Raw genomic sequence first — 57,671 nt, 5'->3', positions numbered from 1 at the left:
CCAGCGACACCGCCTCGGCTACAACCTCCTTCGCGCGCCGGGAGACCAGCCCGTCGGCCAGTAGCGTCTCCCGGAGCAGTGCCCAGCAGGCGCGCAGCGCCACGGGTGCGGGGGAGTGCAGCAGCACCGGCGGTGCGTAGACGCCGAAGTCGGTGGCGAGTTGACGGTAGACCTCGGTCACGGACCCGGTGGCGGCCCTCGGCGAGACCGGGGTGACGTGTCGGACGTGGGTGAGCATCGTCTGGCTTGTTGCCCACGCCAGCCATCGACCCATCGGCTTCTCCCTCCTGCCCGGTGCCGCGAGCCGGTGGCCTTTCGCTGGCCCGCCCGGCCCGCGGCCCGTCCTCAGCTGATGGTGGTCACCGGCACGGCCTGGGTGGAGCCCTCCGGCAACGATCCGCGATAGGTGACCCGCACCCCGCGTTCCTGCGCGGCGCGGATGATGCCCGGGATGGCCCGTTCGGCCAGCGCGGCGATGGTCAGCGCCGGGTTCACCGTCAGGGCACCGGGTACGGCGGAGCCGTCGGTGACGAAGATCCCGGGGTGCTGGCGTAGCTCGTGGCGGTCATCGAGGGCGGACGTCTCGGGGTTGTCGCCAATTCGGCAGGAGGAGAGCGGATGTACGGTGTACGCGCCGACGACATCGTTGGTCCACGGCATCACCCGGGCCAGCCCATCGCGCTCCAGGATGTCTTTGACGTCGGCGTCGGAGGCCGCCCAGCCGCGCAACGTGTTCGGGGTGGGGCGGTAGCGGAGCGGTCCACGACCGAGCATCTGTTGGGAGATTCGATCGGCGTTCCCGGTGGCAGGTGGTGGTCCGAAGACACCTTCGTTGTCGTCCTCGGACATGGTAAAGATGGTCAGCCAGGACTGCCAGCGCCGCATCAGTTCCTTCTTCTCCACGCCGAACCAGGTGGGTCCCGTCGCATCGGGTACCTGGGCGAGGATGGTGCCGAGGCCGGGCGGGAAGTAGAGCTGCTCCAGCGAGTAGCGCTCGAATTCGGGCAGGTTCGGGTCGAGTCGATCCCAGGACGCCACGGTCGGTCCACGCCCGATCTGGTTGGCGGCGTACGCCTTGCCGCCGGGGCGGGACAGGCCGAGCACCTCGCGGACGCGATCCTCGTTGAATACGGCGGTGTTCAGCCGCTCACCGTTGCTGGAGAAGTAGCGGCCGACCGCGGGGGGCATCGCGCCGAGGGTCGCCGCGGACCGCTGGAGGATCACGGGCGTGGCACCGGCGCCTGCCGCGACGATTACGATCTTGGCGTCGATCGTGCCGCTGCCGTGCAGGATCCGGTAGTCCTCGGCGTCAACGTGTCGGTAGTGCACCCGATAGCCACCGTCGTCGGTGCGGGAGAGGTGTTGTACCTCGTGCAGCGGGCGGACCTCGGCCCCGTGGGCGAGGGCGGCCGGCAGGTAGTTCAGTAGCAGGGAGCGCTTGGCGTCGAAGCGACAGCCAGCCATCATCCAGTTGCAGTTCGTGCACATGTCTACGTCGACTGCCGACGGTACCGGGTTGGCGGTCCGGCCGGCGTGCGCGCAGGCCGCGGCGAAGAGGCCACCGGCGTAGGGAACTTTCTCCCAGCTCTGCATCGTGACCGGCAGCGCCTCGGTCGCCCGGTCGTACCAGGGGTCGAGGCTGTCCCGGGTGATGGTCGCGGGCCACATCCGCTGGCCGATACTGCCACGGCGCTCGAAGACGAACCGCGGCGCGCGTGGCATCGTGGCGAAATAGACCACGCTGCCACCGCCGACGCAGTTGCCGCCGAGCAGGCTCATGCCGTCGCCGACGGTGAAGTCAAAGATGCGGGTGTACGAGGAGCCGAGCTTGAAGTCGTGATCGAACTCCTCGGCGGACAGCCACGGTCCGCGTTCGAGAACCACCACCTTGGCCCCACCCGCCGCCAGGTGGTAGGCGGGAATGGCGCCGCCGAAGCCGCTACCGATGATCAGTACGTCGGTGCTGGCGGTACTGTTCATGCGGGGCTCCCGGAGGCGACGGTGTCGGGGTGTAGGGGTGCCAACGGTTGGCCGTAGGAGTATTCGGGAAACCGCCAGCGGCCGTCCTCGTCGGGCCGGGAAATGCCGATTGTCAGCAGGCCTGGGTGGCCGGCGGCAAGCGCCTCGTGGGTGCCGATGTGCGCCGCGCTGTCGAAGGCCATGTTGCTGAAGAGCGCCAGCCCCACCCACATTTCCCGCTCGGCGTGCTCCGGGGACAGCAGTTCGCTCAGGAGGGCGGTGCGATGGTCGTAGGAGAGTGCCACGAACGGCGGCACACCGGGGTCGAGTAGCAGCCCGCGCGCCTCGGCGTAGCCGGTAGCGTGCGAGTTCAGTGCCGTGCTCAGTGGCGCCAGGGTCAGGGCGAACCCACTAGCCGGATCCTCCAGCAGCGCCAGTGCCCCACTGGCGACGGCGCCGCCGTCAGCCGAGACGCCAGCGATCGCCCGGTCATCGGGTGAACGCTTCTGTCCCGGAACAATAGTGTCGGCAAACGCTTCGAGCGTCATGACTCGGGTCTGTTCGGCGTCGGGACCTTCCGTATGCATGGCCTCCCCTTTTGTCTCTGCGGTGTACGTCCGTCGAGGCATCGCGGTCACTTCTGGTGGCTTCTCGCTTAGCCCTGTGTCGATTAAGGTGTGGCGGAAAATGATGAAGGTGCAGATTGGTGAGCGGATGCGACGCTCAATTACTGCATCATCGATGGTGTCGCCGAGTGGGTGCACCTTTTTCGTTGCGGAGGCAGGTTTGGGCGGGTCGAATGGGCGGTTGACTTTCAGCCGTTGTCGACCGCGACCCGCCCGGCCTGCCGAGCACTCAACCGGCCGGTGATGGCCAGCCAGCGAACGGAGTCGGCCATCGTCTCGTCGAGGTCCCGGCCCCGGTCGCCGAGGAGCTCCCTGGTCGCGGTGTTGTTCACCGGGCGGGCGAGCCGGCAGAGGTGGATGGCTCCGTACTGGACGGGTAGGTGCGCCGGCACCCACCGCTGTAGCGCGGTGACCAGACGTCCGGCCGGCTCCAACCCGGCGGCCGGCAGCCGCAGGGCGGGCAGCGTGCGCCCGGTGACCCGCCGTAACGATGCCACGAACTCGTCGGTGCGCACGTACCGGCCGGGTGCCAGCAGGCGGCGCGGCCCATGTCCTGGCTGCAGCACGGCGACATGCAGCCGGGCAACGTCCCGGACATCGCCGACGGGGAAGCCGCCGGTGGGCCAGAGCGGTAGCCGGCCCCGGAGCGTGTCCCGCACCCGGCGTAGCTGATCGCCCAGGTGCGGGTCGTACGGTCCGAGGCAGGCCAGCGGGTAGGTGATTACGACCGGTGCCCCGTCGCGCTGATGGCGACGCGCGATGCGGTCAGCGGCGGCCTTGCTCGCCAGGTACGGCTCCCGCGCGCTACCGACCGGCGACTCCGGACTCAGGGGTGCTGACCAGGCCGGCAGCAGCGCACCGAAGGTGGAGACGTGCACGATCGGGTCCATCCCCGCCGACCGGGCGAGTCGGAGCACCAGCTCGGTGCCGTCGACGTTGACCGCCGCCATTCGCCGCCGATCACGCGGGTGGAAGCTGTAGACCCCGGCGGCGTGCAGCACCGCCGCGCACCCGTCAACGGCCCGCGCCACCGTGACGGCGTCGGTGACATCCCCGGCAACGAGCTCGACCTGTCGAGAGTCGATGCCGAGCGCGGCCAGCGTCGCGTCAACGCGGTCCGGTTCGCGTACGAGCATCCGCACCGCGTACCCGGCGGTCAGCAGCGCTGCGGTCGAATGGGCACCGACATAGCCGGTCCCGCCGGTCACGAGTACCCGCATCGCCGCTCCCATCCTCGGTGGCGTCGCTCCCGATCCATCATTTGCCCGGCGCGCCGACGGGCCTTCTCCGAGGGTGCGCAACGCAGAAGAGGTCGCGGACCGCGCCGACCCGGACGATGGAGACGCCGCCGGCTCCGGCGGAAATCGTCGTACCGAGAGGGAGACTGCCATGCCGAGCGTGCTGGGTTCGGTGCGTCGCCTGCTCATGTCGCCGTCGCTGGCCGAGGTCTCCTTCGCCCGCCGTGGCTTTCCGGGGGAGCCGTCGCCGGTGACCCGCCGACTGGAGGCGGTCCCGCAGTCGGTGATCTGCGGTTTCGAGTGGGGTATCGACACCCGCGACCTGTGGGAGCTGGAGCGTCGGCTCGACCTCGTTGACGGAGAGTTGGCCGGCTTCGCCTACGAGGGCGCCACGATGGCCTACACGCTCCTCGACGTGCTGCCGCCGGGCCGGGGCACCCGTACCCGGAACCTGTTGCGCGGAGCCGGTGACCGACACCTCTTCCTCGCCTATATCGGCATCGGGTTCGCGATGGCTCGACTGCCCCGCCGGCTGTGGCGGCACGTGGTGCCCGATCTCACCGGCTCCCCGTATCACCCGACGATGACGTGGCTGGCCGTCGATGGCTACGGCTTTGATCGCGCCTATTTCGACGTTGAGCGCTACGTCACCCGGCAGGACCGCCTGCGGGCGTATCCGTGGCAGGGCCACGCGGACTACTTCGCCCGGGCAGTGGACCAGGGGATCGGTCGGGCGCTGTGGTTCATCCACGGGGGACGGACCGCCGACGTCACCGCCGCGCTGCACGCCTTCGCCGAGCAGCGGCACGGTGACCTGTGGAGCGGGGTCGGCCTCGCGGCGACCTTCGCCGGTGGCGGCACGTCGGCCGACCTGGCCGCGATCCGCCGGGCCGCCGGTCCGTACGCCGGCGACCTCGCCCAGGGGGCGGCGTTCGCGGCCAAGGCCCGCAGCCATGCCGGGTACGTGCCCGAGCACAGTGAGGTCGCCATGTGGGCGTTGGGCGACCGGTCGGTGGCGGATGCGGCGCGGCTCGCCAGCGACGTCGTCTCCGCTGCGGCCGAGCCCGGTCTGCCGGCGTACGAGGTGTGGCGCCGCACGCTGCGCGCGCGCCTGGTGCCGGCCGATGCGGCACGGCCCTGACCCGGAGCCAGGTCGCCCCGTCACCGGTTGCGGCGGATGTGCCCGAGCCGCGCCCGGGTCCGCACGGTTGAAGAACATCACGACGATTGCCTTTGCCATCATCGAAATGGACGGCCATAAGCGGGTCGGCTGTCACATCCACTCTTCTTGGGGGCAAGTGCCAATGCGGAACCTCCGTGGTCTGCGTCGCAGGATTCTGACGCCGAACATTTCCCAGACCAAGCTGGACGTTCGCGGTTTCCGGGTCAAAAACGAAGAATCGCGGACGCTGCTGGAGACCGTCGGCTCATCGTTTCTGTCCGGCTATGGGTTTGCCGCCGAAGGACCGGACGTTGCCACCGTCGAAGCCCGTCTGGAAACCATTCCTATCCGTTTTCGGGGCTTCGCGTATGAGGGTGCGGCGATGGGCTTCGCGGTCCGGGACGGGTTGCGCCTGGGGCGTCCCCGACATGTGCCGGACCTGCTCGATGGCCGGGGTGACCGGCACGTCTACATGGCGTACGTCGGAGTGGGGTGGGCCATGGCGCGGCTACCGCGGGTTCGCTGGAGCCAGCTCTACGCGCCGGACCCGCTGCTGCGCTGGCTGGTCCTCGACGGCTACGGCTTCCACCAGGCGTACTTCCACACCGAGCGGTACGTGCACCGCCAGTACCGGCCTCGTACCTTCCCCTGGCCGGCGGAGGGACCCGCCGGGTATGGGGTCCGGGTGATCGATCAGGGTGTCGGTCGGGCCATCTGGTTCGTCGGCGGCACCGACGCGGACCACGTCGCGGATCTGATCGCCGGCTTTCCCGAGCACCGCCGTGCCGACCTGTACGCCGGGGCGGGCCTGGCGGCAACCTACGCCGGCGGCGCCGCCGAGGCGGAGTTGATCCGCTTCCGGGAGCGCGCTGGCGAGTACCGCGCCGCCGTGGCCCAGGGCAGTGCCTTCGCCGCCGGTGCCCGGGTCCGGGCCGGCCTGGTCGTTCCGCACAACGAGCTGGCCACGTCGGTGTTCTGCGGCATGACGCCGGCCGAGGCGGCCAAGGTGACCGACGCTACCGTCCCGCGCGATACGCCCGATGCTGTCCCCGCCTACGAGCGGTGGCGACGGGCGGTCGCCGCAGAGTTCCAGGCACGGAGCTGAAGGCGGCCCGAGGAGGCGGTGAGTCCGTTTCGGACTCAGATCCGAATTCCGGCCACCGTGCCGACCGGCCGTACCACTACCGCAAACATCAGAGGAGAGCTCTTATGGCCAGGATCGCTGTAGTCGGGATGGCGTGCCGGTACCCGGACGCCACCAGCCCGCGAGAACTTTGGGAGAACGCCCTCGCCGGGCGACGCGCGTTCCGCCGGCTGCCCCCGGAACGGATGAGTCTCGATGACTACTGGGATCCCGACGCAACGACACCGGACAAGTTCTATTCGCCCAACGCCGCGGTGATCGAGGGGTACGAGTTCGACCGGATTGGCTACAAGGTCGCCGGCAGCACCTACCGCTCCACCGACCTGACCCACTGGCTGGCGCTGGACATGGCGGCGTCAGCCATGGCCGACGCCGGGTTCCCGATGGGCGAAGGGCTACCCCGGGAACGCACCGGCGTGGTCGTGGGAAACACCCTCACGGGTGAGTTCTCCCGCGCGAACCAGCTCCGGCTGCGCTGGCCCTATGTCCGGCGAATGGTCGCCGCCGCGCTCAAGGAACAGGACTGGGACGACGACCAGCTCAGCAAGTTCCTCGCCGACTTCGAGGCGACCTTCAAGGGCCCGTTCCCGCCGGTGGACGAGGACACGCTCGCCGGCGGACTGTCGAACACCATCGCCGGGCGGATCTGCAACTACTTCGACCTCAACGGCGGAGGCTACACCGTGGACGGCGCCTGCTCGTCGTCCCTGCTCTCCGTCGCCACCGCCTGCAAGGCCCTGGTCAACGGCGAGGTCGACGTGGCGATCGCCGGGGGTGTCGACCTCTCCATCGACCCATTCGAGATCATCGGATTCGCGAAGACCGGCGCACTCGCCCGACACGAGATGCGGGTGTACGACCGCGGTTCCAACGGCTTCTGGCCCGGCGAGGGCTGCGGCATGGTCGTGCTGATGCGTGAGGCGGACGCCAGCCGTGCCGGGCACCGGAGCTACACCACCATCGCGGGCTGGGGAATCTCCTCCGACGGCAAGGGCGGCATCACCCGGCCCGAGGTCAGCGGCTACCAGCTGGCGTTGCGCCGGGCCTACGACCGGGCTGGCTTCGGCATCGAGACGGTCGGACTGTTCGAGGGGCATGGCACCGGCACCGCGGTCGGCGACGCCACCGAGCTCAACGCCTTGTCACTGGCCCGACGGGCCGCTGACCCCGATGCCCCACCCGCGGCGATCAGCTCGATCAAGGGCATGATCGGGCATACCAAGGCCGCCGCCGGGGTCGCCGGTCTGATCAAGGCCGCGATGGCCGTGCACCACGAGGTCCTGCCCCCGACGGTCGGCTGCGTCGAGCCCCACGAGTCGTTTACGGAGCACGGCGACGCCCTGCGGGCCCTGCGGCAGGCCGAGCCCTGGCCGCGGGACGTGCCGCTGCGGGCCGGCATCACCGCCATGGGTTTCGGCGGCATCAACACCCACCTCGTGCTGGCTGCCGACCGCCCCCGCCGGTCGACCCGGCTGGACAGCCGGTCGCGCCGCCTCGCCACCTCGCTCCAGGACGCGGAGCTCCTTCTGGTCGACGGGGCATCGCCGACCCAGCTGCGCGAGCGGCTCGGCCGGTTGCTGGAGTTCGCCCCCACCGTCTCCTACGCCCAGCTTGCCGACCTCGCCGCGACTCTCCACCGTGAGCTGCGGGAGCTGCCCTACCGGGCGGCCGTGGTGGTCACCTCCCCGGCGGACGCCGAGCGGCAGCTACGCCGGGCCTGCGAGGCCTTGGACGCCAACACGGTGCGGCTGGTCACTCCCGACGGTCGGTGTCTGCTCGGTCACGTACGCGGCCCTGCTGCCCGGATCGGCTACCTCTTCCCCGGGCAGGGCTCCGGACGGGGTACCTCCGGTGGCGCCCTACGACGCCGATTCTCCGACGTCGCCGAGGTGTACGAGCGGGCCGACCTGCCCGGCAGCGGTGACATGGTCGTCACCGAGGTGGCGCAGCCCCGGATCGTCACCGGTGCGCTGGCCGGGCTACGAGCCCTGTCGTTGTTGAAGCTGGATGCCAGCGTCGCCGTCGGGCACAGCCTCGGTGAGATCGCCGCGCTGCACTGGGCCGGCGCCTTTGATGACGAGGCGCTGCTGCGGATCGCCCGGCTTCGGGGCCGGACGATGGGGGAGCACAGCGCGTCCGGCACGATGGCCGACATCAACGCACCCGCGGAACGCGTCGCCGGGCTGGTCGCCGGGTTGCCGGTGGTGATCGCCGCCCACAACGGTCCCGAGCACACCGTGGTGGCCGGCACGGTGACGGCGGTCGGGCAGGCGTGCGAGCGGGCGGCTGCCGACGGGCTGCGGGCCACCTCGCTGTCGGTCTCGCATGCCTTCCACTCCAGCCTGGTGGCGCCGGCTGCGGACGCCCTCCGGGAGGCGCTGTCGGGGGAGCGGTTCGACCGGGTGGCCGGGTCGGTGATCTCCACCGTCACCGGGGAGGCGCTTGCCCCCGACACCGACGTGGTGGAACTGCTGCACCAGCAGATCACTGACCCGGTGCTGTTCAGCCAGGCCGTCGTCCTGGCCGCCAAGGAGGTCGACCTCTTCATCGAGGTCGGTCCCGGCAGGGTGCTCTCCGGGCTGGCCGCGGCCGCCACCGACGTCCCCGCGATCGCGCTGGACACCGACGACGAATCCCTGGTCGGGCTGCTCCGGGTGGCTGCTGCCGGCTACGTCCTGGGTGCTGCTCCGGTCGATGGAATCCTCTTCCACGACCGGCTGGTCCGGCCGTTGGAGCTGGGGCAGGAGTTCCGCTTCTTCGCCAGTCCGTGCGAGTCGGCACCCACGCTGCACCTGCCCGAAAGCGCCGAAGCCCCCGCCCAGCCGGCCACCGGGCCGGCGCCGACGGTGAGTGATCGTGCCGAGGAGACCAGCCTGGAGTTGCTGCGTCGGCTGGCTGCCGAGCGAGCCGAGTTGCCGATGGAGATGGTGCACGACGGCAGTCAGCTCCTCGACGACCTGCATCTGAGCTCGATCACCGTCGGGCAACTCGTCAACCAGGCCGCGCAGCACCTGCACATCCCGGCAGCGCAGACACCGACCAACTTCGCCACGGCAACCGTCGGCCAGCTCGCCGAAGCGCTCGACCAGCTCACCGGCTCCGGTGTCGCCGCCCATGCCGAGCAGGCGGGTCCATTGCTGGTCAACGGCGTCGCCGACTGGTGCCGTGCCTGGTCCGTGGAGTTGGAGGAGGTGCCGCTGCCGGCGCGTTCCGGTGCTGTCTCTGCCGGAAGGTGGCAGCTTTACGCCACCGACGGCCACCCACTCGCCGAGTCACTTCGGCAAGCGTTGCAGGCGGGCGGAGTCGGGGAGGGAGTGCTCGTCTGCCTGCCGGAACGCTGCGCGGAGGTGGACCTGCAGGTGGCGCTGGAAGGTGCCCGTGCCGCGATCACCGCCGGTACCGGCCGGTTCGTCCTGGTGCAGCAGGGCGCCGGTGCCGCCGGCATGGCACGGACCCTACGGCTCGAGGCCCCTCAGGTCCGTACCACCATCGTGGACATCAGGCCGGAGCCGGGTGCGGTGGACCGGATCGTCCAGGAGGTCGCGGCGACCACCACCTTCAGCGAGGTGCACTACGACGAGGCGGGCCATCGACGGGTGCCGACGCTGCGGGTACTGCCGGTGCAGGCCGAGCGGAACGTCCCCGTGCTGGGCCCCGACGACGTGCTGCTCGCCACCGGCGGCGGCAAGGGCATCACCGCCGAGTGCGCGTTGGCCCTTGCCGGGGACAGTGGAGCCACGCTGGCGGTACTGGGCCGCTCCGACCCGGCCGACGACTCGGAGTTGGCCGCCAACCTGGACCGGATGCGCGATGCCGGGGTCCGCGTGCACTACGTCCGCGCGGATGTCGCCGATGCCGAACAGGTCCGGCGAGCCGTCGTCGAACTGGTCGACGCGGTTGGCTCCGTGACCGCGGTGCTGCACGGCGCCGGTCGGAACGAACCGGCCGCGCTGACCGGCGTCACCACGGAGACGATTCGACGTACTTTCGCTCCGAAGATCGACGGGCTGCGATCGGTCCTCGATGCTGTTGCTGGAGACCAGCTGAAGCTGCTGGTCACCTTCGGCAGCATCATCGGGCGGGCCGGCCTGCGCGGTGAGGCCCACTACGCGGTCGCCAACGACTGGCTGGCCGAGCTGACCGAGGACTTCGGTCGCCGCTACCCGAAGTGTCGTGCACTCTGCCTGGAGTGGTCGGTCTGGTCCGGCGTCGGCATGGGCGAGCGGCTCTCGGTGGTGGAGACGCTCACCCGCGACGGCATCACCCCGGTTACTCCGGATCAAGGTGTGCACCTGCTGCGCCGGCTCATCGCGGATCCGCAGGTTCCCGCCAAGGTGGTGGTGAGCGGTCGGATCGAGGGAGTCGACACGGTCCGCCGGAATCGGCCCGAGCTGCCGCTGTTGCGCTTCGTCGACCGGCCGTTGGTCTGGTACGACGGTGTCGAGATGGTCGTGGAGACCGAGCTGAATCCGGCGACCGACCTGTACCTTGCCGACCACCGGTTGGATGGGAATCTGTTGTTCCCGGCGGTGTTCGGCATGGAGGCCATGGCCCAGGTCGCCGCGGCGGTACTCGGGCGCGAGGAGACCCCGGTGATCGAGGAGGCGGAGTTCCTCCGCCCGATCGTGGTTCCGCCGCAGGGCCGCACCCTCATCCGGATCGCCACCCTGGTGGTCGAGGAGGGGGTGGTTGACGCGGTCATTCAGAGTGCCGAAACCGACTTCGCCGCCGCCCACTTCCGTGCCCGCCTGCGCTTTACCGGAGCGCCGGCGCCGGCCGGCCCCCCCGACGAGGTCCCTGACGGGCTGCCGGCGGTGCCGCTGAACCCCGTATCGGAGCTCTACGGAGACACCCTGTTCCAGGGAGCCCTCTTCCAGCGCCTGCGCCGCTACCACCGGGCTGCGGCCCGGCACGTGGACGCAGTGGTGGCAGCGGTGGCCGACACTCGCTGGTTCGCCGACTATCTGCCGGCCACCCTGTTGCTCGGTGACCCGGGTGTCCGGGATGCATTGATGCACGGCAACCAGGTCTGCGTTCCGGACGGCACACTGCTACCGGCCGGTATCGCCCGCCTTTACCCGGCCGGGCCGCGGCTGGGCGGCGCCGAGGAGCTGCGCTACTGCGCGGTGGAGCGGAGCCGGGACGGCGACACGTACGTGTACGACATCGCCCTGCGGTCCGCCGACGGCACCGTGCTGGAACGCTGGGACGGTCTGCGTCTCCGCGCGGTCCGCAAGAAGGACGGCCGCGGCCCATGGGTGGCGCCGCTACTGGGCTCCTACCTGGAGCGCAGCGTCGGTGATCTGGTCGGTGCCCAGGTCGCCGTGACAGTGCTACCGCACTCGGCCACCGCACAACCGGAGACCTCCGGCCGGAGCGAGCAGTGGCTGCGGGAGCGGCGTGCGGTCACCGCCGTCGCGGCCGGCCATGCGCTGGGCCACCCCGCGCAGGTCCACTATCGTCCCGACGGTCGCCCAGAGCTGCATGGTGGTCGCCAGCTCTCGGCCTCACACGTTTCCGGGCTGACCCTCTGCACGGTGGCGGACCGGACCGTCGCGTGCGACGTGGAGACGGTCCGAGACCGCGACGAGTCGGTGTGGCAGGGCTTGCTCGGTCCGTTCGCGGAGCTGGCCCGCCTGGTAGCCACCGAGATCGACGAGTCGTATCACGCCTCGGCTACCCGTACCTGGGCGGCGATCGAGTGCCTGCGCAAGGCGGGTCTTTCCCACCGGGCGCCGCTGACCCTGTTGCGCTCGGATCGGCCGGGCTGGCAGCTGTTCGGCTCCGGCAACCTGCGGATCGCCACCCTGGTGGCGACCGTACGGAATCTGTCGGCGCCGGTTGCCATCGCCATCCTGACGGAAGGACAGCACTGACCGTGGACAAGTACTTCGAATACGTGCACACCGTCGGCTTCGAGGAGACCAACCTCGTCGGCAACGTGTACTACGTCAACTACCTGCGCTGGCAGGGGCGATGCCGGGAGATGTTCCTCAAGGAGCGAGCCCCGGAGGTGCTCGCCGACCTCCGCGACGACCTGAAGCTGTTCACCCTCCGAGTCGACTGTGAGTTCTTCGCCGAGATCACCGCCTTTGACGAGTTGTCGATTCGAATGCGGTTGGCCCAGCTCGCACAGACCCAGGTGGAGTTCAGTTTCGACTATGTGCGACTCGACCCGGACGGTCGGGAAACGGTGGTAGCCCGAGGCCGCCAGCGGGTGGCCTGTATGCGTGGGCCGAACACCCAGACCGTGCCGGCGCGGGTGCCCGAGGCGCTGATCCGGGCGCTGGAGCCCTACGCAGCGGCGGGGTTGTGACAGCCTACGAGGAGGCAGACGTGAAGCCACAGCGGACACTCACTACCGGCGTAACCGAGTCGAAGGCGCTGCGGAGGGCGTATGGGGCCTTCGCCACTGGTGTCACCGTGGTGACGGTCGGTGGTGACACCCCGCACGGCATGACCGCCAATTCGTTCGCCTCGGTGTCACTGGATCCGCCGCTACTGCTGGTCTGCGTGAACCGGACGGCCATGATGCACGGCTTTTTGGGTGACATGGGTGAGTTCGGGGTTTCGGTGCTCAGGTCGGGGCAGGAGTCGGTGGCGCGGTACTTCGCCGATGCGCGCCGCCCGTTGGGCGCCGAACAGTTCGACCGGGTGGATTGGTTGCCCGGTTCGTCGACCGGGGTGCCGCTGATCACCGGGGCGCTGGCCCACTTCGAGTGCGCGGTGTGGGGCTCGTACGACGGTGGCGACCACACCATCTTCGTCGGTCGACTGCTGTCTGCGCAGCGCCGGCCAGATGACGAGGCGCTGCTGTTCATGTCCGGCAGGTTCGGTCAGCTCCAGCGGCAGATCGGAGACGCGGCATGACGGTGATTGCGGACCGGGGTGGGCGGATCCCACCCGGTCCTCCGGTCACGGCGGGCCTGCGCCTGCTGCTGGCCCTGGGGCGCGACCGGCTCGGAATGATGACGTCGGCGGCGGCTGAGTACGGCGACGTCGCCCGGCTGCCGGTTGGCCCGAAGAAGCTGTACTTCTTCAACCATCCCGACCACGCCAAGCACGTCCTGGCGGATAACCACGCCAACTATCAGAAGGGCATCGGGTTGGTACATGCCCGGCGTGCCCTCGGTGACGGCCTGCTGACCAGCGAGGGCGAGCTGTGGCGCAAACAGCGGCGGGTTATCCAACCGGCGTTTCAGAATCGGCGCCTGGCCCAGTACGCCGGGGCGGTCGGGCAGGAAGCCACCCGGCTCGTCGCACGCCTCGCGACGCGGGTGGACGGACCGCCGGTGGACGTCCTGGACGAGATGACCCGGCTGACCCTGGGGGTGCTGGGCCGGACCCTGCTCGACGCGGAGCTGACCGGCTTCCACGGCGTTGGTGAGTCGTTCGCGGCGGTGCAGGACCAGGCGATGTTCGAGTTGGAAACCCTGAACACGGTACCGACCTGGATTCCCCTGCGTCGGCAACGGCGGTTCCGGCGCGCCCGTCAGCATCTGCAGGAGGTCGTTGACGTACTGGCCGCGGAGCGTGGTCAGGCTGTTGAGGGTCGGGACGACGTTCTGTCCCGGCTGATCCTCTCCACCCGTGCGGAGGCCGACCCGCAGTTGGGGCGCGAGCGGTTGCGGGACGAGTTGGTCACCCTGCTGTTGGCCGGGCACGAGACGACGGCGAGCACTCTCGGCTGGAGTTTGCATCTGCTGGACCAGCACCCCGAGCTGCGTGAGCGGGTCCGGCACGAGGCCAGGACGGTGCTCGGAGACCGGGTCCCGGCCTACGAGGACTTGCATCAGCTCCGGTACACGGCGATGGTGGTGGAGGAGGCTATCCGGCTGTATCCGCCGGTGTGGATTCTCACCCGGAAGGCGCGGGCGGAGGATGAGATCGGTGGCTACCGGGTACCCGCCGGCGCCGATATCCTGATCTGTCCGTACACCCTGCACCGACACCCCCGGTTCTGGGCGGAGCCGGAGCGGTTCGACCCGGAGCGGTTCGATCCTTCCCGTATCACCGACCGGCCGAGATACGCCTACATACCTTTCGGGGCCGGTCCGCGGTTCTGCGTCGGCAACAACCTCGGAATGCTGGAGGCCACCCTGGTCCTGGCCGTGCTCCTGCGTGACCTGCGACTGGAGGGCCTGCCGGGTCGAGCGGTCGTACCTGAGCCGATGCTGTCCCTGCGGGTACGCGGCGGTCTGCCGATGACGGTGCGGCGGGTCGACTGAGGCCCGACCCGCACCGGTGGCTGTGCGTTGCCCCAACGTGAGCCGGTCGGGTTGTCGGCGTTGGGTGCCCGCCAGCTCATGCCCGATCCCGGCGCGGGCGAGCAGGTGCGTTGTCGTGGTCTCGGCCCTGGTACGCCGCACACCGGTTCGCCGGCGCGTCAGCCCCGTATTGACGCGCCGGCGCACCGGCAGGGACGGGTCAGGCGGCGATCGCCTCGGTGGCGGCGGTGAACTGCCGCTCGTAGGCGGCCTTTCGGGCGTCGAGGAGGGCGAGTAGGACCGGCGGGTCCAGCTTCGAAACCGGTTTGAGTTGTATATCGAGATTGATAACTTGGCGGTCGCGTACGATCAGCGGTCCGGCGGTCGCCACCATCACGTTCTTCTGTTGGAGCCGGAGCACTTCACCGGACACGGCGTGACACAGCAGGTACCAGGAGCCGTCCGGGACGTCGGTGAAGCGGAAGGGGCCGGGCTCGTCGCGGATCGCGCAGCGGGTCGGCGCGCCTTCCGGGATTCGGTGCTGGAACAGCCCCATGAAGATCAGGCCGGGGGACGTGCCTTGGCTGCCCGCGGTGATTCGGCCGCGGACGGTGCCGTACCCCGTCGATGTTTGCAGGGTCGGGATACGTCTGGTGTAGCCACCCATCCGGCGGTAGGTGGTCGGCGACAGTCCCACGCTCTTGGTGAACCGGGTGCTGAAGGTGCCGACGCTGTTGTAGCCCACGCGGATACTGATGTCGGTCACGTTCAGCCTGGTTGTCACGAGCAGTCGTTTCGCCTCCTGCAGCCGGATCGCCGACAGGAACCGGCCAGGTGATACCCCGGTAACCCTTTGGAAGATACGGGTGAAGTGAAACTTGCTGAACATAGCCGCTCGCGCCATATCGTCTACTGTTAATTGATCGGATAGGTTGTTTCGCATTGTATCGATGACGCGATCGACGGCTTTTTCGGCTGCGTCCTGCATTTTCTCTCCCCCAGAACGTGCGGACATGGTGGCGGCATTGCTGAGGTTGTGGTGCCTTTTGGTGCAAACGTATTATCGGCAATTATCTGCCGCTCGGGAGCTGATATTAGCCTAGCTTCAGAAGGCGGTCAAGGCGGAGAGTGCCTGAAGGGTAGCTCAGTGTTATGGCGCTGTCCTTCTCAATTCTTGCCCTTGGCCTGGGTGTGGTGATAAACACTCTTGGCGGGAGTGTCCCGACAGTTTTGTCTATCGGAACTCGCCACTATCCAAGCGTGCTGCGGCAATTGGGCGCCGGGGGCGAAATCGCCTAATTAGTACAGGTTGGTGCAGATCCATCCGGGGTGGGATGGTCGGCGGAAGTCATTCAATGGTCCTCTGCCGACACCTGTGGCAAGATTGCCCGCAACGTTTCGCCAGGGGAGGACGCTTGCGAATCTCGGAGCTAGGTCGACGAAGTGGCGTTTCGGTACCGACGATCAAGTTCTACCTGCGCGAAGGGCTTCTGCCGTCCGGGATTCCCACTGGTCGCAACCAGGCCGACTACGGTGAGCAGCACCTGCGACGTCTTCGCTTCATCCGCACGCTGACCGGGGTCGGCGGTCTCGACCTGGCCTCGGTGCGCGGCATCCTCGCTGCTATTGATGATGATCAGGTGTCCCTGGCCGAGGCGTACCAGGTCTTGGACCGGGCGATCGACCTGGACTGTGCCACGTCGGTCGGGTCGGTAGCTGTGGCCAGCGCCCGGGAGGATGTCGAGGCGCTGGTGGAGTCCATGGGCTGGGGTCGACATGCCAGCGCGAACGGGCAGGAGGTGCTGGCCGAGGTGCTGGCGAGCCTGCGCCTCCTCGGCTGCGAGGCGGACGCCTCCTTCTTCGCCCCCTTCGCCCGGGCGGCCGAGGAGGTGGCGCGGGCCGAGCTGGATCTGGCCGGCAAGGCCGACGCGGACAACCGGAAGGGCCCGGCAATAGTCCGTGGGGTGCTGTTCGGGGTAGCCCTGGCCGCGCTACGCCGGATGGCGCGTGAACATCAGCTGGCGTGCCGATGACGCCGGAACTGCCAGAGCGCTGAGTGCGTCCCCGATGATGACGCCGATCAGTGCAGGTGAGGCGCGGTTAAGGCATTGAGCAACTTTTGAGAAGAACTCCGCCGGTGCTACCGGCACGATAAGTGTGCTGGCAGCCAGTTCCGTATCTCGATGGCCGACAACATGAAGGGATTGCCGGTTATTCGCGGATCGACCGAGAACTGCAGCACCCATTGCAGGTAACTCGTATCGCGACGATAGTTCGCACCATCCGTCTCTTGGCTGCTGGTGACCACCGGTCCGCCCGACCTGTCGGCTGAATTGCCGTACCCGGAATCGGTAGTGGCCCCTACCTGGAGGGAACCATTGTCACCCCAACCTGTCGGTGTGATTCGCCGAACGCTTCCTGCACTTCTCGTGCTCGTCCTGGCGGCTGCGCTCTTCGCCGTGGCCCGCCTGCCCAGTGCGTCGGCCTCCGAACGGCAGGCGCTCGCCTCCCGGTATGGCTTCACAGAATTGCCCATTGCGTTGCCGCCAGGGCTGCCTCAGCGTACGGTCCGGCCAGTCAATCCCGCATACGAGCATATTCGGGCCTGGGTGTCCTCGGTCGGTGCGGCGATCGCGGTCAACGATCTCGATGGTGACCGGATCGCCAACGACCTGTGTCTCGTGGATACGCGTAGTGACACCGTGGTCGTCACCCCGGCACCTGACGGGCCGGCGCGGTACGCACCGTTCGTGCTCGACCCGAAGCCACTGCCCACCCACTCGGCGATGGCGCCGATGGGCTGTGTCCCCGGCGACTTCAACGGTGACGGTCTGCTCGACCTACTGGTCTACTACTGGGGCCGGACGCCGGTGCTGTTCATGCATCGCACCGGTGCGGGTCCGACACTCGGTACGGCGACCTTCCACCCGACCGAGTTGATCGCTGAACAGAACTCCAACGACGGCGTCTACCAGGGCAAACTGTGGAACACCAACGCTGTCGCGGTCGCTGACTTCGACGGTGACGGACACCCGGACATCGGCGTGTTCAACTACTTCCCGGACAGTCAGGTGCTCGACCCGGTCGGACAGCCGAACGTGGAGATGAACCACTCGCTGTCGCGCGCCGAGAACGCTGGTGGCGCGCACCTGCTGCGCTGGACCTCGGCCACCATCGGTGACCAGCCAACAGTACGTTACGTCGAGGAGCCGGCCATCAAGCCGCAGTACGCCACGGGTTGGACCCTCGGCGCGGGATCGGCCGACATCGACGGTGACCTACTGCCGGAACTCTACCTGGCCAATGATTTCGGCAAGGATCGCCTTTTCCACAACGTCTCCACCCCAGGCAAGATCCGTTTTGAGCTGACCGAGGGGCAGCGGGGCGCGTTCACCCCGAAATCCCTGGTCATCGGGCACGACTCGTTCAAGGGCATGGCGATCGAGTTCGGTGATCTTGGTGGCACCGGCGCCTTCGACATGTTTGTCAGCAACATCACCACCTCCTGGGGCCTGGAGGAGAGCAACTTTGTCTGGAAGAACAACGCTGTGGACGCTGCCGACGCCCGGCGCCGGCTGAGCCAGGGGATCGCGGTCTTCGACAACAAGGCGGCCTCGCTCAACCTGGCCTGGGTCGGGTGGGGATGGGACGCCAAGATGGCGGACTTCAACAACAGCGGCGAGATGTCCGTGGTGCAGACCGCCGGCTTCGTCAAGGGCGAGACCAATCGCTGGAACCTGCTCCAGGAACTGGCGATGAGCAATGACCTCATGCTTCGGAACCCGGCTATGTGGCCCAACGCTGAGCCGGGTGACGACATCGCCGGTGCCCAGCCCTTCGCCTTCTGGGTGCGGGAGGGCAACGGCCGCTTCGCCGACATCGCCGCCGAGCTCGGCATGACCGATACGACGCCCAGCCGTGGCGTGGCGGTGGCCGACACCAACGGTGACGGTGGTCAGGACTTTGCCGTGGCGCGACAGTGGGGTGCTCCGTCCTACTACCGCAACGACCGCGCCGGCCAGAACAACTTCCTCGGCCTCCGGCTCTACCGACCGGCAGCCGCTGGAGCGCCGACCGGCGTGCCCGGCACTCCCGCCTACGGCGCCAAGGTCGTCGTCCGCACCGCGGACGGTCGTACCCGGGTGGCGCAGCTCGACGGCGCCAGCGGCCACTCGGGAAAGCGTAGCTTTGACGTCTTTTTCGGACTCGGTGCAGCCGGCAGCCAACCAGTCTCCGCCGAGATCCATTGGCGCGACCGCACCGGCAACGCACACACGCAGACCCTCGACCTCACGGCCGGCTGGCACGACCTGCTGCTCACTGAAGAAGTCCAGGAGATGAAGGCACAATGACCGACGTCCGAGACAATACCCGGGCTGATGTGGGGGCATCCGGCACCGTGCCGCGCACTGATTCCGCTCCGCCCCGCATCGCCACCGCCGCCAGCTTCGATCGCCACGCCTCGACCAACCGGGACAGCCCGCCACGGTTGGACAGCCGCGATCCCCGGTACCTGGCGCTGCGAAACTTCGCGATTTCCATGAGCGTCTTCAACATCCTCGGCTATACGGTGCTTGGCTTCGAGCAGCCGTGGACCTGGCCGCTCTTTGCCGTGGCCGTCGGCTACGCCATTGAAGTCATCGTCGAACTCGTGACCGCCTGGGCGCACCGTCGACGGCCGGCCTTCCTGGGCAACGGCGCCTGGGGCGTCTATACCTTCCTACTACCGGCGCACATCACGGCGCTCGCGGCGAACATGCTGCTCTACGCCAACGACCAGTTCTGGCCGATTGCGTTCGCGGTCGTGGTCGCGATCGGGCAGAAGGCAATCTTCCAGGCGCCCATTCGCGGCCGAATGCGGCACTTCATGAACCCGTCCAATCTGGGCATCACGGTGACCCTGCTCGTCTTCTCCTGGGTCAACATCGCTCCGCCGTACCACTTCACCGAGAACGTGCCGGACGTGATGCAGGTCTTCGTGCCACTGATCATTATCACCGCCGGGACCGTCCTGAACGGCGTGCTCACCAAGAAGATCCCACTCATCGTGGGTTGGGTCGGCGGCTTCGTGATCCAGGCCGTGCTGCGGCACCTCATCTGGGATGTGCAGCTCTGGGCGGCGCTCGTGCCCATCACCGGTGTCGCGTTCGTCCTGTTCACCAACTATATGATTACCGACCCGGGCACCACCCCGATGAAGGGTCGAGCCCAGTTCATCTTTGGCGCCGCCGTGGCCGGGGTCTACGGCGTGCTGATGATCTTCAATGTGGTCTACACGCTGTTCTTCGCGGTGACCCTCGTCTGCCTGGGTCGCGGATTGATCTGGTGGGGTATCTGGCTGCGGGACCGGCTGCGGGAACGGGCCACGGCCGAGGAGCCGGCCGCGGTGGCCGCTCCGCTGGTGGGGGCGGGTGCGCGCCCGACGTGATCCACCGGTGCTCCGTCCCGGTCCCGAGTGTGAGTCGACGGCCGGTCCGCCCCCGTCCGGGGCGGACCGACCGTCGAATCCGGGTGTCCGGGACCTGTCTCCGGCGGGGACAGGTCGAACGGCCCTAGGTGCTCCGGGTTTATCAGGGCAAGGTTGATGTATCCCCCACATCACGGTCGGGAGAGGGGCCATGTGTAACTACTGCGGTTGTCGGGAGTTCCCGCTGATCGGGCAACTGACCGCCGAACACGAGGCGATCGCCAACGCTGCCGGACGGTTGCGTACGGCGATCACGGTGGGCGCGGACGACCGGGTTTACCTCCTCGACGACCTGCTCACGCTGCTGATGCCGCACACCGAAACCGAGGAACGCGGCCTCTTTCCCGAGCTGCGTGCCGAGGGCAGCCTCACCGAAGCGGTGGAGCAGCTCTGCGACGAGCACGACGACATTCACGGCGTCCTCAGTAACGTCGACCGTGCGGCACCGGACTGGCCGGCGGTGCTGGCTGCCCTGGACCGACTGCACCGGCACATCGACAACGAGGAACACGGGCTGTTCCCAGCCGCGGTCATCGCGCTGCCGATGTCCGCCTGGGACCGGCTGACCCCACCGCAGTCGAACACCGCGGCCCAACAGGCATGACGCCGCCGCGGACCGAGCGGCAGCGCCTGATCGGGACGAACCGGAAGCAGGCAGCGCGCCGGGGCCCGGGCGCGCCGGTGCGGACACCGAAGCAGAACGTCGGGGAACGTCCCTTCATCGTGATCTGGGAGGCCACCCAGGCGTGCCCGCTCGCCTGCCTGCACTGTCGGGCCTCCGCCCGCCCCGACCGGGACCGAGCCGAGCTGAGCACCGAACAGGCCACCGCACTGATGATGCAGGTTGCCGAGTTCGGACGTCCCGCGCCGCTGTTCGTGATCACAGGCGGGGACCCATTCCAGCGCCCAGACCTGGAGCTGTTGGTCCGGCGCGGCACCGAGCTCGGCCTGCCGGTGTCCGTCTCACCATCAGGCACACCCACCCTCACCCGTCCGGCGCTGACCGCCCTGCGCGCAGCCGGGGCGCGGGCGGTTTCGCTGAGCCTCGACGCGGCCACCGCCGCCGGACACGACGGCTTCCGGGGTGTCCCCGGAGTGTGGGACCTGACCATGCAGGCCTGGCGTGACGCCGCCGACCTTGGCCTCAAGGTGCAGATCAACAGCACCGTGACCCGGGATAACGTCCACGATCTGGCGGAGCTGGCCACCCAGGTACGCGACTACGGCGCCCTGCTCTGGAGCGTCTTCTTCCTCGTCCCGACCGGACGGGGTCAGGGACTGCGGAGCCTGGACGCCGCCCAGACCGAGGACGTGCTCAACGTGCTGTACGACCTCGGTGAGACCATCGCGGTCAAGACCACCGAGGCGCACCACTTCCGCCGGGTCTGCCTGCAACGCGAGGCGCTGGCCCGGCGGGGCGACGACCACGTCCGTCTCCTCGGCCTCGGGCGGCTGTACCGGCACCTGCGTGACGACCTCGATTCGCGCGGGTTGACCGGTACCGCCGGCCGGGTCCGGCGGGCGCCGCTACGGGTGAGTGCCGGCAACGGATTTGTCTTCGTGTCCCACCGTGGCGACGTGCATCCCAGCGGCTTCCTGCCGGTATCGGCCGGCAACGTGCGGCAGCGACCGCTCCGCGACATCTACCGGGATTCGGCGCTGTTCACCGCGCTGCGTGATCCCGAGCGGCTCGGTGGCCGCTGCGGTGGCTGCGAGTTTCGCACCGCCTGCGGCGGATCGCGGGCCCGGGCGTACGCGGTGACCGGCGATATCTGGGCCGAGGAACCGTCCTGCGGCTATCAGCCCGGCTCCTTTCCATACCAGACGGAGCTGGCTCTTTCCGGGCAGTTGTGACCGACAACGGCGCGTATTGAGCAATACAGTAATGAAACGGGTCGCTATCAATTGACGTGGCCCGGTGGTCCGCCAATCCGGTTGGTTGGTTGCGTCGCAGTCGGCTTAGGATCCCCGCATGTCCACCGCGCCCGTACTCACCACCGACCTCGCTACCGCCTATCGCGAGCTCTCCGACCTGCGCGCTGGCGTGCTGGATGGTGACTGGGTCGCGCTGCGACGCCTGGTCGACGGCCAGCGCCCGGCTACCCGGACCGAGATGATCGTTTACGCTGGCTCGCTGCCACCGACCGCGGCACTCGCCCGGCGGCAGGTCGAGGCCGACCCGGCCGACGGGCTCGCCGCCGCGCTGCTCGGCAAATGCCTGATCGTGAAGGCCTGGGAGGTGCGAACCGGCTATCGGGCCCAGTACGTCAGCCAGGACCAGTTCCGCGAGTTCCATCGGATCCTGCGTGGCGCCGAACAGATGTTGATCGACGCCGCCGCGTACCAGCCGGGTGACCCGGCGATCTGGTATTGCCGCCTTCTCACCGCCCGAGGCCTCGAACTCGGCCAGGCAGAGGCGCGTCGCCGCTACGACCGGCTCGCCGAAGGCGACCCGCACCACCTGCCGGGACAGCTGCAGTATCTACAGCAGATCTGTCCGAAGTGGGGTGGTTCGTACCACGGGATGCACTCCTTCGCCTGGGACGCGATGCTGGCTGCGCCGGAGGGCGCGGCACAGGGCAGTCTTGTCGCCCAAGCCCACTACGAGCACCTGACCGAACTGGCGGGCACCGAACGGGCCGACTACCGCAAGGACCTTCGGGTCCGGGAGGAGCTACGCGAGGCTGCCGCCCGATCGGTGCTGCATCCGGCTTTCGGCACGGAACACGGCTGGGTCGACGCGGTCAGCCGGTTCGCGCTGATCTACAGCGTCCTCGGCGCCCACGCCCTCGCGGCCCCGTACTTCGCCGCGGTCGGCAATCTGGTCAGTGAAAGCGTCTGGGGATACTTCGATGACCCGGTGAAAGAGTTTGACGACTTCCGCCGTAAGGCGATGGCGAAAGGTGACTGGCGATGATCCGGCAGCTGGAGGTCGACGGGGTGCCGGCGCTGCTCGCCCCGACTACGGGGCCCACCCACGCCGGACTCATGTTTCGGGTTGGTCAGGCCGACGAGACCCTGGCCCGGCGTGGGATCACCCACCTGCTGGAGCATCTCGTGCTACACCCGTTGGGAACCGCCGACTATCACTACAACGGCACCACCGGTAGCGTCGTCACCCACTTTCACCTACAGGGGTCGGTTGACGACATCACCACGTTCCTGACGGGCGTGTGCAAGAGCCTGCGTGAGTTACCGGCCAGTCGGGTGGAGACGGAAAAGGCGATCCTGCGGACCGAGTGGAACAGCAAGTCCGGCTCCAGCCTGGACGAGCTGCCGCTGTGGCGATACGGCGCCCGCGGCCACGGCCTGCTCAGCTATCCCGAGTGGGGCCTGCACGCGGTCTCCCTGGAGGACCTGCAGGATTGGGCCCGACGCTACTTCACCAAGGAGAACGCGGTGCTGTGGCTGGCGGGAGCGGACCTACCGGCCGGGCTGCGAATCGACCTTCCAACCGGCCAGCGGATGCCGGTCCCAGCGCCGTCGTCGGCGCTGCCCCAGACCCCGGCGTTCTTCTCCGGCTCCGGCGGCCTGACCGCCATCAACGCCGTGGCTGCCCGTAGCGTGGCCGCCAGCGTGTTCGCCGGGGCGCTGGAGCGGGAACTCTTTCAGGCGCTGCGCCAACGGGACGGACTGTCCTACACCGCTGCCACCAACTACGAACCGCGTGGCGACGGGTACGCGACCATAACCGCACTCGCCGATGCCCTGCCCGAGAAGCAGGATGCGGTGCTCGGCGGATTCATTGACGTTCTGGCGAAGGTTCGGGTCGGTCGGATTGACGAGGCGAACATCGCCGCGGTGATCGGCAAGGCCACGGAGGCGCTCTCCGCTGAGGACGTCGACAGCGCCCGGCTGGCCTCGGCCGCGTTCGACGTGCTCACCGGGGAGGGCCTTACCGCCAGCGACGACCTGCTACGACAGGTGAAGGAGGTTACCCCGGAGGCGGTGCACGAGGTCGCGACCGACGTACTCGCGGACTCGTTGCTGATGACACCGCGTGGGCGTACCGCGGACTGGGCCGGATTCGTCGCTGCACCGACCTCGTCGACCGCAGTCGTTACCGGCACCGACTATCCTGGGCAGGGTGGTCTGACCCAGCGACTCGTCGTCGGGAACGATGGGGTGAGCGTGGTCAGCAACGACAGTGACGAGTTCGTCACCGTCCACTACGATACCTGTGCCGCGCTGCTCACCTGGCCGGACGGCGGCCGACAACTCCTTGGCGCGGACGGCATCTCGGTTCGCCTCGAACCGACTCTCTATCCGGGCTTGCCCACCCAAGCGGTGGATCAGGCGGTACCCGCGCGGGTTCGGGTGGAGCTGCCGGCCCGTGATCCGGCGGAGATCCCGCAGCCGCCCCCGGTATCCCGGCGACCCGGCGTCTTCCGTCGGTTCCGCAGTTTCAGCACCCGGAAGAAGGCTCGCGTCGTCGCACTCGGCTGCGTCACGGCCGGAGTTGTCGGCCTGTCCGCGACGATGTTCATTGGCACGATGACCGGCCAGGTGGAGCTGAGGGCGATAACAGTCATCGGCGGCTTGGTGGGCCCCGTTCTGCTCGTCCGTTCGGTCGTCAAAGCCTGGAAGGAGCCGTACTGAGTCACCCCACGTCCGCGGGTGGCCGAGTCGCACCGGCCCCCTGCCCAGAGTGAGCTCGGTGCGCGCAGGAGGGGGCGTACGCCTGCTCGGGGCGCAGCCCCGTGCCTCGGTCGAACTCCGCGGCGAACCTCGGGGCACCCAGCGCGGCGCGGGCGGCGGCGGTGATTCGGTCCACGTCTCCCCGCTCCCCGGCCGGCAGTGGCGCGCCCACCGAGTCGCGCGCCATCGCCGCTGCGCCGAGCAGCCGGGCCGCCCGCGTGGGGCGACCGTCGATGGCAGCCACGCCGGCCAGCCCCTCCAGCGCCAGCGCCTGCGCCCGCGGGTCGCCGACGGCGCTCGCCAGGGCGAACGACTCGGCGTGCAGGGAATCCGCGGCGGGGGCGGCGCCCTGCAGTTCGGCGATGAAACCCAGCTCCGCCAGGAGCAGGGCCCGCACCACGTCGGCGTCCAGGCCCGGCTGCCGAGTCCAGTCCAGGACGCTCCGTAGCAACCGCTCCGCATCGGCGAGGCGGCCCTCGCGGCGGGCGCCGAGCCCCAGCCCGATCTGCGCGTACAGCTCCGCCGGTTTGCAGCTCTGCGCGGCGGCCAGTCGCAGCGCGCGCTCGTGGAATTCGCGGGCCCGGTCGTAGTCGCCGGTGAGGAGCGCGATGCGGCCCAGGCCGGAGAGGCGGTCCGCGGCCTCCAGCCACAGCCCCAGCCCCTCGGCCAGCTCCAGGCCCTCCCGGTGCAGCCGGGCCGCTTCCGGATAGTCCCCGGTGGCCTCCGCCCGGTTGGTGAGCGGGAAGGACGCCTGCAACTGGCCCCACCGGTCGCCCAGCTCGCGGAAGAGGGCGACGGCACGTTCGCCGTCCCGGCGTACCGCCGCCAGGTCGCCGTGAGCCAGTGCCTGACTCGCCCGCAGGCTCAGCGCGGCGGCGACCCCCCACCGGTCGCCGAGCCGCTCGAACTCCGGCAACACCTCGTGGACCAGGGTCTTGCTGCTGGCCACATCGCCGGTGTTGAGCAGCGCGAGCCCGAGGAAGGCCACGGCCCGCGCCCGCGCCGCCAACCCCTCCCCGGCTGGCCAGCCGCTCAGCGCGGGGGCAACCAGCGGTGCGTGTTCGCCGCCGCGCTCCAGCAGCGCCAGTCCGGCGCGCCAGCAGGCGGCGGCGGCCCGTGGCGTCGCCGGCGCGGGACCGGCGACAGCGAGCGCGGCCTCGATTGATCGGCGCGTCTCCCGCAACCGGCCCCGCAGGTAGCCGTACCAGGCCAGCGCGGTGCTCAGGTCGAGTGCCCCCGCCGCGTCACCGTCAGCGACCGCATTGTCCAGCGCCTGCCGCAGGTTGGCGGTCTCCTGGTCGAGCCGGGCCAGCCACTGCCGCTGCTTCGGGCCGCGCAGCTCCTCATCGGCCCGGCGGGCCAGCGCGGTGTAGTACCGCCGGTGACGGAGACGGACTGTCGCCACCTCGTTCGCCTCCCGCAACCGCTCGGCGCAGTAGGCCGCCACGGACTCCAGCAGCCGGTGCCGCGGCCCGACCGGCGTCTCGGTCAGGACCACCAGCGAGCGGTCGACCAGGCGGGCCACCAGGTCGAGAACCCGCTCGGCAGGGAGATCATCGTCGGCGCACACCACCTCGGCGGCCTCCAGCGTGCAACCGTCGGCGTGCACCGCAAGCCGCCGCAGGACAAGCTGTTCGGGCTCGCCGAGCAGCTCCCAGCTCCAGTCGATCATCGCGCGGAGGGTCTGCTGGCGGGGTGGTGCGCCCCGGTGCCCGCGGGTCAGTACCCGGAATCGATCGTCGATCCGGGTCAGCAGACCGTGGACTCCCAGTGCGCGGACCCGGGTGGCGGCCAGCTCCAGCGCCAGCGGGATTCCGTCGAGCCGATGGCACAGCTCGGCGACCTCTCGGGCGTTCGTCTCGTCGAGCGCGAACGCGGGCGCGGCGGCTCTCGCCCGGGTGACGAAGAATCGGACCGCGCTCGCCCGGGCGAGCAACACCGGGTCGCCGACCGCGGGATCCGGCAGGGCCAGCGGAGGTACGGCGCAGACCTGCTCGCCGGCGACGCCCAGCGGCTCCTGGCTGGTGGCCAGCAGGCGGACGCCCGGCGCGTGTCGCAGTACCCGGTTGGCCAGCTCGGCGACGGACTCGACGACGTGTTCGCAGTTGTCCAGGAGCAGCAGGAGTTGGCGACCACGTAGCGCCGCCAGCAACCGCTCGGGCGGCGTGGCGGGCGGGTGCTCCGCGTGTTCGCGGACGCCGAGCACCGCGAGGATCGCCCCGGCCAGGACCGCCGGGTCGGCTTCCAGGGCCGCTAGCTCCACCAGCCACACCCCGTCCGGGTACGCCCCGGCTACCTGGTGGGCCGCCTCGACCGCCATGCGGGTCTTGCCCACCCCGCCGGAGCCCACCAGGGTTACCAGCCGGCCGGCATCGAGTAGACGGTGGAGGTCGCGTACCGCCTCCTCCCGGCCGATCAGCTCGGTCAGCGCTACGGGAAGGTTTCCCGGCACCCGTGCTGGAGACACCGCGCCCGGCGGCGGTGGCGCGATGGTGACCGGGCTGCTCGTCGCCGTTGGGGCGAGCAGCGCCGGGTCCTGCGACAGGATCGCCCGGTGGAGGGCGACCAGCTCGGGACCGGGATCCACGCCCAAATCGTCGGCGAGCTGCCGACGGAATCGGTCGTAGCTGTCCAGCGCCTCACCCTGTCGGCCCGCGCGATACAGCACCCGCAGATGCAGGGCACGCAGGCGCTCCCGGTACGGGTGGTGGGTCAGCAGGTCGCCGAGCTCCCCGCTGTGCGGGTGGTGCTCGCCGAGGGTGAGCCGGGCCTCGGCCCGGTCCTCGATGGCGGTCAACCGCTGCTCCGCCAGCCGCGCGGCCAGTGCCGTGGCGAACGGGGCCTCGGGGAAGTCGGCCAGCACCGGGCCCCGCCACAGCCCGAGCGCCTCGTCGAGGAGCGCGGCCCGGTTGGGCGCGGCGGCGGTGTTGGCGGCCCGCTCCAGCAAGGCCGTGAACCGTTCGGCGTCGGTCGGCTCCGGGCCCGTCCGGAGCAGGTAGCCCGGCGGGTGGGAGAGCACGCGGTCGCGGGCGCCGGGGGTCGCGGCGTCCAGGGCACGGCGCAGTCGCCAGACCTTCGTCTGCAGTGCCCCGGTCGGGTTGGCCGGTGGCCGGTCCGTCCACACCTGCTCGCGGAGCCGGTCGATCGACACCGGCTGCCCCTCGTGGGCCAGCAGGGTGGCGAGCAGGAGCCGGACCTTCAGATCGGGCACGGTGACCGGTGTGCCGTCCGCCGTCCAGACACCCAGCGGACCGAGGAGCCCGAAGCGCATGGGGGCACCGTAGCCCAGGGCCCCGACAACGGACCGTGATTTCGCCGGGATTGGACCGAGAGTGCCGCCGGACAGGGTGGACCAGGAGGCTGGGATCCACCGGCCGCACCCCAGGAACGGAGAAAGATCGTGAACCTGCCACCGGTTGTGTCCGCCCAGGAGTGGCAGGCCGCGCGCGAGCGGCTGCTGGTCAAGGAGAAGGAGGCGACCCGAGCCCGGGACGCGCTCGCCGCCGAGCGCCGCCGGCTGCCAATGACCCGCATCGAGCAGGAGTACGTCTTCGACGGGCCCGCCGGCCGGGTCGGCCTGGCCGACGTGTTCGAGGGACGGCGGCAGCTGGTCGTCTACCACTTCATGCTCACCCCCGACTCGTCGCACCACTGCGAGGGCTGCTCCATGTTCGTGGACAACCTCGGGCACCCGGCTCACCTGAACGCACGGGATACCACAGTCGCGTTGATCTCGCGGGCGCCCCGGGCCGAGATCACGCCGTTCCAGGAGCGGATGGGCTGGACGTTGCCCTGGTACTCGTCCTACGGCACCGACTTCAACCCCGACTTCGGGCTGACGTCGGAGGCGGGGGAGTCCTTTGGCCTAAGTGTCTTCCTGCGCGACGGCGACGAGGTGTACCGCACGTACTTCACCACTGGGCGCGGCGTTGAGGCCCTCGGCAGCAACTGGACCCTGCTCGACCTGACTCCGCTGGGCCGGCAGGAGACCTGGGAGGAGACTCCGGGCGGGCGGCCGCAGGGCACGCCGTACAGCTGGTGGCGGCTGCACGACGACTACGACGGGTAGATCCGGGGCCGGTGCGCGGACTCGACGGGATCCTTTGATGGACATCAACGAGAGCCGAGCTGGCCGGCGGGAATGGGTGGGGCTCGCGGTGCTCGCCCTGCCCACGCTGCTGCTGGCACTTGACCTCAACGTGCTGTACCTGGCGTTACCGCAGTTGAGCGCCGACCTGGCGCCGGATGCCGCCCAACTGCTGTGGATCATGGACAGCTAGGGCCTCATCATGCTGGTCGGTGGGACCACCATCGGGGGCATCGCCCTGCTCTTCGCGCAGTACGCCCAGCTCGTCGTGGGCCTCCCCCCGCTGCGAGCCGGCCGGTGGATGTTGCCGTACGCGATCGCCATGCTGGCCGGTTCGATGCTGGCGCCGCTGCTCGCGCGGCGCGTCACCCCGGGCTACGTGGTGGCCGGCGGCATGGTGGTCGCGGCGGTCGGCTACTCGCTGATCGGCCTGGTGGGCAGCGCCGGTGGGGCTCGGCCTGGCAGTGCTCGGCCTGGTACTGGTCTACCTCGGGTTCGGCCCCGGGGCCGTGTTGGGCACCGATCTGGCCATCGGGGCCGCTCCACCACAGCGGGCCGGGTCCGCATCGTCGATCTCCGAGACCAGCACCGAACTCGGGGTCGCGCTTGGTGTCGCGCTGCTGGGCAGCGTCGGCACAGCGGTGTACCGCAGTGCGGTCGCCGCCGCCATCCCGGTGGGCCTGCCAGGAGATGCCGGCGAGGCGGCTGCGGAATCCCTCGCCGGCGCCACCGTCGTCGCCGAGCAGCTGCCCGAGCCGGCCGGCGCGGCGCTGCTGGAGGCGGCGCGGGTCGCGTTCACCGGTGGCTTCAACACCGCCGGCGGGGTGAGCGCCGGGCTGGCGGTGCTCCTCGCCGTGTTGTCGGCGTCGCTGCTGCGCCGGGTTCGTCCGACGGCGGAGCGGCCGGCCTCCGCCGGCTCGCCCCCACCGCACATCGAGCGGGAGCCTGTTAGCCCTACTGGGCGACCCAGCCCCGGGTCTCCCCGAGGACGGCCGAACCATTGAGGTCCGACAGCGACCGGCCCACAAAGTCCCGCGCCTCGTTCGAGGTCTGCGTCCGGAAGGGCAGCTCCGGCGCGGTCAGCACCTCCATGACCACAGCTGCGACCTCGTCGGACGTTTGAGGCTTGCCGGTGTCCGCCTCGTACATCGCCTGGACCCGCTGCACGTACGCGGTAAGCGCCGGCGCGTACGGCCCGGCCTGCGCCACCATGGCCGGGATGTCCACGTTGGCGTTGGCCACGAATTCGCTGACAACTGCGGCGGGCTCGATGATGCCAACCTGCACGCCGACCGTGCGGGCGACCGGCGCCAGCGACTGCATGAAGCCCTCGACGGCGAACTTGGCGGCGCAGTACGCCTCGTTGAAGGGCTGCCCGACACTGCCACCGACGCTGCTGATGGTCAGGAGGCGGCCGCCGCTGGACCGCAGGTGCGGCATCGCCGCCTGGGATACCTGGATCACGCCGAAGAAGTTCACCTCGACGCAGGCGCGGATGTCGGCGAGGTCGTCATTCTCCACGGTGCCGAGGTACGCGGCGCCGGCGTTGTTGATCACGGCGTCGAGCCGGCCGTGCTCGGCCGCCACCGAGTCGATACCGTCCCGGACCGACTCGTCGGTGACGTCGAGGGCACGGATATCCAGGGACACCCCGGCGGCCGCCGCGGCGGCGTTCAACGCCTCCGCCCTTGTGGTGTCCCGCATCGTAGCCACGGTCGTCCAGCCCGCACGGGCGCAGGCGATGGCGGTGGCCAGTCCGATTCCGGAGGACGTTCCAGTGATCAGGACGCAGCGATTCGGGTTCGTGTTCAATGCTCACCCCAGGTCGGAACGGGATTTCCGGCCGTCCGGCAAACGCGGTGTGCCTGCCATGGACATCCGTTCATCCGACAGTACGCGGTGAGCCGCTCCGCGGCCGCCGAGTCGCGGGATCCGGGTCCCGCCCGACCCCGGGTCCCGCCCGAGGGCGGTACGGATCGTGGGCAGCCGCCGGGTCAGCCGACGACGCCGTTGCGGTATGCCCAGATCACGATGTTGACGCGGTCCCGTACGCCGAGCTTCGCCAGCACCCGGCCGACGTGGGTCTTCACCGTGACCTCGGCGAGGTGTAGCCGTTGGGCGATCTCGGCGTTGCTTGCTCCCGCCACGACCAGGTGGAAGACGTCGCGCTCCCGGGCGGTGAAGTCATCAATGCCTGTGCGCCGCTGAGCCGGTCTCGGCCCGGCCCGACCGGCTGTCAGGCGCCGGGTGGTTGCCGATGCGAGGACGACCTCCCCCCGGTGCACGGTGTGAATGGCTGCGATGAGCGCCTCGGCGGTCGAATCCTTGAGTAGGTAGCCACTGGCGCCGGCATCGAGGATCCGGGTCGCGTAGTCATCGCTGTCGTATGTGGTCAGTGCGATGATCTTCGGGCGGGGCCCGGGGGCGGCGAGGATGGCCCGGGTGGCGGTAATACCGTCGGTGTGGGGCATCCGGATGTCCATCAGAATGACGTCCGGCTGGTGCGCGGTGGCGAGGTCAACCGCTTCCGCACCGGTGGCGGCGGTGGCGACTACCCGCAGGCCGGCGGCGGAGTTGACGACGAGCGTGAATCCCGTACGGACGAGGTCCTGGTCGTCGGCGATGAGCACCGTGATGGGCGGCTCGGTCACGACAGCGTTCCCTCCTGGACCAGCGGCCACCGGGTGGTGACCGTGAATTCTGCCCCGGTGGTCACCGTGTAGCCTCCGTTGAAGAGCGCGCACCGCTGTCGAATGCCGGCCAGGCCCTGCCCCGGAACCGGCGCCCTGCCATCGTGTCCCACCAGTGGGTTTGTCACGGTGACGGTGAGTAGCCCAGGCTGCCAGTGCATCTGCAGCTGTGCCTGTTGCCGGGGTGTGTGCTTGATGACGTTGGTGAGCGACTCCTGGATCACCCGGTAGACGGCGAGATCCATCCCGGGCCCGAGGGGCTGCTCGGATCCCTCCGTGCTCAGGGTCACCGGGAGACCAGCGGCGGCGACGCTGGTCAGTAGCGCGGGTAGCGCGCGTAGCCCCTTCGCATCCAGCTCGTCGTCCGCTTCGGCGACGGTGGTGAGTAGGCGTTTGACGTCGGTGAGTGCTTCCCGACCGGTGCCCGCGATCTGATCGAACAGTGGACCGGCGACGACGGCGTCGGCGCGGGCGGCGACCCGCCCACCCTCGGCCTGAGCGATGATCGAGGCCAGCGAGTGCGCGATGATGTCGTGCATCTCGCGGTTGATCCGGGCCCGCTCCTCGTGCACCGCGAGTTGGGCGCGGACGGCGCTCTCCGCTTCGGCGAGTCGCCGGCGATGCTCGGCATGCGCCACGGCACCGCGCTGCTGGCGGTGCCGCAACCCGGTCGACCAGGCGGCGAGCGACGTCGCCGCGATCACGCTGCCGAGCAGCCCGGCGCCGCCCGGCCAACTCGGCACGGTGTGCAGGACGTAGCCGGTCACCACCAGGGCGCCGATCACGCCGAGTAGGAGGCCGGTGTGCCGCATCCGCTCGGTGGCGTACGCCGCGACTGCGTGCACGGCGACCAGGCCGACGAGGTCACCGGGGAAGAGAAGGCTCTGCGTCACCAGTAGCTGGATGCCCGAGATGAGCGCTGCGAGTCCGAGCATGGTCAGCGGTGCGACCCGGCGGATCGTCAGCAACGGGGCCAGCGTTGCCGACCAGTACCAGGCCGGCAGTCCGGTGAGCCCGAGTGCCAAGCAGCCGGCCCCGGCGGCGATCGCGATGCCGGTGTCAACCACCAGCGCCCGCTTCGTTTCGACCCGCACTCGTTCAGGGTATTCAGGGAGCCGTTGTTGGGGAATTGCCGCTTCCCCCGACGATACCGAAGCCTCGATACCAAGGTATCGGCCTGCGAGCGAGAAGCGATGCCCCGGACGGATGTGTCCGACCGGGAGCCTGCCTACCGTCGGTGAGATGGTGATGCAGACGGCGTGTGCCGACATGGTCAGCTGCCGAGACGTCTACAAGACGTACGGTGCCGGAGAGTCCGCAATCCGGGCAGTGGACGGGGTTTCCGCCAACTTTGCCGTCGGCGAGTTCACCGCCATCATGGGCCCCTCCGGGTCCGGAAAGACCACGTTGATGCAGCTGCTGGCCGGATTGGACACCCCTACCGAGGGTTCGGTCTGCGTAGCCGGCGCACCGCTGGCGGGGCTGGACGACCGCGCGCTGACCGATCTGCGGCGAGATCGGATCGGCTTCATCTTCCAGGCGTTCAATCTGCTGCCCACGCTGACCGCTCGGCAGAACATCACGCTTCCGCTGCGGCTCGCCGGCCGGTCGGTTGATCCGGTGCGGCTGCGGATCATCAGCGACCGGCTGCGGATCGGCGACCGGCTGGAGCACCGCCCGACCGAGCTGTCCGGGGGCGAGCAGCAGCGCGTCGCGGTAGCCCGGGCCCTGTTGGCCCAGCCCAGTGTCGTGTTCGCCGACGAACCGACCGGTGCGCTGGATATCGCCACCGGGCGGGCCCTGCTGGTCGGCCTGCGGGACGCGGCACGGCGGTACGGGCAGACGATCATCATGGTGACGCACGATCCCGGCGCCGCGGCCCACGCCGACCGGGCCCTGGTGATGGCCGACGGCCGGATCCGCGACGAGCTGCGTCAGCCCACTCGGGACACCATCCTCGCCTCGCTGGCCGCGGTGACGGTATGAGGGTGATCGTCGCACTGGCCTGGGCACAGGTCCGTACCTATCCGACCCGGTTTCTGGCAATCATCGCGGCGGTTCTGCTGGCGACGGGGTTCCTCGCCGCCACCGCCACCTTCATCGCCACCGCCAGCGAGGGGCTACGCCGCACCGCGGCGGCGCCGCTCACCACGGCCGACATCGTTATCGCTGCGGCGGACTCGACCTCCGACCCAAGTTGGTACCGAACGGTGGCGGAGGTCCCGCACGTTCGCACGGTCGATCCGCAGTTCGCGCGAACGGTCAGCGTCGTCAGTGGCGAGCGACGCGGTTCCGCGAACGTGCAGAGCATCGCCGCCACCGCCGCGGTCCGCTGGTTCGACCTGGACCGTGGCTCGTGGCCTACTGGGCCCCAGCAGGTCGTCGCCGACCAGCGGACCCTCGACGAGCTGGGGGCGGGCGTCGGCGACCCAGTGACCTTCCGGCAGGGCGACCGGCCGGCGGTCACTGTCACCGTGACGGGCTCGACCGACCTGGGGTTCCGTCCGTTGGCCGGTGCGTCATTCCGCTTCTACGCCGACCCGGCCTACTTCGCCGACGACGTGCCGCGCGCCGCCCTGGTCACGATCGACGACCCGAACCGGCTCGAGGCCACCATCGACCTGATTGATCGCATCCTGCCGTCGGGCGCGTCGGCGGTGAGTGCTTCCGCCGCGGCGGACGAGGCCGCCGCGCGCCTCGTCGGGGGGAGTACCCAGCTGATCGTGTTGATGCTTGCCCTCGTCGCGGTGGCCCTGCTGGCCGCCATCCTGGTCATCGCCAACACCTTCCAGGTGGTGGCCGCCCAACGAGTTCGTCAGACCGCCCTGCTGCGACTCGTCGGCGGGCACCGAAGTCAGGTCAGCCGGATCCTGCTGGCTGAGGCCGCCATCGTGGGCACGATCGGCGCCGTCGTGGGTGCGGCGGCGGGTGTCGTGGTCGGCTACCTCGGCGCCGACCTGCTCAGCATCAGCGGTGGTGGCCTACGGGTGAACCCGCTGACCCTGGCCGGCAGCGTGTTGGTCGGGATTACGGCCACGCTCTTCGCCGTCGGGTTGCCAACCCGACGCGCCGCGGGCGTCGCGCCGGTCCGGGCGCTCGGGGAGCTTCCCGAGGTGCCGCTCGCTGCGGTCCGCGCTCCGCGCCGTCTGGTCGCCGGCGTGGTGGTCACGTTCGGTGCGGTCGCGGTGCTGGCCGTGGCGGGGGCCGGCGGCTCGCTGCCACTGGCCCTCGCCGGTGGCCTTTTGTTGGCGGCCGGCCTGCTGCCCGTCCTGCCCCGGCTGATCGCGCAGCTGCTGCAGCCGATCGCCCGGGTGTCGGAGCGACTCGGCGTCGCCGCTGGCCTGGCCGGGAGCAACCTGAACCGGAACGCCCGGCGGACCGCCACGGCGGCGATGGCCGTGGTGGTCGGCGCGGCCCTGATCGCCTGCCTGACCGTGGCGGCCAGAACCGGACAGGCCACGGTGGAGGCGGACCTGGCGGCCCGCTACCCGGTGGCCGTAAGCGCCCACACCGAAGGCACCCCCGTCGACGGTGCCACGGCTCGGGCTCTCGCCGCGGTACCCGAGCTGGCCGCCTCGGCCACCGTGGGCACGGTAAACGCCCGGTTCTCCGACGCTGGCAAGGCCACCCCGACTCGAATCGCCGCCCTGCCCGCCAGCCTGGCCGACCGGCTGGCGCCCGAACTCGCCGCACCGACCGAAGTGCCGGTCCTCCTCGTACCTGAGGCGTACCTGGCCGCTCGCGGCTTACCGGAGGGCAGCCCGGTGAGCGTCGGTGTCGGCGACCGGAACTTAAGCTTTGCCGCCCGCACCTCCCGGCTGGCCGACACTACGGGGCAACTCCTCGGGGTGACCTCCGCCGACGCGCTCGCAGCCCAGGGCGTCCCGGCGACTCCCACCACGATCTGGGCGGTGGCGGATCCCGACTTCGACCGGGCGGCCCTGGCCGACCGGGTGCATGCGGTCACCGCCGGTGATCTGGAGGTGGAGTTGGGCGGGGGCATCACCGAGGGGGGTGACCTCGCCGAGGTGCTCGCCATCCTGCTCGGGCTGGCACTCGCGATGCTCGGCGTAACCGTGATCATCTCGCTGCTCGGCGTGGCGAACCTGCTGGGCCTGTCGGTCATCGAGCGTACGCCGGAGCTGGCTCTGTTGCGGGCGCTCGGCACTCGGCGCGGGCGACTACGGGCGATGCTCGCCATTGAGGCGGTGGCCATCACCGTGCTCGGCGCCGGCACCGGCCTGCTGATCGGCGTACCGGTGGGCCTGGTCGGCGCGACCGCCACCGTGGGCGCGACGGCCACACCGGTCATTGCGCTGCCCTGGTTGCAGTTGGCGCTGCTGCTGGTCGTGGCGGTGGTGACCGGGGTGCTGGCCAGCGTCGTACCGGCGCAACGGGCGACGCGGATCTCTCCGGTGCTGAGCTGGACCCGTTAGGTTGTCTCGCGGATCTTGGTGGTACGTCTGCCGTCCCTGTTACCGTCAGGCGGTCGCCTTCGTGCCAGGTCCCCGTGGTTTCGCCCCGGTGACATCTCAGCGAGAGGAGTTTCGCGTGCCGGATGTGCAGCGGTCGGAGCTGGTCGAACTGCTTGATCTCGCGCCCCACCCCGAGGGCGGCTGGTTCCGAGAGACGTGGCGCTCGACCCAGACGCTGCGTCCCACCGGGTACGACGGCAGCCGGAGCGCGGCTACGGCCATCTATTTCCTGCTGCACCCGGGTGAGCGTTCCCGTTGGCATGTGGTGCGCTCGGACGAGCTGTGGTTGTGGCATTCGGGCGGTCCGCTGACGCTGCGCTTCGGCGGCTCTGGCCAGCAGCCGGCGGACGACTCCAGAGAGGTTGCTCTCGGCGCGGATGTCTCCGCCGGTCAGCGTCCGCAGGTGCTGATTCCGGGTGGGATGTGGCAGGCCGCGATCCCCGCCGGTGACCAGCCGGTCCTGGTCAGCTGTGTGGTGGCACCCGGGTTCGACTTCGCTGACTTCCAGCTGGAATAGGGGTTTCGCCGGGGGAGCGGCGGCTGCCGCGTCGTCATACCTGCGGAGGAGGATCGCGGGCGTGTACGAAGAACTAGCCTCGCCGCTGCCGTACGTCGTCGCGTGGCGTAGCGTCACGGCACCGGGTGGCGCTCCGGCACGGGTGCTGCCCGACGGTTGCCTCGACCTGATCTGGCGGGACGGTGGGGTCTTTGTCGCGGGGCCGGACACGTCCGCTCGGATGGCCTCCTCCGCGCCGGGCAGTCGTTACGCCGCGCTGCGCTTCGGTGCCGGGACCGGGCCCGGCGTGCTCGGCATACCCGCCAGCGAGGTGGTCGATCGGCAGGTGCCGTTGGAAACGGTGTGGCCGCCGGCCTCCGTCCGCGCCATCGCCGAGGCGGCGGATCCGCTCGCCGCCTTGACGGCCGCGGCGCGCCGTCGCTGGCACGGCACCGACCGGGTGCTGGTTTCCTTGGCCGGTGCCGCGCGGGCCGGACTGTCCGTTGGCCTGGTCGCGGCGCGCTGCGGCCTCAGCTCCCGGCAGCTGCAGCGACGCAGCAATGCCGCGTTCGGTTACGGGCCGAAGACCCTGCACCGGATCCTGCGGATGCAGCGGGCCGTCGCGTTGGCGCGGACCGGTCAGCCCTTCGCGTCGGTAGCAACCGAGGCGGGCTACGCCGACCAGGCCCACCTCGCCCGCGAGGTGCGGGCGTTGGCCGGGGTGCCGCTCACCGCGCTACTGGGGTGACGTGAGCTGGGCGAAGAGGTCCACGACGTTGTCGTCCGGGTCACGCACCTGTGCATAGCGTTGTCCCCACGGTGCGTCCCAGGGCTCCTGAACCGACGGGTAGCCGGCGGCGACGAGGTCGGCGTGGAGTTTCTCCACCTCGCCCGCGTCCGCGCAGCGAAAGGCCCAACCGCCGGAGGGCGGTCCAGGTTCGTAGTCGGGGTCGAACGACCGTATTGAGGCGTGGGTGTCCCACATGAGACGGATGCCGCCGGAGACGGTCACCTCGACGTGCGGCTCATCCTCCGCGCCGGCCGGAAACGGCAGGCCGAGTCGGCGGTAGAAGGATAGAGATGCTGCCATGTCGGCCACCGCAAGGCCGATCGCGCTGAAGGTGGGTGCCATGACCTCGACGGTACGAGCGGCTCGCCGCTCCGTCTTGAACGAATCGGACGGGACTGGGATGTCCTGGTCCGGGCGGACACCCCCGGCTGCCCCGCTCCACCGCGCCGCGGCTTCGACGTGGCGGGCCACACCCCCGCCTCACCGGGCGAGCCGCACCGCCACCGCGGATGTCCAGATGAACAGGGGGAACACGGCTACCCGTTCCATGCCGCCGACGCCGATGCCGAGGTCAACCTGGGCCAGGAACAGGGCTGTACCGCCCAACCCGACCAGGCCCAGGGTGAGGCTGAGCGGGCGCATCGAGGTCAGCACCGGTGAGCGGCGGGCCAGCGCGGCCACGAGCATTCCGCCGTTGGCCAGGAAGAAGATCAGTATGGCCCCGAGGAAATGCTTGTTCTCGTTGACATCCGCTGGGTAGGCCCCAGCCAGGACGTAGCCGCTCGCGCCGGCGAGCGTCAGCAGCTGCACGGTCCGTGCGGCGATTCCGGGTCCCAGCGCTGACCAGGTGAGAAAGACGCCGAGTGCGAGCAGTACCCCGGTGCTGACCATGGCGCTGTTCATCGCGACATGCCAGGGCGAGCACACTTCACGAGGGCGGGTGGTGTCCCACCTCCCACAGGTCACATTGCCCAGGTCACTGATGTTGTTGGTGCTCCAGCTGAAGCGTGGCTGCCGCCAGGCCAAACCGATTGTCAGGTTTGCGGCGAGGAAGAGCGGGGCGGCGAGCAGCCAGCTGTGAGCGCCAAGGCGGTGTATACCCATTCGGCAAGTCCAGCGCGTTCCGGCGGGCCTCGCACTGGGCCTGGTCAGTCAGTCAGAGGTAGGGCTGGGTATACCCGAGGAATACACGTACGCAGCTGGTTCGACCTATCTGTCCTGGTTAGCGTTGCCGCATGACCTTGGATCGACCCCGACACCTGGTGGCGGCACTTCGCCGGCGTGGCTACCTGCTCTCATCCTGGCCGTGGCGTGCCCTGGCGTACGCCGCCGGCACCCTCCCGATCGCCGGCGCCCTCTTCGCTGGGCTGCTCGTTGTCGCCGTACCCCTGTGGGCGGTTGTCTCTGCGGTGCGGAAGGGTCAGTCGGTGGAGCTTCCCGTCATCATATTTCTCACCGTCGCCGGGCTGGCCCTGCTCGCCCTGGCGCCGATCGTGAGTGCCGTGGTGGCTCCGTTCGAGCGGTGGCGGCTCGGCCTGGTTGACCCACGTCCGCTTGCGGGAGCGCGGCTCCGGGGTCTGGCCGCCCGCTACACCAGCCCAGCGGCGTGGCGGGAAGTGGCCTACCTCTGCTGGCTGGGCGGGGCGGTGCCGGTCGCGTACTGGATGCTCTTTTTGCTCATTCTGCTGGACTTCACGCTGATCGCCAGCCCTTGGTTGGCCGTCGACAGCGACCGGGTCATCCTCGTCCAGACCACGGTCGACACCCCAGGCCAGGCGATCCCGTACGCGGTCGTGGGCCTGCTGTTCATTCCGGTGTTGTGGTACCTGCTCGGGCTGCTCGTCGCCGTTCAGGCGGTCGTGGCCCGCCGGTTGCTCGGGGGACCCGTGGCTGGGGTGGCGCTGCGCGAGGTCACCCGCTCCCGGACCCGGCTGGTCAACGCGTACGAGGCCGAACGCCGCCGGATCGAGCGGGATGTACACGACGCGGCCCAGCCCCGGCTGACCAGCCTCACCCTCCAGCTCGGCCTGGCGAAGCTCGACGTGCCCGACGACTCCCCGGCCGCGAAGCCACTGGCCATCGCACACGGACAGGCCAAGGACCTGATGGTGACGCTCCGGCAGATCGTGCAGGGCATCCGCCCGCAGCACCTCGCCGAGCTCGGTCTCGCCGGCGCCGTCCGGGAACTGGCCGCGGCCACCACCGTACCGGTCGCCGTCCACTCCGACCTCCGGCAACCCCTGCCGGAGCTGGTCGAGACCACCGCCTACTTCGTGGTCTCCGAGTCCGTCAGCAACGTGGCCCAGCACGCTCAGGCGACCCGGGCCGAGGTGCGGTTGACCCAGGCCGACCAGGACCTCGTCGTGGAGGTCGAAGACGACGGCCGCGGCGGTGCCAGCCCCGGCCAGGGCACCGGCCTGACCGGCCTCGCCGACCGGGTCGCCGCGGTCAACGGACGGCTGCTGCTCGCCAGCCCGGCCGGTGGCCCCACCGTGCTGCGGGTGGAGCTGCCATGCCACCGCTGACCCGGGTCGTGCTCGCCGAGGACGAGGTTCTGTTGCGCGAGGGCCTCGTCGGCCTGCTGACCAGATTCGACTTCGAGGTGGTCGCCGCGGTCGGCTCCGCGCCGGCACTGCTGGACACGGTCCGTACCCAGAAACCGGACCTGGTCGTGACCGATATCCGTATGCCGCCCCAGCACCGGGATGACGGCCTGCGCGCGGCCGTCACGCTGCGTGCGGAACAGCCGCATCTAGCAGTCGTGGTGCTCAGCCAGTACGTGCAGAGCGAGTACGCCTCCGCCCTGCTCAACAGTGGTGACGGGCGCCGGGTCGGCTATCTGCTCAAGGACCGGGTCGCCGACGTCGCCGACTTCGTCGCGACGCTGCGGCGGGTGGCGGCTGGCGGAACAGCCATCGACCCCGACGTCGTACGGCAGCTGTTGCTTCGCCCCCGTGACCCGCTCGCCGCCCTGTCCACCCGCGAACGCGAGGTACTCGCGCTGATTGCCGAAGGTCACTCCAACGCGGCGATCGCGGGGAAGCTCTTCATCACCGAGGCGGCGATCGGCAAGCATGTCGGCAACATCCTGACCAAGCTTGAGCTGCCGCCCAGTGATGACACCAATCGCCGGGTGTTGGCTGTCCTCACCTACCTACGCACGGGCCCGCCGCACCCCTCGTAGGGGCGGGTCTCTCCCCGGCCCGCCGTCAGGTGAGCAGTGGCTCCATGATGCTGGGGGTGGTCGCCTCGGTATTGCTGAGCACCACGAACCGGCGGTCCAGTTCCGGAATGTGCCCGACGAACGTCTTGTAGCCCGCGTTGTGGCCGCTGTGGTGCCACCACCGCCGGTTGTTGAGTTCGCCCAGGAAGACGCCGTAGCCGTAGCCGCTCTCCTCCGGACCCTTGCCGGTCCGGGCCTGCTCGGTCAGCATCAGCGTGCGGTAGGGCTCGCCCAAAAGCCGGCCGCGCTGGAGGGCGTCGAGCCAGGTCAGCATGTCGTTGGCGGTTGACCACACGTCGCCGGCTCCCATGCCGACCACGTCCAGCTCCCAGGTCGGCAACGGCTGGCCGTCCGCGTCGTGGCCGAGTGCCAGGTTTGGTCGTGCGGTGGGCATTCCGGCGAAGGTCTGGGTCAGACCGAGGCGGTCGAAGATGCGCTCTGCCAGGAAGGCCCGGTAGGGCGTGTCGGCGGATCGTTGGACGATCTGCGCCAACAGCACGTACGCCGGGCTGCTGTATCTCCAGCCAGCGCCGGGTGGGAATTGCAGCGGTACGGAGTGAAAGGTTTTCAGTAGTTCGCTCGGCTGGACCCGCTGCCCCAGATCGATCATGGGGTAGTCGTCCCAGTGGCCGAGGCCGGAGGTGTGGCTGAGCAGGTGGTGCAGCCTGATGTCCCGCCACTGTTCCGGGCAGCCGTCGATCCAGCGGCTGATGGGATCCTCGAGGAGTAGCGTGCCCTCTTCCACCAGCAGGAGCAGGGCAGCGGCGGTGAACTGCTTGCTGACCGAGGCGAGCTGGAAGCGGGACTTTGTGTAGTCGGCCACGACGACCTCGTCGCCCTGTTGTACTGCTATGTCCACTTGGGCCATGCCGCACACCCTAGCGCGCTACGGGTGTGTGGCTTTGGTGGTCGCCGGACGGCGGGCAGTGAAGTTTCGAGAATGTTTCCGAAAACTCTTGCAACTTATTTCATAGATGCCGCATCGTGTTCGCTACCGGATGGCCGTCCGCCCTTGCCGAGCGCCCCTTCGCACGAGAGGTCCCCGTCATGGAAACCGCGAGACCACATCCAGTTGGCCGCACCGGCCGTCTGGTGCTCGCCGCCGCGCTGGTCGCGGTGGGCGGCACAGCGGTCGTCACCGCCGCGACCACCGCCAGCTCCGCCCGCGCCGCAGTCGTGCTCAACGACAGCGAGGTGACCGCCAACCTGTGGCAGTGGAACTGGAACTCGGTCGCCACCGCCTGCACCGACCACCTCGGCCCCGCCGGCTACGGCGCGGTGCAGGTGGCCCCGCCGCAGGAGTCGGTGTACCTACCCAACAGCGCTGACGGGGTGCACCCCTGGTACGAGGTCTACCAGCCGGTCTCGTACCAGCTGGAGAGCCGGTTCGGTAGCCGGGAGCAGTTCGCCGGTATGGTCAGCACCTGCCACGATGCGGGCGTGCGCGTCTATGTGGATGCGATCGTCAACCACATGGCCGGCACCAACAACCCGCCCGGCACCCGCGGCTACGCCGGCACCGAGTTCTCCGGCTACAGCTACCCCTCGGTTCCCTATGGCGGGGGCGACTTCCATCGCCCGGGCGACAACTGCCCGACCGACGGCTCCATCAATGACTGGGACAACGTAGCCCAGGTGACCAGCTGCGAGCTGCTCTCCCTGGCCGATCTCTACACCGAGAAGGAGTACGTGCGCGACACGATCGCGGGGTACCTGAACGACCTGATCGGCCTCGGCGTCGACGGTTTCCGGGTGGACGCGGTCAAGCACATTCGGAAGGACGACTTCGCGGCGATCCTCAGCCGGCTGGACGACACCGTCGCGGAGGGGAAGCGCCCCTACGTCGCCCAGGAGATCTTCGACGGCGCCAACAACCCTGACCTTCAGGCCCGGGCGTTCATCGGCAACGGCGACGTGCTCGACTTCGCGTACGCCAAGGGCATTCGCTCCGCCTTCCAGGGCTCGATCGCGACGTTGGGCAACATTCCGAACTGGAACCTCGACGCGCCGAGTGCCAACGTCTTCTCGATGGTCACCAATCACGACCTGGAGCGAGACGGGGTGGTGCTGTCGTACAAGGACGGCACCGACTACGTGCTCGCCAACTACTTCGCGCTGGCCTACCCGCACGGCAAACCGTCGGTCTTCGACAGCTTCACCTGGTCGAATCGGAATCAGTCCCCGCCACACAACGGTGGTGGGTATGTCACCGACACGGTCTGCGGTGGCGCCTGGAACTGCCTGAGCCAGAGCACCGGCATCAAGGGCATGGTGGGCTGGGCCAACGCGGCGCGTTCGGTCCAGAGCGTCGCCGACTTTACCGCGGTCAACGACAACGTGATCGGCTTCCACCGGGGCGACCGGGCCTGGATCGGCATCAACGACTCCGGTGGCACCGCCACCGCCACCTTCGCCACCGGCCTCGCCGACGGTGCCTACTGCGACGTCATCTCCGGCGCGGCCGACGGTAGCGGCTGCACCGGCGCTACGGTGAGTGTCACCGGCGGTCAGGCCACCGTGAGCATCCCGGCGAACAACGCTGTCGCCATCCACGTCAACGCCCGCCCCGGCGCGACGCCGTCGCCGACGGTCAGCCCCACCGGTGACCCCACCGACGAGATCGCCACGACCTTCACGGTCAGCGCGACCCCCAGCGCCGATCAGGACGTCTACGCCGTCGGTAGCATCGCCGAGCTCGGCTCCTGGGCCCCGGCCGCCGCGGTGCGGCTGACCCCGCAGGGTGGGAACACCTACCGCGGCACGATCGACCTGCCCCCGTCCACCGCGGTCGAGTACAAGTTCATCAAGGTGACCGGCGGGGGAGACGTGACCTGGGAATCCGGCGAGAACCGGAGCTTCACCACCCCCGCCTCCGGTACGTACGCGCTGACCGAGACCTTCCGGGGCGACTCGATCCCCGCCCCGGCGATCCCCAGTTCGTTCCACGCCACCGTCTACACCTACTTCGGGCAGAACGTCTTTGTGGTCGGTAATGTCGCGGAACTGGGCAGCTGGGATCCGGACAACGCCATCGCGCTCTCCGCGGCCGACTACCCGGTCTGGCGGGCGACCGTCGACCTGCCGCCGAGCACCCACATCGAGTACAAGTATGTGAAGAAGAATCCGGATGGTTCGGTGACCTGGGAGTCCCAGTCAAACCGAAGCTTCACCACCCCGGCCACCGGGACCCACACCAACACCGACACCTGGCGGTAGCGGCAGCCGGGCCCACCCTCGGACTACCTCCGCGGGTGGGCCCTGGTGGTGGGCACGGCCGCCGTAGGCGGTGGTGTCTCGCCGCGCCGGCCTGGCCACCTGCGGTGGGCGCCCTACCGGCGCGCGAGTTCCGCCTCGATTCGGCGGACCAGTGTCTTTCGGCTCTTGCCGGCGCGTTCGCGCCGTAGCGCCGACCGGAGTTGGCGGGTGTCGAGCCCGGTCAGCCGTTTCGCCGCGTCGGGGACCCGCAGGTCGAGTAGCCGGTCGACCGACGTGGTGTCGCGGCGGGTGCGGCTGGCCGGGCCGGTGTTGGCCACGTACTGCCGGCCGCTCCTCGACGCCTTACGTTTCTTGGTGTCGGTGGCGCGGCGTTCCTTTTCGGGGAGTTCCTTCCACACGCGTTCGGGCAGGTAGCGCTTTGTCTCGCCGTCCTGCCGCGCCCGGGTGCCGCCCTCTCGGGTTTGCCACTTCTCGCGGCCCCACTGTCGCAGGGATCGCTGCCGTTCGTCTCGTGGCCCCTGGTAGCCTCCGCCCTGCTTCTCGTACTCCTTGACCAGCAGTTGCGATTTTCGGGCCGACCACTGTCCGGGCCGGGCGCCCTTGTCGGATGCCTTGATCTCGTCTTTGAGTCTTCTTCGTAGCTTCGGATCGGTGTACCGCGCCATGCCCTCGGCTACCCGGTGTCGGCACACCCTACGCCCCGCATCCCAGGTCGAGCGATGGGCCGGATGCGCCTTGATCCGTTTAGCAGTGATTACGGAAAGTTTCCCTTCCGTTGCGTCGACAGCCAGCTTAATCTATGTGTGGAAGCGCTCCCAGTCGTTGACCACCACCACCACTACTAGGAGCTTCCCGTGTCTGTGAAATCACGATTGCCGGCTGCCGCGGTGGCGGCCTGCGTAGCTCTCGGGCTGGCGGCCGTCGCCCCGGCCGCGTTCGCCACCACCGCACCCCAGCCGGAGGCGCAGGTTGTCTCGGCCCCGGCGGCCGACTGGCTGCACACCGACGGCAACAAGATCGTGGACGAGGCGGGCAACCAGGTGTGGTTGACCGGCGCGAACTGGTTTGGCTACAACGCCACCGAACGGGTCTTCCATGGGCTCTGGGCCGGCAACATCGAGACCATCACGCGGCAGCTGGCCGAGCGCGGAATCAACATCGTACGGGTGCCGATCTCCACGGAGTTGCTGCTGGAGTGGAAGGCCGGCCAGACGGTGTTGCCGAACGTGAACCTGTCGGTCAACCCGGAGCTGGCGGGCCTGGACAACCTGCAGATTTTCGACCACTGGCTGGCCCTCTGCGAGAAGTACGGGCTGTAGGTCATGCTCGATGTGCACAGTGCGGAGGCAGACAACTCCGGCCACTTCTATCCAATGTGGTACAAAGGAAAGATCACCCCGGAGCTGTTCTACCAGGGCTGGGAGTGGGTCGCCGCTCGGTACCAGCACAACGACACCATCGTCGCGATGGACATCCAGAACGAGCCGCACGGTACCCCGAACAACCCGCCCCGGGCCAAGTGGGACAGCACCAGCGACATCGACAACTTCAAACACACCTGCGAGACGGCGGGCAATCGGATCCTCGCCATCAACCCGAACGTGTTGATTCTCTGCGAGGGCATCGAGGTCTACCCGCGCCCGGGGGAGAGCTGGGAATCACCCAACACCGACCCGGACCAGAGCCCCAACTACCACTACAACTGGTGGGGTGGCAACCTGCGGGGGGCGAAGGACCACCCGATCAATCTGGGTGACCACCAGGACCAGTTAGTCTATTCGCCGCACGACTACGGGCCGTTGGTGCACGAGCAGCCGTGGTTCCAGAAGGACTTCGACAAGACCACGTTGACCAACGACGTGTGGCGACCAAACTGGCTCTACCTCCACGAGGACGGCACCGCGCCGCTGCTGGTCGGCGAGTGGGGTGGCCGGTACGCCTCGGTGGCGGGGCCTCCACCACCGGCATCAGCCTCACCGAGCGCTACACCGGCGGCGGTGGCGACACTGTCGCGCCGACCGCACCGGGGCGTCCCGTGGCCAGTGATCTGACCTCCACCACGGTCACCCTGACCTGGGACGCGTCCACCGATAACGTCGGGGTCGTCGGCTACGAGGTACGACGTGCGACCAACGGCGGCCCACCGAGCACAGTCGCCACCGTCGCCGGCACCACCTACCAGGTGACCGACCTCGCGGCCGAGACCGAATACACCTTCACGGTGCGGGCCAGGGACGCGGCGGGAAATGTCTCCGCCGCCTCCTCGGCCCGCACCGTCACCACCCCACCCGGCGGTGGTGGCGGCAGCGGCTGCACCGCCACGTACCAGCTGATCAATACGTGGTCGGGAGGCTTCCAGGGTGAGGTCACCGTGGAAAACACCGGTACCGTAGCCATCGCCGGCTGGCAGGTCGCCTGGACCGACCCGGGCGGGACCGCGATCACCTCGCTGTGGATCGGCAGGTGGACGTTCACCGGTGGCGAGAATGTGGTGCTGCACGAGGCGTACAACGGTCAGCTCGCGGCCGGGAGTAGCACCACGTTTGGCTTCACCGGCACCGGTCCGGGCACCGCGCCGGCCGGGCAGACCTGCTCTGCCCGCTGATCTAGGTGGATCTGGTCCCGCCAGAAGGGAGGACCTGCGCGGCTAGCGTGGGTGCACCGTGTAGGTCAGGTGGGTCACCCGGGCCGACGACTTCGAATGGAGTGGCTTCAGCGCGATCCGGGACGCGTCCACGCCCTCGAAGAGGCGGGTGCCGGCACCAAAGAGCACCGGTGCGACCGAGATCGACAATTCGTCGACCAGGCCCGCGTTGAGGTACGCCAGGACCGTCTCGCTGCCGCCGGAGATGCGGATGTCCCGCTCTCCGGCGGCTTCGCGGGCCTGATCCAGCGCGTGGTGAATGCCGTCGTTGACGAAGTAGAACGTGGTCCCGCCGGGCCGTTCCCAGGGGGAGCGCCGCTCGTGGGTGAGGACGTACACGGGGACGTGGAAGGGCGCCTCCTCCGGCCACGCGTGCTCGCCGAGGTCGAACATGCGCTTGCCCATGATGTTTGCCCCGGTACGTTCGAACGTCTCCCGGACGATGTCGTTGTCACTCCCCTCCTCGCCGCCTTCCCCCAGGTGGAGCCGTTCCTGGAAGAACCGCTGCGCGAAGAGCCACCCCTGAAGCTCCATCCACTGGGCCATCCAGTGGTCGAGCCGCGGGTCCTGCTCTCGCTGTTCGGGCGTGGCAAGGAGGCCTTCCATCGACTCGGGCGCGCTGAAGCCGTCGAGCGACATGCCGATGCTGACAAACACCTTCCCCGGCATCAGCGGGCCCCCTTCCGGGCGACCTCGGCGACGTAGGCGGCCAGCTTGCCCAGCGTCTGCTCGCCGCGCTCGATCGCGTGGTACTCCAGCACAACCCGGTCTCGCTGCTGTCGGGTGGGGAAGATGCTGCGCATGACGATCCGGGTGGTGGCGCCGTGTGGCGTGAAGTCCAGGATTGATTCGAAGGTGTCCGGGTCGTTCCGGTACGCCCCGTGCAGCAGCGTGATCCGCTTCGGTGGGACGATCTCGGTCCACATGATCCACTGGGGGTAGTCGGTTCCGTCTGGTCCGTGCATCACGAAGTCCCAGACTCCGCCTTCGTGGAACTCGAAGGCGTACGTGGTGGTGGTGAACCCGGCCGGGCCCCACCATCGGGACAGGTGCTCAACCGCGGTGAACGCCTCAAATACCAGTTCCTGCCGGGCGTCGATGAGCCGGGAGACGACAATCTCCCGGTCCGTCGTCGCCGGCTGCGCGTCTTGCCTGGTTCCTGTCACTGGCTGTTCCTCCTGTCGTGTTTGAGGTCTTGGACGTAGCTGTCCAGTCGGTCGAAACTCTCGTTCCAGAACTGTTCGAATCCGCCGATCCACTCGTGGACCGGCCGCAGCCCACCCGCGTCCAGGCTGTAGCGGCGCTGCTTGCCCACCCCGCGGACCCGCACCAACCCCACCTCCCGGAGTACCCGCAGATGCTTGGAGGCCTGCGGCTGGCTCATCCCCAGTTCCTGGGCCAGGTCGGTCACTGGCCATTCACCGGCCCGCAGTAGCCCGAGGATGTCTCGACGCTGCGGCTCCGCGATCGCGTTGAACGCGTCCGATGTCGTTGCTGCTCGCGCCATGACGCCATCATATTCCCATAACGGCATGCGTCAAGTTGGCGGGGAGGGTGTCCTGGCCGGGCGGCTCCCAGCGGACGCCGGCCGGGGGCGGTGACGGCGGCCGGGTGAACCTGGTGGCGGTGGACCCGGTGCTCTCGGGCTGGAGTGCCGCCATGATCAAAGCTGGTGGAAACAATGCCCCTGTTATAACCTGTTCTAGATTCATCTCGAAGAGGAGGTCACGATGGCTACAGTGACGGTCGAGGCCGACGCGAAGGCGGATCCGACGCAGGTCTGGAAGCTCGTGGTGGCCCTGCCGAGGGTTGGCGAGTGGAACACGATGCACGAGGGTTTCGCCGGCGAGGTGCCGGAAACCCTCGGCGAGGGGACCACGTATCAGCAGCGGGTGAAGCTGATGGGCATGCCGGCCGAGATGGCCTGGCGGGTGACGAAGGCGGAGGCGCCGGGGCGCCTCGAGCAGGCGGGCGACGGCCCGATGGGCGTCAAGGCGAAGATGGTGATCGCAGTCGAGTCGAGCGGCGGGGGCTCGCACATCACCTACGGGATGGAGTTTGCCGGCCCGGCCTTGAAAGGTGCGATGGACGGCATGCTGCAGAAGCAGGCCACCACGGCGTGTCAGCAGGCGTTGGCGAAGCTCGTCGCGCTGCTGGACTGAGGTCATTTCCCGGGGCGGCCACACCGTCGCTTCCGTGAGTTCTGTGGTGCGGGATCGCGGTGTGGCTCGTCTTGGTATTCGGGTCCTGCCCCTGGTGGGCAACAAAGGCAGGTGTCGACTCGAAGTGAAACGTGTTCTAATAGGAAAATGGGACCGAACTTCGAGCTCGACGATTCCCAGCAGTCGATCGTTCGTCTCGCTGACGAGGTGCTGAGCGACAGCGAGGGTACGCCGGAGCGCCTGTGGAAGGCCCTCGGTCAGTCCGGCCTGCTCGGCCTCGCTGTGCCGGAGCGGTTGGGCGGCGCTGGACTGGGCGCGATGGCAACTGGCGTGCTGCTCACCGAGATCGGGCGGCGCGCCGCCCGGGTTCCCGCCTGGTCCACGCTCTCGCTCGGTGTCCTCCCGGTGGCCCGGGCGGGCAGTCCCGAGCAGCAACGCGAGCTGCTGTCGGGCGTGCTCGAGGGGCGGGTTCTGACGGCTGCCCTGGGGGCGCCGCTGCCGGTCACCGACGGCTGGCGGATCACCGGTGCCTGCGGTCCGGTTCCGGACGCTGAGGCGGCCTACCGGGTTCTGGTTCCGGTGCGAGTGCGCGGGGGCGGGCCGACGGTCGCCCTGATCGATCCAACCGCGCCGGGGGTGACGCTGCTGCGCACCCCGACCTCGGCCGGGGCCGACGAGTTCACGTTGCGGCTCGAGGGGGCCGCTGCGGAGCCCCTCGGTGACGCCGAGATCGAGCTGCGCCGGTTCGCGGTCGCCGGAGCCTGTGCGCTGGGCGACGGCGCGCTGGCCGGTGCCTTACAGCTGACCGCCGACCACGTGCGAGACCGGCAGCAGTTCGACCGTCCGCTCGCCACCTTCCAGGCGGTCGCCCAGCAGATCGCCGATGTGTACGTCGCCGCTCGCACCATGCATCTGGCGGCGCTCGCCGCAAGTTGGGGTGCCGAGGTGGGCCAGGACGCCGACGGGTGGACCGCAGCGTACTGGCTGAGCAGCATCGCCCAGCCGGCGCTGCGTACCTGCCACCACCTGCACGGGGGGCTGGGGCTGGTCGCCGACTACCCGCTACACCGCCACACCGCCCTGGTCCGGGACCTGGTCCGGCACCTTGGCGGCACCGAGTACTGCCTGCACCAACTGGGAGCCCATGGTGTACATCGATTTGACTGAGGAGCAGCACGCGCTGCGGGCGCGGCTGCGCACGTACCTCGCCGAGGTGCTGCCACCAGCGGAGCGCGCCATTCTGCTGCGCGAGCGGCACGGCGTGGTCTACCGCGAACTGATCCGTCGACTCGGCCGGGACGGCTGGCTGGGCCTGGGTTTCCCGACCCGGTTCGGCGGCGGGGGGCTCGGCCCGGTGGAGCAGCAGATCTTCGTCAACGAAGCAGCCCGTGCCGACGTTCCGCTGCCCGCGGTCACCCTGCAGACCGTGGCGCCGACGCTGCTCGCCCACGGCTCGCCCGAGCAGCAGGAGTTCTTCCTGCCCCGCATCCTGGCCGGGGAGCTGCACTTCGCGATCGGCTACACCGAGCCCGAGGCCGGCACCGACCTCGCCGCGCTGCGGACCCGGGCGGTACGCGACGGGGACGCCTACGTGGTAGACGGTCAGAAGACTTTCACCACCGGGGCGCACGCGGCGGACTACCTCTGGCTCGCCTGTCGCACCGACCCGGGCGCGCCCCGGCACCACGGCCTCTCCATCCTCATCGTGGATACGAAAGATCCCGGCTATTCGTGGACGCCGATTATCACGTGCGATGGGGCGCACCACGTCAACACGGTCTATCTGACTGGGGTGCGAGTGCCGGTGGCCCGGCGCGTGGGTGCCGAGAACGACGGCTGGCGACTGCTGACCACGCAGCTCAATCACGAGCGGGTGATGCTGGGCCCGGCCGGCCGGCTCGGTGCCGTCGGCGAACGGGTACACGACTGGGCGTACTCGAGGAGCCTGCTCGAAGCCCCGGATGTGCGACGCGTCCTCGCTCGCGTCGCCGCCTGCCAGCGGATCAACGAACTGCTCAACTGGTCGGCGACCGGGGACGAACCCAATGCGGCGGACGCCTCGGTCACCAAGGTCTTCTCGTCGGAGTGGCTGCTGCGGCTCAGCCAGGAGCTGGAGGAGGTCGTGTGGCGCCGCGGCGACCCCGCCGACCCGGCGACGGCAGAGCTGTTGACCTGGCTTGACGTCCAGGTCAAGCGGAACCTCGTGCTGACCTTCGGCGGTGGGGTCAACGAGATCCAGCGGGAACTGATCGCGTCTGCCGGGCTCGGGTTGCCTCGCGTGCCGCGCTAGCCCTCAGCGGAGGGTGAGGCTCACGTCGGAGAGGGCCGGGGCGTCGTCCCGGTCGGCAACCGAGGCGCGCAGCACCAGCTGACCGTCTTCCCGCCACATCTCGGTGCGCAGGGTTTCGCCAGGGAAGACGACTCCCGCGAAGCGGGCCTGGTAGCCGGCCACCCGTTCCGGATCGCCGTCGAGCAGGGCGTCGACCGCCGCCTTCGCCACGATTCCGTATGTGCAGAGCCCGTGCAGAATCGGCCGGGGGAACCCGGCGTGGGCGGCGAAGGTCGGGTCGACGTGCAGCGGGTTGCGATCGCCGCAGAGCCGGTACCAGAGGGCCTGCCGCGCATCGGTGGGGGAGAGCACCACCGCGTCCGGTGCCCGGTCGGGCACCGGCACCCGGGTGGTCGGCCCCCGCTCTCCGCCGAAACCGCCCGCACCCTTGACGAAGATGCTGATCCGACTGGTGAACAGCTCGGTGCTGGTCTCGGTGACGATGACCGCCGCGCTGCCCTTGTCATACACGGCGACGATCCGGGAGCGAGCCGCACAGCTGCCCTTCGCCGGGATCGGCTGGTGGAGTTCGAGCTCCTGCCGGCCGTGGACGACCTGGGCCAGATCAATGTCGATACCGGGCATGGTCAGCGTGGGCGGCTCGGTGTCCCGCAGGGTGGTGGCCACCGTGGCGAAGGTGGGCAGGACGCCACGCAGCGCGCCCTCGTAGACGTAGGACAGCTCGTCGGGGCCAGCTCCGACGGCCAGGTGGTACAGCAGTACGTCGGTGCTGTCCCAGCTCAGGTCCCGGCCGGGAAGTTCGGCGCCGACGGCGACGGCGGGGTCGATGGGCATCAGTCCTCCTGGAGGGGGGTGGGGGTGGCGGCCGTCGTGGCCAGGTCGAGTGCGGCCAGGTAGCCGAAGACGAGCGCCGGGCCGAGGGTCGCACCGGCGCCGGCGTAGCTGCGCCCCATCACCGAGGCGCTGACGTTGCCCGCCGCGTACAGCGCGGGTACGACCGTGCCGTCCGGGCGCAGCACCCGGGCCCGTTCATCGGTCCGCAGGCCGCCCTTGGTGCCCAGGTCACCGGGGACCATGCGGAACGCGTAGAACGGGGGCCGGGCCACGGTGCCCAGGCACGGGTTGGGCCGATGCCGCGGGTCGCCGTAGTAGCGGTCGTAGGCTGAGTCCCCGCGGTGGAAGTCGTCGTCCCGACCGCGCTGCGCGAACTCGTTGAACCGGCGCACGGTGCCGGTCAACGCGGCCGTGGGCACTCCGATCTGGTTGGCCAGGTCGTCCAGGGTGTCGGCGCGGTGCGCTGCCCCCGAGGTGAACCAGCGCCGTGGTAGCGCGGAGCGTGGGGCCCGGCCGCCGAACAGGTAGCGGTCCCGGTAGGTTTGGTCGGCCACCAGCCACGCCGGTTGGTCGACCCCCGGGCTGCGCATGGCGTGCACCGCGTCCACGTAGGGGGCCGCCTCGTTGACGAAGCGCCGGCCGTTGGCATCAACCATGAGGCAGCCGGGCTGGTTGCGCTCGGCGAGGCAGAAGTAGGGCCCGCCGGGGAGCGGAATCGACGGCCCCCACCAGGCCTCGTCCATCAGGTCGAGGGCGGCACCGAGCCGTTTGCCCGCCTCGATGCCGTCTCCCGTGTTGGTGACCGCGCCAGTGGTCCACTCCGTGCCGATCCCCGCCTGGTGCTCCTGGCGCATCGACTGGTTGTGCTCAAACCCGCCGCTGGCCAGCAGTACACCTCGTCGGGCGTGGAACAGCATCGGGGCGCCGGTCTGCTGGGCGGTAACCCCGGTGACCCGGCCCCGTTCGATGAGCAGGTCGGTCATCGGCGTGTTGAGCCGGACCGGGACGCCGGCGTTGCGCAGGCCGGCGCGGAGCCCGGCGGCGAGCGCCTGGCCCATGGTGAGTAGCTGCCGGCGCCGGATCCGGGCGCCCAGGCCGCGGGCGGCGAGCCGGGCCACGGTGCGGATCGCCCGCGGATGTCGGAGGCCCAGCGACAGCCACCGGTAGTCGACCTGGGTGACCGCCACCCCCTCCGGCGCTGCCTTGTAGGGCGCGGCCAAGGTCGCGAGGTCAGCTCGGACCAACCGGGTGTCGAGCAGGAGTGGCTCGATGCTGCGCCCGCCCGGAAGCCCACCGGGAGCTTCGGGGTAGTAGTCCGGATAGCCGGGCACCCAGGCGAAGTCGAGTGGGGTGTGGTCGCGGACGAAGGCGACCACCTCCGGTGCGGTGGCGAGGAACGCGTTCTGCCGGGCCGGGGTGGCGTCGGCGCCGGCGACGTACGCCAGGTAGGTGCGCGCGTCTTCGGGCCGGTCGGCGACCCCAGCCCGGGCGAGCACCTCGTTGCCGGGAAGCCAGAGCCCGCCGCCGGAGCGGGCGGTGGAACCGCCGTATGTCTCGGCCTTTTCCAGCACGACCGCGCTCAACCCCCGGTGCGCCGCGGTGAGTGCCGCGACCATGCCGGCACCGCCGCTGCCGACGACGACCACATCGAACTCTCGTTCCGATATCGACACGAGAACAGGTTATAGTTTTATCCGGCTCGCCACCACCGATCGGCGACGGTGTCCGCCTCGTGGTCGGCGCAGCCGACCACGTTGATCTGCGGAACACCACGGAGGCGCGGTGACCGAGGAGTGGGACCAGACGGCCGACGTCGTGGTGGTCGGCTTCGGCGCGGCCGGGGCCTGCGCCGCGGTCGAGGCGGCCGACGCGGGAGCGCACGTCCTGGTGCTCGACCGCTTCTCCGGCGGCGGCACCACCGCGATGTCCGGTGGGGTGATCTATGCCGGCGGCGGCACCCAGCAGCAGCGTGCGGCCGGGGTCACCGACACCCCCCAGGCGATGCTGGACTACCTGCGCGAGGAGGTCGGCGACACCGTCTCTCCCGCGACCCTGCGCCGGTTCTGCGAGCAGAGCGCCGACGCGATCGACTGGTTGGCCGGCCTCGGCGTACCCTTCGAGGCGAGTCTCTGTCCATACAAGACCTCATATCCAACCGATCGCCACTACCTGTACTACTCCGGGAGTGAGCCGTCCTTCGCTCACCGGGCACCACCTGCCCCACGCGGCCACCGGGTGCACGCCCGCGGCACCTCCGGTCGGTTGTTCGCGGCCCGGCTCGCCGCTGCCACCCGCGACCGGGGCGTCGAGCTGCGCGCGCAGACCCGGGCCGAGCGGCTCGTCACCGGCCCCGACGGCCGCATCACCGGAGTCGAGTGCCGGACCCTGCACGGTGCCGCCCGCTGGGTTCGGCTCGCCCACCGTCTCCTGCACCGTTGCTCGGTTCGGCCCGGTGTCTACCTGCCGGCCCTGGGGCGCGCGCTGCACCGGCCAGTCGCCTGGCTGGAGCGGCGGTACGGCCGTCGGCTGCGGGTCCGGGCGGCCGGCGGTGTCGTGCTCTGCGCCGGCGGTTTCGTCTTCGACCGCGAACTGCTTCGTACCCACGCGCCGGAGTACCGCGGTGGGCTGCGGCTGGGCACGCCCGGTGACGACGGCTCCGGGATCCGGCTCGGCGTGGCGGCTGGCGCAGCCACCGACCACCTTGACCGGATGAGCATCTGGCGATTCCTGGCCCCGCCCGCGGCGATGCTCGGCGGCCTGCTCGTCGACCGGGATGGCCGACGGCTCTGCGACGAGTCCCGCTACGGCGCGGCCGTCGGCGAGGCGATCCTGCGCGCGCCGGGCGCGCGGGCCTGGCTGCTGCTCGACGGCGCGTTGCGCGCTGAGTGCCGCCGGCAGCTGCGGGCCCAGACGCTGTGGTTCCAGCGCTTGCAGGCCCGGTGGCTGCTGACCTTTGGCCAGGTCACCGGGGCGACACCAGCGGCGGTCGCCCGCCGCGCCGGAGTGAATCCCGAGCAGCTGGTCGAGACCCTGACGGCCTATCAGGCGGCTGGCCCCGACCCGGCCGGCAAGCCCGTCGACCAGGTTCGGCCCCTGGCCGTCCCGCCGTACTCGCTGGTCGATGTCTCGGTGCGGGCCCGGCTCTTCGCGCCCGCACCCATGCTCACCCTCGGTGGCCTCCGGGTGGACGAGGAGAGCGGGCAGGCCCTGGGTACCGACGGCGCGGGTGTACCCGGCCTGTACGCCGCCGGCCGTACCGCGGTGGGCATCTGCTCCCGTAACTACGTCAGTGGGCTGTCGTTGGCCGACTGTGTCTTCTCGGGCCGTCGGGCGGGCCGAAGCGCGGCGATCCGAGGCCAGGAGCGCGGCGACTGACGGCCGGGTCACGCCAACCGCCGCTCGGGACCGGGGCGGCGATTGGTGGACTGGTCAGTAGTAGGTGACCGACACCTCGTCGCTCCGGGCGAGGGCCTGGCAGGCGAGGATGTAGCCGTCGGCGAAGTCTTCCTCCTCCAGGATCTCGTTGTGCGCGAGGTCGACCTGACCGTCCAGCAGTCGGCAGGCGCAGGCGCCGCACTGGCCCTGGCGGCAGGAGAACGGTGCGTTCAGCCCGGCTGCGATCAGCACGTCCAGCAGGCGGACGCCGGCCGGCCAGGGCAGTCGGTGGGTCTGGCCGTCGAGTTCCACTTCGAGGGTGGCGTCGCGGTCGTCAGCCGTGCGCCGCTCGACCTCGAAGCGTTCGACCTGGATGCGGTCAGCCGGCACGGCAGCGCGCCGTAGCGTGTCCTGGGCTACCACGACGAAGGGCGCCGGACCGCAGACGTAGGTCTCCCACCCGGCATAAGGGCTGATCAGGTTTGCCAGCGTGGCGGGATCTGGGGTGCCGCGTTCGCTGTCCAGCCAGTGGGTCACGCTCAGCCGGTCGCCGTGTAGCTCGCTCAGCGCGGCCAGTTCGGTGGCGAAGATGATCGAGTGCTGGTCGCGGTTCGCGTACAGCAGGGCAAGCCGGCCGCGACCGGCCGCGAGTACGGACTTGATGATGGACATCACCGGGGTGATGCCGCTGCCGCCGGCGAGCAGGAGTAGGTCGCCGTCGAGCGAGTCGGGGGTGAACGAGCCGGCCGGTGGCATGAGCTCCAGGCTGGCTCCGGCACGGATGTCGTCGCAGATCCAGTTCGACGCCGGCCCGCCGGGTACCCGTTTGACGGTGATCTTCAGGTCCGTCTCGGTGTACGGAGCGCTGGACAACGAGTAGCAGCGGGCCACGATCCCCCGGCCGTGCGGCACGCGGACGGTGAGGTACTGGCCGGGGCGGTAGGCGAATTCGGTGGTCAGCTCGGGTGGCACGCGCAGGACCAGGGAGTGCGCATCGGGCGTCTCCTCGATCACGTCGATGACGCGCAGCCGGTGGTACATCACGCCACCCCCAGGCTTCCGGTACGCACCGCGTGCTGAATGCTCGTGCGCAGGTCGGGGCAGGTGGGCACCGGTGCGTGCCGCTGTTCGCCGCTGGTGAGCGCGGGGCATCGGCGGGTGGCCTTGGTGCTCCATTGCACGCTGGTCTGCTGCGGGCTCGACTTGCGTACCCGGACCTGGGCGGCGCAGCGGGCGCAGGACAGCTCCACATAGCCGCCGATCAGATACTCCTGCCGCTCGGTGGGCGGGTCGGTGCGGTTCATGACGCGGAGTCGGCTTGTCGATCGAGGTTGGCCGCCACCTCGGCGGTCCAGGTTTCGACAGCCCTGCTGGTGTCGACCTCGAACTCGTAGCGGGCCACCATGTCTTCGGTGACCTCCTCAACGTCCACGTAGAACTGCTCGTACCAGCGGCGGAGTTGGTACACCGGGCCGTCCTCGGCGCAGAGGAGCGGGTTGTCGACCCGGCTCTTGTGCTTCCAGATCTCCACGTCCTGCTGGAAGCCGACCCCGATCCCGGCCGCGAACTTCGCCGCCGCCTTGTCGGCCTGCGCGGCGGTGAGGCCGGGTAGTTGTTTGACGATGATGCCCCACTGCAGCATGAACGAGTTGGCCGAGATGGGGTAGTGGCAGTTGATCAGTACGGACTCCATCTCGATGCCGTGGTAGTCGTTGAAGAGGTAGTCGATCATGTAGGAGGGGCCGTAGTAGGCGGCTTCCGAGCGGAGCGTCGCCTCCCCGGACTGTCGGGTGGCGGTCGGTACGTCCGGCCGGGGCCGGGTCTGCAGGTACTGCGCGGCTACCTGGCCCTCGAACACGTTCTTGAAAAACGTCGGGAACGCGAAGTGGATGTAGAAGAAGTGCGCCATGTCGACAACATTGTCGATGACCTCGCGGCAGTTGGCGCCATCGATCCGGATGGAGTCCCAGGTCCAGCTGGTCCACTCGGGAGAGAATGCGGCGTCGATGTGTGGGATCGCCGCGGACGGCGATGGCGGAGCACCCTGTGGGTCGTTCCAGATGAACAGTTGGCGGTTCTCCTCACAGGTGGGCCAGGAGCGGGTACGGGCGCGGGGCGGAACGCGATGGGCGTACGGCACCGCGGTGCAGCGACCGTCCCCGCGCCAGCGCCAGTCGTGGAACGGGCAGGCTATCTCGTCGCCCTTGATGGTGCCCATCGTCAGATCGCCGCCCATGTGGCGGCAGTACCCGTCGAGCACGTGCAGGGTGCCGGTCGAGTCGGCGAAAACCACGAGTTTGGTGCCGAACGCCTCGACGGCGTGCGGTTTGCCGTCGCGGAACGAGTCGGCCAGGCCCAGGCAGTGCCAGCCGCGGGCAAATCTGGTGGGCAGAACCCCGCTGTCGATCGTGCGTACTGCCTCGACATTGGTCATGTCGCTCCTCAGTTGTGATGGAACGTGTTAAAGGTCCCGCTGGTCGCGTAGTAGCCGTGAAGTAGAACGTGTTCTATTATAGGGATCGTCACGTTCCTCAGCCAAGCCACCGGAGGGGATCTCATGGAGGGCGCCGAACTGGTCGCACGGGGGGTGCGGGAGCTGTTACCCGTCCTGCGGGAGGCGGCCCAGGAGACAGAGGATCGCCGGACACTCTCCGCCGAGCACCTCAAATCACTGGCCTCCACCGGCTTCTTCCGGCTGCTGCAGCCGGTCTGGTGTGGCGGACTTGAGGCCGACCCGACGGTCTTCTTCAGCTGCGTCCGCGACATCGCCGGCGCCTGCGGATCGACCGGCTGGGTCGCATCGGTGATCGGGGTGCACAACTGGCAGCTGGCCCTCTTCCCCGAACGGGCCCAGCAGGACGTCTGGGGCGCTGACCCCAGCACCCTGATGTCCTCCTCCTACGCCCCCACCGGCAAGATCCAAGAAGTCGACGGGGGATACCGGGTGA

The 57,671-nt window shown here is 69.6% G+C and carries 47 protein-coding genes and 3 pseudogenes (2 of these 50 cut by a window edge); 29 read left to right on the top strand and 21 right to left on the bottom strand.

The features are described from left to right. The 4 genes from B118_RS0103495 to B118_RS0103480 all read right to left on the bottom strand — a co-directional run. A protein-coding gene (locus B118_RS0103495; RefSeq protein ID WP_028192375.1) for a carboxymuconolactone decarboxylase family protein crosses the window boundary here: on the bottom strand, window positions 1–238 show its 5' end (the start). It extends 809 nt beyond the left edge of the window; 238 of the gene's 1,047 nt are visible here — the first part of the coding sequence; it begins with the start codon at window positions 236–238; the stop codon falls past the left edge of the window. A 107-nt stretch (window positions 239–345) separates the two neighbouring features. Continuing rightward, window positions 346–1,980 (bottom strand): GMC family oxidoreductase N-terminal domain-containing protein, encoded by a 1,635-nt coding sequence (locus tag B118_RS0103490; RefSeq protein ID WP_018810450.1) that lies wholly within the window; start codon window positions 1,978–1,980, stop codon window positions 346–348. After that, window positions 1,977–2,546 (bottom strand): DUF5987 family protein, encoded by a 570-nt coding sequence (locus B118_RS0103485; protein ID WP_026185115.1) that lies wholly within the window; start codon window positions 2,544–2,546, stop codon window positions 1,977–1,979. The genes B118_RS0103490 and B118_RS0103485 overlap by 4 nt, the downstream gene beginning before the upstream one ends. Before the next feature lie 227 nt (window positions 2,547–2,773). Next, complete coding sequence (locus B118_RS0103480; RefSeq protein ID WP_026270503.1) at window positions 2,774–3,805, bottom strand: SDR family NAD(P)-dependent oxidoreductase; 1,032 nt, start codon at window positions 3,803–3,805, stop codon at window positions 2,774–2,776. A gap of 169 nt (window positions 3,806–3,974) precedes the next feature. Between B118_RS0103480 and B118_RS0103475 the strand changes: the two genes are divergently transcribed. The 6 genes from B118_RS0103475 (at window position 3,975) to B118_RS0103450 (ending at window position 14,357) form a co-directional block, all read left to right on the top strand. After that, complete coding sequence (locus B118_RS0103475; RefSeq protein WP_018219299.1) at window positions 3,975–4,964, top strand: DUF1702 family protein; 990 nt, start codon at window positions 3,975–3,977, stop codon at window positions 4,962–4,964. Between the two features lie 163 nt (window positions 4,965–5,127). Beyond that, a complete protein-coding gene (locus tag B118_RS0103470; RefSeq protein ID WP_018810453.1) occupies window positions 5,128–6,090 on the top strand; it encodes a DUF1702 family protein in 963 nt (320 codons plus the stop codon). A 104-nt stretch (window positions 6,091–6,194) separates the two neighbouring features. Continuing rightward, window positions 6,195–12,005, top strand: a complete 5,811-nt coding sequence (locus B118_RS0103465; protein ID WP_028192374.1) for a type I polyketide synthase — start codon at window positions 6,195–6,197, stop codon at window positions 12,003–12,005. 2 nt (window positions 12,006–12,007) lie between these two features. Further along, window positions 12,008–12,445, top strand: a complete 438-nt coding sequence (locus tag B118_RS0103460) for an acyl-CoA thioesterase (RefSeq protein ID WP_018219302.1) — start codon at window positions 12,008–12,010, stop codon at window positions 12,443–12,445. After that, window positions 12,442–12,999, top strand: a complete 558-nt coding sequence (locus B118_RS0103455; protein WP_018219303.1) for a flavin reductase family protein — start codon at window positions 12,442–12,444, stop codon at window positions 12,997–12,999. The genes B118_RS0103460 and B118_RS0103455 overlap by 4 nt, the downstream gene beginning before the upstream one ends. After that, entirely contained in the window at window positions 12,996–14,357 is a 1,362-nt protein-coding gene (locus B118_RS0103450; RefSeq protein WP_028184984.1) for a cytochrome P450, read from the top strand. Before B118_RS0103455 ends, B118_RS0103450 begins: the two co-directional genes overlap by 4 nt. 199 nt (window positions 14,358–14,556) lie before the next feature. Here the strand turns inward: B118_RS0103450 and B118_RS27865 are convergent, their stop codons facing one another. Then, window positions 14,557–15,279: a helix-turn-helix domain-containing protein gene (locus B118_RS27865; protein WP_080635096.1), complete on the bottom strand. Its 723-nt coding sequence runs from the start codon at window positions 15,277–15,279 to the stop codon at window positions 14,557–14,559. Between the two features lie 472 nt (window positions 15,280–15,751). Here B118_RS27865 and B118_RS0103440 point away from each other — a divergent pair, with 472 nt between their 5' ends. The 7 genes from B118_RS0103440 to B118_RS0103410 all read left to right on the top strand — a co-directional run bounded on the left by B118_RS0103440 (window position 15,752) and on the right by B118_RS0103410 (window position 24,402). Beyond that, window positions 15,752–16,369, top strand: coding sequence for a MerR family transcriptional regulator (locus B118_RS0103440; RefSeq protein WP_018810456.1), 618 nt, complete (start codon window positions 15,752–15,754; stop codon window positions 16,367–16,369). A gap of 396 nt (window positions 16,370–16,765) precedes the next feature. After that, complete coding sequence (locus B118_RS0103435; RefSeq protein ID WP_043540980.1) at window positions 16,766–18,688, top strand: CRTAC1 family protein; 1,923 nt, start codon at window positions 16,766–16,768, stop codon at window positions 18,686–18,688. Beyond that, the gene (locus B118_RS0103430; RefSeq protein WP_018219308.1) at window positions 18,685–19,764 is read left to right on the top strand and encodes a hypothetical protein; all 1,080 of its coding nucleotides are present in this window, start codon (window positions 18,685–18,687) and stop codon (window positions 19,762–19,764) included. The genes B118_RS0103435 and B118_RS0103430 overlap by 4 nt, the downstream gene beginning before the upstream one ends. A 190-nt stretch (window positions 19,765–19,954) precedes the next feature. Next, complete coding sequence (locus B118_RS0103425) at window positions 19,955–20,407, top strand: hemerythrin domain-containing protein (protein ID WP_028184983.1); 453 nt, start codon at window positions 19,955–19,957, stop codon at window positions 20,405–20,407. Further along, window positions 20,404–21,657 carry a TIGR04053 family radical SAM/SPASM domain-containing protein gene (locus tag B118_RS0103420; RefSeq protein ID WP_238323853.1) on the top strand — a complete coding sequence of 418 codons (1,254 nt, stop codon included), beginning with the start codon at window positions 20,404–20,406 and terminating at the stop codon, window positions 21,655–21,657. Before B118_RS0103425 ends, B118_RS0103420 begins: the two co-directional genes overlap by 4 nt. Window positions 21,658–21,775: 118 nt before the next feature. After that, window positions 21,776–22,720 carry a hypothetical protein gene (locus tag B118_RS0103415; RefSeq protein ID WP_018219311.1) on the top strand — a complete coding sequence of 315 codons (945 nt, stop codon included), beginning with the start codon at window positions 21,776–21,778 and terminating at the stop codon, window positions 22,718–22,720. Beyond that, window positions 22,717–24,402 carry a M16 family metallopeptidase gene (locus tag B118_RS0103410; RefSeq protein ID WP_018219312.1) on the top strand — a complete coding sequence of 562 codons (1,686 nt, stop codon included), beginning with the start codon at window positions 22,717–22,719 and terminating at the stop codon, window positions 24,400–24,402. Before B118_RS0103415 ends, B118_RS0103410 begins: the two co-directional genes overlap by 4 nt. Before the next feature lies 1 nt (window position 24,403). Here the strand turns inward: B118_RS0103410 and B118_RS0103405 are convergent, their stop codons facing one another. Further along, a complete protein-coding gene (locus B118_RS0103405) occupies window positions 24,404–27,712 on the bottom strand; it encodes an AfsR/SARP family transcriptional regulator (protein WP_028192372.1) in 3,309 nt (1,102 codons plus the stop codon). A gap of 129 nt (window positions 27,713–27,841) precedes the next feature. Between B118_RS0103405 and B118_RS0103400 the strand changes: the two genes are divergently transcribed. The 3 genes and pseudogenes from B118_RS0103400 to B118_RS33825 form a co-directional block, all read left to right on the top strand. Further along, complete coding sequence (locus B118_RS0103400) at window positions 27,842–28,510, top strand: DUF899 domain-containing protein (RefSeq protein WP_018219314.1); 669 nt, start codon at window positions 27,842–27,844, stop codon at window positions 28,508–28,510. A gap of 37 nt (window positions 28,511–28,547) precedes the next feature. Next, window positions 28,548–28,715, top strand: a pseudogene (locus tag B118_RS33830) (MFS transporter); the annotation flags it as partial. Window positions 28,716–28,724: 9 nt separating this feature from the next. Next, window positions 28,725–29,532 (top strand): annotated as a pseudogene (locus B118_RS33825) (MFS transporter); the annotation flags it as partial. Here the strand turns inward: B118_RS33825 and B118_RS0103380 are convergent. The 3 genes from B118_RS0103380 to B118_RS0103370 all read right to left on the bottom strand — a co-directional run bounded on the left by B118_RS0103380 (window position 29,483) and on the right by B118_RS0103370 (window position 32,312). Then, window positions 29,483–30,340 (bottom strand): SDR family NAD(P)-dependent oxidoreductase, encoded by an 858-nt coding sequence (locus tag B118_RS0103380; RefSeq protein ID WP_018219316.1) that lies wholly within the window; start codon window positions 30,338–30,340, stop codon window positions 29,483–29,485. The pseudogene B118_RS33825 and the gene B118_RS0103380 sit on opposite strands and share 50 nt — an antisense overlap. Before the next feature lie 182 nt (window positions 30,341–30,522). After that, window positions 30,523–31,179, bottom strand: coding sequence for a response regulator (locus B118_RS0103375; protein WP_018810463.1), 657 nt, complete (start codon window positions 31,177–31,179; stop codon window positions 30,523–30,525). Further along, window positions 31,176–32,312, bottom strand: coding sequence for a sensor histidine kinase (locus tag B118_RS0103370; RefSeq protein ID WP_018810464.1), 1,137 nt, complete (start codon window positions 32,310–32,312; stop codon window positions 31,176–31,178). The genes B118_RS0103375 and B118_RS0103370 overlap by 4 nt, the downstream gene beginning before the upstream one ends. 148 nt (window positions 32,313–32,460) lie before the next feature. On the opposite strand from B118_RS0103370, the gene B118_RS0103365 reads away from it, so the two are divergent. From B118_RS0103365 to B118_RS0103350, 4 genes are all read left to right on the top strand, one after another. Continuing rightward, a complete protein-coding gene (locus tag B118_RS0103365; RefSeq protein ID WP_028192371.1) occupies window positions 32,461–33,204 on the top strand; it encodes an ABC transporter ATP-binding protein in 744 nt (247 codons plus the stop codon). After that, window positions 33,201–35,654 carry an ABC transporter permease gene (locus tag B118_RS0103360; protein WP_028192370.1) on the top strand — a complete coding sequence of 818 codons (2,454 nt, stop codon included), beginning with the start codon at window positions 33,201–33,203 and terminating at the stop codon, window positions 35,652–35,654. The genes B118_RS0103365 and B118_RS0103360 overlap by 4 nt, the downstream gene beginning before the upstream one ends. 115 nt (window positions 35,655–35,769) lie before the next feature. Then, window positions 35,770–36,210, top strand: a complete 441-nt coding sequence (locus B118_RS0103355) for a cupin domain-containing protein (RefSeq protein WP_018810467.1) — start codon at window positions 35,770–35,772, stop codon at window positions 36,208–36,210. Window positions 36,211–36,271: 61 nt separating this feature from the next. Then, entirely contained in the window at window positions 36,272–36,937 is a 666-nt protein-coding gene (locus tag B118_RS0103350; protein WP_018219319.1) for a helix-turn-helix domain-containing protein, read from the top strand. On the opposite strand, the gene B118_RS0103345 is transcribed toward B118_RS0103350, so the two are convergent. Next, window positions 36,926–37,321: a VOC family protein gene (locus B118_RS0103345; RefSeq protein ID WP_026270509.1), complete on the bottom strand. Its 396-nt coding sequence runs from the start codon at window positions 37,319–37,321 to the stop codon at window positions 36,926–36,928. The genes B118_RS0103350 and B118_RS0103345 overlap by 12 nt on opposite strands. Before the next feature lie 138 nt (window positions 37,322–37,459). Continuing rightward, on the bottom strand, window positions 37,460–38,083 hold the full coding sequence (locus B118_RS0103340) for a DUF998 domain-containing protein (protein ID WP_018810469.1): 624 nt from the start codon (window positions 38,081–38,083) through the stop codon (window positions 37,460–37,462). A 131-nt stretch (window positions 38,084–38,214) separates the two neighbouring features. Between B118_RS0103340 and B118_RS0103335 the strand changes: the two genes are divergently transcribed. Both B118_RS0103335 and B118_RS0103330 read left to right on the top strand, forming a co-directional pair. Next, window positions 38,215–39,504: a sensor histidine kinase gene (locus B118_RS0103335; protein WP_027645409.1), complete on the top strand. Its 1,290-nt coding sequence runs from the start codon at window positions 38,215–38,217 to the stop codon at window positions 39,502–39,504. After that, window positions 39,492–40,163: a response regulator transcription factor gene (locus B118_RS0103330; RefSeq protein ID WP_028184975.1), complete on the top strand. Its 672-nt coding sequence runs from the start codon at window positions 39,492–39,494 to the stop codon at window positions 40,161–40,163. The genes B118_RS0103335 and B118_RS0103330 overlap by 13 nt, the downstream gene beginning before the upstream one ends. Window positions 40,164–40,188: 25 nt before the next feature. On the opposite strand, the gene B118_RS0103325 is transcribed toward B118_RS0103330, so the two are convergent. Then, window positions 40,189–41,025, bottom strand: a complete 837-nt coding sequence (locus B118_RS0103325; protein ID WP_028192369.1) for a serine hydrolase — start codon at window positions 41,023–41,025, stop codon at window positions 40,189–40,191. A gap of 224 nt (window positions 41,026–41,249) precedes the next feature. On the opposite strand from B118_RS0103325, the gene B118_RS0103320 reads away from it, so the two are divergent. Further along, window positions 41,250–43,418 carry a carbohydrate-binding module family 20 domain-containing protein gene (locus B118_RS0103320; protein WP_028192368.1) on the top strand — a complete coding sequence of 723 codons (2,169 nt, stop codon included), beginning with the start codon at window positions 41,250–41,252 and terminating at the stop codon, window positions 43,416–43,418. Between the two features lie 113 nt (window positions 43,419–43,531). Here B118_RS0103320 and B118_RS0103315 read toward each other — a convergent pair whose 3' ends face one another. Further along, entirely contained in the window at window positions 43,532–44,083 is a 552-nt protein-coding gene (locus B118_RS0103315; RefSeq protein WP_018219326.1) for a DUF5872 domain-containing protein, read from the bottom strand. Between the two features lie 222 nt (window positions 44,084–44,305). On the opposite strand from B118_RS0103315, the pseudogene B118_RS27855 reads away from it, so the two are divergent. After that, a pseudogene (locus B118_RS27855) lies at window positions 44,306–46,023 on the top strand (cellulase family glycosylhydrolase). A gap of 42 nt (window positions 46,024–46,065) precedes the next feature. Here B118_RS27855 and B118_RS0103300 read toward each other — a convergent pair. The 3 genes from B118_RS0103300 to B118_RS0103290 are packed head-to-tail and all read right to left on the bottom strand — an operon-like array spanning window position 46,066 to window position 47,569. Then, window positions 46,066–46,731 carry a dihydrofolate reductase family protein gene (locus tag B118_RS0103300; RefSeq protein ID WP_028184971.1) on the bottom strand — a complete coding sequence of 222 codons (666 nt, stop codon included), beginning with the start codon at window positions 46,729–46,731 and terminating at the stop codon, window positions 46,066–46,068. Next, window positions 46,731–47,228, bottom strand: coding sequence for an SRPBCC family protein (locus B118_RS0103295; RefSeq protein ID WP_028184970.1), 498 nt, complete (start codon window positions 47,226–47,228; stop codon window positions 46,731–46,733). The genes B118_RS0103300 and B118_RS0103295 overlap by 1 nt, the downstream gene beginning before the upstream one ends. Continuing rightward, complete coding sequence (locus B118_RS0103290; RefSeq protein ID WP_018219330.1) at window positions 47,225–47,569, bottom strand: ArsR/SmtB family transcription factor; 345 nt, start codon at window positions 47,567–47,569, stop codon at window positions 47,225–47,227. Before B118_RS0103290 ends, B118_RS0103295 begins: the two co-directional genes overlap by 4 nt. A 223-nt stretch (window positions 47,570–47,792) precedes the next feature. Between B118_RS0103290 and B118_RS0103285 the strand changes: the two genes are divergently transcribed. From B118_RS0103285 to B118_RS0103275, 3 genes are all read left to right on the top strand, one after another. Beyond that, window positions 47,793–48,224, top strand: coding sequence for a type II toxin-antitoxin system Rv0910 family toxin (locus tag B118_RS0103285; protein ID WP_018255534.1), 432 nt, complete (start codon window positions 47,793–47,795; stop codon window positions 48,222–48,224). Between the two features lie 147 nt (window positions 48,225–48,371). Further along, window positions 48,372–49,391 (top strand): acyl-CoA dehydrogenase family protein, encoded by a 1,020-nt coding sequence (locus tag B118_RS0103280; RefSeq protein WP_018219332.1) that lies wholly within the window; start codon window positions 48,372–48,374, stop codon window positions 49,389–49,391. After that, window positions 49,372–50,514, top strand: coding sequence for an acyl-CoA dehydrogenase family protein (locus B118_RS0103275; protein ID WP_028184969.1), 1,143 nt, complete (start codon window positions 49,372–49,374; stop codon window positions 50,512–50,514). The genes B118_RS0103280 and B118_RS0103275 overlap by 20 nt, the downstream gene beginning before the upstream one ends. A 3-nt stretch (window positions 50,515–50,517) precedes the next feature. On the opposite strand, the gene B118_RS0103270 is transcribed toward B118_RS0103275, so the two are convergent. Together B118_RS0103270 and kstD are read right to left on the bottom strand one after the other, a co-directional pair. After that, window positions 50,518–51,348: a MaoC/PaaZ C-terminal domain-containing protein gene (locus tag B118_RS0103270; RefSeq protein WP_018219334.1), complete on the bottom strand. Its 831-nt coding sequence runs from the start codon at window positions 51,346–51,348 to the stop codon at window positions 50,518–50,520. After that, a complete protein-coding gene (gene kstD / locus B118_RS0103265) occupies window positions 51,348–53,021 on the bottom strand; it encodes a 3-oxosteroid 1-dehydrogenase (RefSeq protein ID WP_028184967.1) in 1,674 nt (557 codons plus the stop codon). Before kstD ends, B118_RS0103270 begins: the two co-directional genes overlap by 1 nt. A 109-nt stretch (window positions 53,022–53,130) precedes the next feature. Here kstD and B118_RS0103260 point away from each other — a divergent pair, with 109 nt between their 5' ends. Then, window positions 53,131–54,723: an FAD-binding protein gene (locus tag B118_RS0103260; protein ID WP_027647366.1), complete on the top strand. Its 1,593-nt coding sequence runs from the start codon at window positions 53,131–53,133 to the stop codon at window positions 54,721–54,723. Between the two features lie 54 nt (window positions 54,724–54,777). On the opposite strand, the gene B118_RS0103255 is transcribed toward B118_RS0103260, so the two are convergent. From B118_RS0103255 to B118_RS0103245, 3 genes are read right to left on the bottom strand one after another with little or no spacing between them, the layout of a single operon-like run. Continuing rightward, window positions 54,778–55,764 (bottom strand): ferredoxin--NADP reductase, encoded by a 987-nt coding sequence (locus tag B118_RS0103255; protein WP_028184966.1) that lies wholly within the window; start codon window positions 55,762–55,764, stop codon window positions 54,778–54,780. Continuing rightward, window positions 55,764–56,027 (bottom strand): hypothetical protein, encoded by a 264-nt coding sequence (locus B118_RS0103250; protein ID WP_018219338.1) that lies wholly within the window; start codon window positions 56,025–56,027, stop codon window positions 55,764–55,766. Before B118_RS0103250 ends, B118_RS0103255 begins: the two co-directional genes overlap by 1 nt. Further along, window positions 56,024–57,157, bottom strand: coding sequence for a 3-ketosteroid-9-alpha-monooxygenase, oxygenase component (locus B118_RS0103245; RefSeq protein ID WP_018219339.1), 1,134 nt, complete (start codon window positions 57,155–57,157; stop codon window positions 56,024–56,026). Before B118_RS0103245 ends, B118_RS0103250 begins: the two co-directional genes overlap by 4 nt. Window positions 57,158–57,280: 123 nt before the next feature. Between B118_RS0103245 and hsaA the strand changes: the two genes are divergently transcribed. Next, window positions 57,281–57,671, top strand: partial view of a 3-hydroxy-9,10-secoandrosta-1,3,5(10)-triene-9,17-dione monooxygenase oxygenase subunit gene (gene hsaA / locus B118_RS0103240; protein WP_018219340.1) — the start only. It continues 782 nt past the right edge of the window; 391 of the gene's 1,173 nt are visible here — the first part of the coding sequence; it begins with the start codon at window positions 57,281–57,283; the stop codon falls past the right edge of the window.

It is taken from the genome of Salinispora pacifica CNR114, from assembly GCF_000514775.1.
Taxonomy (GTDB): Bacteria; Actinomycetota; Actinomycetes; order Mycobacteriales; family Micromonosporaceae; genus Micromonospora; species Micromonospora pacifica.
The sequence above is the reverse complement of the archived record's forward strand: the minus strand, read 5'-3'. Positions and strand labels throughout refer to the sequence as shown.

Excerpts from the sequence above, each read along its gene's own strand:
- B118_RS0103490 (WP_018810450.1), bottom strand. The coding sequence starts at position 1,980 with ATGAACAGTACCGCCAGCACCGACGTACTGATCATCGGTAGCGGCTTC.
- B118_RS0103485 (WP_026185115.1), bottom strand. The coding sequence starts at position 2,546 with ATGCATACGGAAGGTCCCGACGCCGAACAGACCCGAGTCATGACGCTC.
- B118_RS0103480 (WP_026270503.1), bottom strand. The coding sequence starts at position 3,805 with ATGCGGGTACTCGTGACCGGCGGGACCGGCTATGTCGGTGCCCATTCG.
- B118_RS0103475 (WP_018219299.1), top strand. The coding sequence starts at position 3,975 with ATGCCGAGCGTGCTGGGTTCGGTGCGTCGCCTGCTCATGTCGCCGTCG.
- B118_RS0103470 (WP_018810453.1), top strand. The coding sequence starts at position 5,128 with ATGCGGAACCTCCGTGGTCTGCGTCGCAGGATTCTGACGCCGAACATT.
- B118_RS0103465 (WP_028192374.1), top strand. The coding sequence starts at position 6,195 with ATGGCCAGGATCGCTGTAGTCGGGATGGCGTGCCGGTACCCGGACGCC.
- B118_RS0103450 (WP_028184984.1), top strand. The coding sequence starts at position 12,996 with ATGACGGTGATTGCGGACCGGGGTGGGCGGATCCCACCCGGTCCTCCG.
- B118_RS27865 (WP_080635096.1), bottom strand. The coding sequence starts at position 15,279 with ATGCGAAACAACCTATCCGATCAATTAACAGTAGACGATATGGCGCGA.
- B118_RS0103430 (WP_018219308.1), top strand. The coding sequence starts at position 18,685 with ATGACCGACGTCCGAGACAATACCCGGGCTGATGTGGGGGCATCCGGC.
- B118_RS0103425 (WP_028184983.1), top strand. The coding sequence starts at position 19,955 with ATGTGTAACTACTGCGGTTGTCGGGAGTTCCCGCTGATCGGGCAACTG.
- B118_RS0103420 (WP_238323853.1), top strand. The coding sequence starts at position 20,404 with ATGACGCCGCCGCGGACCGAGCGGCAGCGCCTGATCGGGACGAACCGG.
- B118_RS0103415 (WP_018219311.1), top strand. The coding sequence starts at position 21,776 with ATGTCCACCGCGCCCGTACTCACCACCGACCTCGCTACCGCCTATCGC.
- B118_RS0103410 (WP_018219312.1), top strand. The coding sequence starts at position 22,717 with ATGATCCGGCAGCTGGAGGTCGACGGGGTGCCGGCGCTGCTCGCCCCG.
- B118_RS0103405 (WP_028192372.1), bottom strand. The coding sequence starts at position 27,712 with ATGCGCTTCGGGCTCCTCGGTCCGCTGGGTGTCTGGACGGCGGACGGC.
- B118_RS0103365 (WP_028192371.1), top strand. The coding sequence starts at position 32,461 with ATGGTGATGCAGACGGCGTGTGCCGACATGGTCAGCTGCCGAGACGTC.
- B118_RS0103360 (WP_028192370.1), top strand. The coding sequence starts at position 33,201 with ATGAGGGTGATCGTCGCACTGGCCTGGGCACAGGTCCGTACCTATCCG.
- B118_RS0103345 (WP_026270509.1), bottom strand. The coding sequence starts at position 37,321 with ATGGCACCCACCTTCAGCGCGATCGGCCTTGCGGTGGCCGACATGGCA.
- B118_RS0103340 (WP_018810469.1), bottom strand. The coding sequence starts at position 38,083 with ATGGGTATACACCGCCTTGGCGCTCACAGCTGGCTGCTCGCCGCCCCG.
- B118_RS0103335 (WP_027645409.1), top strand. The coding sequence starts at position 38,215 with ATGACCTTGGATCGACCCCGACACCTGGTGGCGGCACTTCGCCGGCGT.
- B118_RS0103330 (WP_028184975.1), top strand. The coding sequence starts at position 39,492 with ATGCCACCGCTGACCCGGGTCGTGCTCGCCGAGGACGAGGTTCTGTTG.
- B118_RS0103320 (WP_028192368.1), top strand. The coding sequence starts at position 41,250 with ATGGAAACCGCGAGACCACATCCAGTTGGCCGCACCGGCCGTCTGGTG.
- B118_RS0103315 (WP_018219326.1), bottom strand. The coding sequence starts at position 44,083 with ATGGCGCGGTACACCGATCCGAAGCTACGAAGAAGACTCAAAGACGAG.
- B118_RS0103300 (WP_028184971.1), bottom strand. The coding sequence starts at position 46,731 with ATGCCGGGGAAGGTGTTTGTCAGCATCGGCATGTCGCTCGACGGCTTC.
- B118_RS0103290 (WP_018219330.1), bottom strand. The coding sequence starts at position 47,569 with ATGGCGCGAGCAGCAACGACATCGGACGCGTTCAACGCGATCGCGGAG.
- B118_RS0103285 (WP_018255534.1), top strand. The coding sequence starts at position 47,793 with ATGGCTACAGTGACGGTCGAGGCCGACGCGAAGGCGGATCCGACGCAG.
- B118_RS0103280 (WP_018219332.1), top strand. The coding sequence starts at position 48,372 with ATGGGACCGAACTTCGAGCTCGACGATTCCCAGCAGTCGATCGTTCGT.
- B118_RS0103270 (WP_018219334.1), bottom strand. The coding sequence starts at position 51,348 with ATGCCCATCGACCCCGCCGTCGCCGTCGGCGCCGAACTTCCCGGCCGG.
- B118_RS0103255 (WP_028184966.1), bottom strand. The coding sequence starts at position 55,764 with ATGTACCACCGGCTGCGCGTCATCGACGTGATCGAGGAGACGCCCGAT.
- B118_RS0103250 (WP_018219338.1), bottom strand. The coding sequence starts at position 56,027 with ATGAACCGCACCGACCCGCCCACCGAGCGGCAGGAGTATCTGATCGGC.
- B118_RS0103245 (WP_018219339.1), bottom strand. The coding sequence starts at position 57,157 with ATGACCAATGTCGAGGCAGTACGCACGATCGACAGCGGGGTTCTGCCC.